Genomic DNA, 55,841 nt, shown 5'->3' with positions numbered 1-55,841 from the left:
GCTGGGCCTGGCGCTTCTCGTCAACGGCAGACGCCTGAAGGGCAAAGGTTTCTTCCGTACCGCGTACTACTTCCCGGCGGTGACGAGTTCGGTCGCGATCTCGGTCGTCTTCCTGTTCCTCTTCTCTTCCAGCGGTGTCGTCAACTCCCTGCTGGCGAAGATCGGAGTCGACGGTCCGGCCTGGTTCGCCGATCCGCGCGGCGTCATCCATCTCGCCCTCGGCGCCCTCGGTGTGAACAACGACGCGCCTCCGTCCGCACTCGCCGACACCACGGTCGGCGGGCTGTCCCTGTGGGACTGGATCTCCGGCCCCAGCGTGGCCATGTGCGCGGTCATCGCCCTGGTCGTGTGGACGACGGCCGGCACGTTCATGCTCATGTTCCTCGCCGCGCTGCAGGACATCCCCCTCGAGGTCGAGGAGGCCGCCGAGATCGACGGCACCGGGCGCTGGCAGCGGTTCCGCCACGTAACGCTGCCCATGCTCAGGCCGACCCTCTTCCTCGTCCTGACGCTCGGACTCATCGGCACCTGGCAGGTCTTCGACCAGATCTACGTCATGACCAAGGGCGGACCGGGAAAGACGACGCTGACGCCCGCGTTCCTGTCGTACCAGTCCTCGTTCATCAACAACGAGTGGGGACAGGGCAGCGCCATCGCCTTCATCCTCTTCGTGATCATCGTCGCGATGACGCTCCTGCAGCGCTTCGTCCTGCGCGACAAGGACGAGGCCCGCGCCAGAGCCGCCACCCGGCGCGCGGCGAAAGCGGCACGCTCCGGGTCCGGCCCGACCACGGGAGCGGCCTGATGACCCGTACCGCAGCAACCGCGCCCACCACCGCGGCCGCCCCGGCCGACGTCCCCCACAGAGGCACGCGATGAGCACACAGCACCAGCACGCCGACGGCGCGGGCCCGACCCGCCGCGCGGGCCCACCCGCACACACCCGACGCGGCAGCGCCCTCACCCGCGCGCTCGGCTACACCGCCCTCGTCGTCATCGCACTCCTCTACATCTACCCCTTCCTCATCCAGCTCGCGACGAGCTTCAAAACCGACGCGGACGCCACCAGCCATCCACTGTCACTGTGGCCGACCCACTTCACCACCGCGGCCTTCAGCCGGCTCGCCGAGGCCGACTATCCGCGCTGGTTCGCGAACTCCGTCGTCGTCGCCCTCTTCGTCACCACGGGCCGCGTGTTCTTCGACTCCCTCGCCGGATACGCACTGGCCCGGCTGCGCTTCCGCGGCCGCAGCGCACTGTTCGGAGCCGTCATCGCGGTCATGGCCGTGCCCGGGGTCGTTCTGCTCATCCCGAAGTTCCTCGTCCTCAACCAACTGGGGATGTACGACTCCTACTCGGGCATGATCGTCCCGCTGCTCGCCGACGCCGCGGGGGTGTTCATCATGAAGCAGTTCTTCGAGTCGATCCCCGTCAGCGTCGAGGAAGCCGCCCGTATCGACGGCGCGAGCACCTTCCGGATCTTCTGGTCCGTCGTACTGCCGATGGCCCGGCCGGCCCTCATCACCCTGACCATCCTGTCGTTCCAGGGATCGTGGAACGAACTGCCGCACTTCATCGTGTCCCGGCAGAGCCCGGAACTGAACACCCTGACCAGCGGAGTCGCCTCACTCGTCTCCGGCCAGCTCGGCGACGGCAACCAGTACCCGATCAAGCTCGCGGCAGCCCTGCTCATGACCATCCCCGTGGCCCTGGTCTTCTTCGCCTTCCAGCGGCACTTCGTCCGCGGCGGGACGGCGGGCGCGACCAAGGGATAGCCGGGCGGGAGACCCGAGGGCAGCGGGACCACCCCGCCCACGTTCGCCAGGGCCTGTCCGGTGTCCACTCCCCGCCGACCGGACGGGCCCTGGTCCACCTGCTGCCGGGCAATCTAGAGCAACGTCGGCGCGTGGAACTCCCCGAGGCCCGACACCCGGTCCCGGTCCAGCCAGTAGCGGCGCGGCTCCGCGAGCATGACGTCGACGCTGACGGTGATGATGCCGGGGATCTGCGCCAACTCGTCGTCGATGAAGCGGGCCAGCGCGGAGCGGTCGGTGACCAGACCGGTGGCGAGGACGGACATGTCGCTGGCCACGTGGGCGACGAGGCGGGTCTGGGGGAGCCGGTCGATGCGGCGCATGGCCTCGGGAGTCTCGCCGGGAGCGACGCGCAGACGGAGCATGAACGGGGTCTCGAAGCCGAGCCATTCCGACACGATCTCCAGGCGCGGCTTGACCCACTGCTCGTCCAGGACCCGGCGGACCACGCGATGCGCGGTGGAGGTGGCCAGCCCGGCCGCGCGGCCGATGCTCGCGGCGGAGGCCCGGCCGTCCCGCAGCAGCAGGGCCACCACGGTGCGTTCGGACTCGCTCAGGGGCTTCGCGGGGGGTGTCGCGCTCGCGGTGCCCTCCGGCTGCGCGCCGGTGAGCTTCAGCAGTTCGGCGCGTTCGGTCTCGGTCAGGAACTGCGGGTCCCAAGTGATGCCCCGGCGCAGGGTGCTGAGCGCCGGCAGGGCGTTGACGCGGCGGACCCCGGCCACGGAGAACATCCGGTCGATCGCCTCGCTGGTGGCCGCCTCGGAGGGGGCGTGCACGACGGCGTACAGCGGGTAGTCGCCGGAGATCTGTGCCAGGAGCTGGAGGTGGGGCAGGTCACGCAGCCGGTCGAGGACGGCGAGCGGAGTTTCGCCGGTGATGTCCAAGAACACGTGGATCGGCATCGTCGTGGAGTGCATGCCCCAGTCGGCCTGTCCGATGACGCGGACCATCCGGGCCTCGTGCAGACGGTCGTAGCGGCGCTTCAGGGTGCTGGCGTCGGCGGACAGGATCGCGCCGATGTCGTCCCAGGTGGCCCGGGGTGCCAGATGCAGCGCCCCGATCAGGCGCCGGTCGAGCTCGTCGAGCAGGGGGCGAGTCATAGCGCACAGGTTAGACCGCGGACGCTCGCCGGTTAATCCCACTGTTACACGCGTGCTCTAGAGAATCTCTCACGGTGCTGTCATGGTTTGCAGGAACATCCCTCAAGGGTGTTCCTGCGTGTCATCTCGAACCCCTCCCCGAACGCACGAAGAGGTACCCATGAGTGCCACCGCCACCGAGCCCCCTCCGACCGAGCCACCTTCGAGAGCCCTGCGCACCGCGTTCCGCGCCTTCGCCGCCATCGAGAAGGTCGGAAACAAGCTGCCCAACCCGTTCTGGCTCTTCTGGATCCTCGCGGGGGTCGTGATCGTCCTCAGCGCGATCCTGGCGGTGGCCGGGGTCAGCACCGTGCACCCCGGAACGCACGAGACCATCAAGGTGCAGAGCCTGCTCAGCAAGGCCGGCGTCACGACGATGGTCGAGGGGGCCGTCGAGAATTTCGCGACCTTCCCGCCGCTGGCCACGATCCTCATCGTGGGCTTCGGTATCGCGGTCGCCGAGGCGAGCGGCCTGTTCACGACCCTGCTGCGCCGCATGGTCGCCCGGGTGCCGGGCAGGTACCTCACCTTCGCGCTGTCGATGACGGCAATGGTCGCCCACGTCGCGGGCGACGCGGCGTACGTCACCCTCATACCGCTCGGGGCACTCGTCTTCCGCGCCGCAGGACGCAGCCCCGTCCTCGGCTGCATCGTCGCCTACGTCTCCATCTCCGCCGGCTACGACGCCTCCCCGTCCCTCACCACCACCGACGTCCTGCTGTCGTCGATCTCCACGGCTGCCGCGCACACCATCGACCCGCACTACACCGTCACTCCGGTCGCGAACTACTTCTTCGGCCTCGCCTCGTCCGTCCTCGTCGCCCTGGTCATCACGCTCGTCGTCGACAAGGTCATCTCCAAGCGCTCGGACCTGGCCCCCGACGAGCCGGTGAAGGCGCTGAGCGCCGAGGAGCTGAAGGCGGTCGAGGTCACCCCGGAGCAGCGCCGCGCCCTGCGGATGACCGGCCTGGCCGCCGTCGGCTTCATCGCGGTTCTGACCGTGGCCATGATCCCGGCGAACTCCCCCCTGCGCGGCGAGCACGGCTCCCTGGTCGAGTCCCCGGTGATCACGGGCATGTCGATCGTCCTGTTCCTGTTCTTCTCCCTGCTCGGCTGGGTCTACGGCCGCAGCGTCGGGACCTTCCGTACGGCAGCTGACATCGTCGACGCGCTGGTCGAGGGCACGCGCACCTATGCCCCGATCCTCGTCCTGTTCTTCGCGATCTCGCAGTTCCTCGCCTATTTCAAGTGGACGAACATCGGCAGCGTCATCGCCGTCGAGGGCGCGGAGACCCTGAAGGAGATGCACCTGGACGGCTGGACCGTGCTGGTCGGCATCGCCGTACTGATCACCTTCATGAATCTCGTGATCACCAGCGGCTCCGCCCTGTGGGCGCTGGCCGCCCCGGTGCTCATCCCCATGCTGATGCTCATCGGCATCGAGCCCCAGACCACCCAGGCCGTCTACCGCGTCGCCGACTCGGTCACCAACTGCGTGACCCCGATGAGCCCGTACTTCGCGATGGCGCTGGGCTTCATCCAGCAGCACAAGAAGTCCGCCGGCATCGGCACGCTGGCCTCCTTCACCATCCCGATCGCCGCCGTCGTCTGGGTCGTCTGGGTCGCGTTCTTCGTGGCCTGGTACCTCCTCGGCCTCCCCTTCGGCATCAGCTGACCCGGCCACCGACACGAGAGAGCCGACCATGACCGCATCGCCCGCACCCGCCGCCCTCACCGCCCGTGCCCAGGAGGTCGCGCCGGAGATCATCACCGACATCCTCACGCTCGTCCGTCAGGAGACCAGCAGCTACGACCTGGCCGCCCTCGCGGAGGGCCTGGATCTCCTCCGTGAGCTGGCCGTGCACCGGCTCGGCCAACCCGACCACGAACACCGGCACCCGGGCGGCGAGTGCGGGGACACCCTCACGCTGACCTACACCGGCACGGGCTCCGGCCACGTCATGCTGGTGGGGCACTACGACACCGTGTGGCCGACCGGCACGCTCGCCGACTGGGAGCAGCCGGAGCCGGACGGCGACGGGCGGGACAGGCTCAGCGCGCCCGGCATCTTCGACATGAAGACCGGTCTGGCACAGGGAATCTGGGCCCTGAAACTGGCCCGCGAGACCGGCACCGTCCTCCCCACCGTCACCTTCCTCTTCAACGGCGACGAGGAGATCGGTTCCCTGTCCTCGCGCCCGGTGATCGAGCAGGTCGCCCAGAAGGTCGACGTGACGCTGGTACTGGAGCCGACCGCGCACGGTGCCGTCAAGACGGGCCGCAAGGGCACCGGGATCTTCGAGGTCACGGCCACCGGCGTCGAGGCGCACGCCGGGCTCGCGCCCCAGGACGGGGCGAGCGCGATCACCGCGCTGTCCGAGTTCGTCGTCGCGGCTGCGGGCGTCGCCGCGCCCGACAAGGGCACCACGATCAACACAGGTCTCATCAAGGGCGGCACCGCCACCAACGTCGTCGCCGGGTGGGCCACCGCGAGCGTGGACATCCGGGTCAGCAGTCAGGCCGAGCAGGATCGCGTCGACGCCGAACTGGACGCCATCGACGTCAGCGACCCCCGCGTACGCATCAAGGTCGACCACGCCTGGAACCGGCCGCCGATGACCCTGAACGCCGCCTCCGCCCCGCTCCTCGACCTCGCCCGCGAGGTCGCCCGCGAACAGGGCCGTCAGGAGCTGCCCACCGCCTCCGTCGGCGGCGCCAGCGACGCCAACTTCGTCGCCGCCCTCGGCCTGCCGGTGCTGTGCGGCATGGGCGCGGTCGGCGACGGCGCCCACGCCCAGGGCGAGTTCATCCACCCCGACACCGTGCCCGCCCAGACCGCCCTGGTCGCGGGCCTGCTCATACGGCTGGCAAACCCTCTGCGCGGCTGAACACGGAAGCGGCGCACACCCGACGGCCTCGCCAGGGACATGAAAAAGGCGGGGCCCGAAAACCCCGCCCGCACACCATGAAACCCCAGCTCACGGCCACACAAGGCAGTACGGCTGATGCCCCGCCTCATGCAACCTGTGGCTGAAGTCCTGCCACTCGTGCAGCAGTTGGTACACGTTGAACGCGTCCCGCGGGCCGCCCCGGTCCGGGACCGTCGACCAGATGAACGCCGCCGCGCCGACCGCTTCCTCGCCTATGCCGCGCAGCGGGTCCACGACCGTCATGGGGAGCTTGACCACCGCGTAGTCGGGGTGCAGGACGACCAGTTCGAGCGGGGGGACCTTGTGGAGGGGGACGCCTTCGATGCCGGTGAGGACCATCGCTGCCATGGTCTCCGGCTTGATCTTGGTGAACATGCCGTTCATGCCGAGCTCGTCGCCGCCGAGTTCCTCGGGACGCATCGAGATCGGGACGCGGGCCGCGGTCGCGCCGTCGGGCGCGCCGAAGTACTTGTACGTCACCCCCACCCGACCACCATTCCTGCTTCCCGCCCTCAACGGATCGATCCGACGTTCGATACGTCGCTCGTCGCGTTCCGACTCATCCGGGGTGCCCGAGGCGCCCCGCCCCTGACGTGTCTCGGCCGCTTCCTCCGCCTCGCGTCGGTGCCTTCCCCGCCGGGCACGTCGAGGACCCAGGTCGTCGGTCCCCTCGCCCAGTCCGCCACCGCGATGCATATCTCCACCCGACTGCTTTTCTAGGACGCGCGACCCCCGCCGCGCAACCCGATCATCGTGTCAGTGACCTCCCCCACGGCCGCCCGCCGAAACGTGCGCTGAAACACCTGTCCGCAGGATCTTCGCAGCCCCTGAACAAACGGCTCCGTGCCATCGTCTCCGTGAGCTGTGTGTATCTGCATCCAGTTTCGCAGATCGCCGGGGACCGGGGGCTTTCGAGGCCTGGCCTACCCTGAGGTAGTCACCGGCAATGGTGTCCGAGAAAGTCCGAACACACCGGAGAAGGTCGGAGTAGTCGCAGGATATGAGTGAATTGCCCTATTCGTACGATGCGCCTGTCTCGCAGGCCCTGTTCGACCGCGCGTCCGTCGTCACGCCCGGCGGCGTGAACTCCCCGGTCCGCGCCTTCCGTGCCGTGGGCGGCACCCCCCGCTTCATGGTGTCCGGCACCGGCCCCTACCTGACCGACGCCGACGGGCGCGAGTACGTCGACCTCGTCTGCTCCTGGGGCCCCATGATCCTCGGACACTCCCACCCCGAGGTGATCGCCGCCGTCCAGGAGGCGGTGTCGAAAGGCACCTCCTTCGGCACCCCCGGTGAGGGTGAGGTCGCGCTCGCCGAGGAGATGGTCGCCCGCGTCGAACCGCTGGAGCAGGTGCGGCTCGTCTCCAGCGGGACCGAGGCCACCATGTCCGCCATCCGGCTCGCCCGCGGCTTCACCCGGCGCACCAAGGTCATCAAGTTCGCCGGGTGTTACCACGGTCACGTCGACTCGCTGCTGGCCGCGGCGGGCAGCGGTGTGGCCACCTTCGCGCTTCCCGACACCCCGGGCGTCACCGGTGCCCAGGCCGGCGACACGATCGTGCTGCCGTACAACGATCTCGAAGCCGTCCACGAGGCCTTCCACCGGCACCCCGGTGAGATCGCCTGTGTGATCACCGAGGCCTCGCCCGGCAACATGGGCGTTGTGCCGCCGCTGCCCGGCTTCAACCAGGGGCTGAAGGACGCCTGCACGCAGAACGGCGCCCTCTACATCTCCGACGAGGTCATGACCGGGTTCCGGACCAGCCGCAGTGGCTGGTACGGCATCGACGGCGTCCGGCCCGATCTCATGACCTTCGGGAAGGTCATGGGGGGCGGGTTCCCCGCCGCCGCCTTCGGGGGACGCGCGGACGTCATGGCCCACCTCGCCCCCGCCGGGCCCGTCTACCAGGCCGGCACCCTCTCCGGGAACCCCGTCGCCACCGCGGCCGGCCTCGCCCAGCTGCGGCTGCTCGACGACGCCGCCTACGTCAGGATCGACGCCGTCTCCGAGCAGATCCGGTCGCTGGTCTCCGAGGCGCTCGGCAAGGAAGGCGTCGCGCACACCGTGCAGAACGCCTCCAGCATGTTCTCGGTGTTCTTCACCGACCGGCCGGTGCGCAGCTACGAGGACGCCAAGGCGCAGGAGTCCTTCCGGTTCACCGCCTTCTTCCACTCCCTTCTGGAGAACGGCGTCTACCTGCCGCCGTCCTCCTTCGAGTCGTGGTTCGTGTCCACGGCCCATGACGAGCAGGCGGTTCAGCGGATCGCCGACGCCCTTCCGGCGGCGGCCCGAGCGGCGGCGGAGGCCACGGCAGCATGAGCACCTCGACCAACAGCGACATCACCGTCGTCCACCTCATGCGGCACGGTGAGGTCGCCAACCCCGACGGGGTCCTGTACGGCCGTCTCGGCGGGTACCACCTGTCCGAGCTCGGGCGGCAGATGGCCGACCGGGTCGCCGAGCACCTCGCCTCCCGGGATGTCACCCACGTCTGTGCCTCCCCGCTGGAGCGGGCGCAGGAGACCGCCACACCGATCGCCAAGGCGCACGGCCTCGACATCGCGACGGACGAGCGGCTCATCGAGGCCGAGAACGTCTTCCAGGGCAAGACCTTCGGCGTGGGCGACGGGGCGCTGAAGAACCCGGAGAACTGGAAGCACCTCGTCAACCCGTTCAAGCCGTCCTGGGGCGAGCCGTACGTCGACCAGGTCGTCCGGATGAAGGGCGCGCTGGATGCTGCGCGGGACCGGGCGCGGGGGCATGAAGCCGTGCTGGTCAGTCACCAGTTGCCGATCTGGATCGTGCGGTCGTACGTCGAGAAGCGGCGGCTGTGGCACGACCCGCGCAAGCGGCAGTGCACGCTGGCTTCTTTGACGTCCTTCACGTACCAGGGCGACAGGATCGTGTCCGTGGGCTACAGCGAGCCCGCGATCGATCTTGTGCCGGTTCATCTCCGGGCGGGTGCAAAGCCGGTGAAGGGCAAGAGCAAAGCCTTCGGGGCGTAGCCGGGTCGTGGGGAACTGGCGGTCCGTCGTGGCTGGTCGCGCAGTTCCCCGCGCCCCTTTGGGGCGCGCTTCTGTTACCGAATCCGGAAAAAGTGCCGGAACCTCCCCCTTCGTTGCCTCCTCTGACTGGGTGACCACCAGAGAACGTGACGAATCGGGGAAGCATGCACTCTCTCACCCGAAGGGGAGCAATAGGTATCGGAGCGGGCGCCGCAGCCGCCGTGGGGCTCTCGGGATGCGGAACACTCACCGGGTCGGACGGGGTGGCCCACACCTCGGCCTCCAAGCCCACGCACGCGCCGACGCCGACGGCCCGGCCCATCGGTGACGGCTCCACCTCCTTCACCGGCAAGCAGCCCCACCAGCCCGGCAAGCCGGTGCCGCTGGAGCCGGGTCAGACCCCGCCGCAGTTCGTGATCTTCTCCTGGGACGGCGCCGGCGAGGTCGGCAACGGCCTCTTCCCGCGCTTCCTCGATCTCGCCAAGAAGCACGACGCGCACATGACCTTCTTCCTCTCCGGGCTGTATCTGCTGCCCGAGTCGAAGAAGCGGCTCTACGACCCCCCGAACAACCCCCGTGGCGCCTCGGACATCGGCTACCTCACCGACGAGCACGTCAAGGCGACCCTGACCAACGTCCGCCGGGCCTGGCTCGAAGGGCACGAGATAGGCACCCACTTCAACGGCCACTTCTGCTCCGGCTACGGCACCGTGGGCAACTGGACGCCGGCGCAGTGGCGCTCGGAGATCGCGCAGGCGAAAGCATTCGTCAAGGAGTGGCGCACCAACACCGGCTGGACCGACCTGCCCGCGCTGCCCTTCGACTACGAGAAGGAACTCGTCGGCGGCCGCACCCCCTGTCTGCTCGGCCAGGACAACCTGCTGCCCACCGCACGCGAGCTCGGCTGGCGATACGACGCCTCCTCGCCCGGCGGCCGCCAGGTCTGGCCCGAGAAGAAGAACGGCATCTGGGACCTGCCCCTGCAGGCGATACCTTTCCCCGGCCGCAGCTTCGAGGTCCTGTCCATGGACTACAACATGCTCGCCAACCAGTCGATCAACTCGACCAACGCGCCCGCCTACAACTACCCGGCCTGGCGCGAGCAGTCCGCCGGCGCCTACATCTCCGGCTTCGAGCGGGCCTACGAGACCAACCGCGCCCCCTTCTTCGTCGGCAACCACTTCGAGCACTGGAACGGCGGCATCTACATGGACGCCGTCGAGCGGGCCCTCACCCACATCGCCCGGGAGAAGGAGAAGGGCGCGGACATCCGTCTGGTCTCCTTCCGGCAGTTCGTCGACTGGATGGACGTCCAGAAGCCGGAGGTCCTCGCCAAGCTCCGCACACTCGATGTCGGCCAGGAACCCGTGGGTGGCTGGAACGGGTTCCTCAAGGACACCTCCGCGACCTCGTCGAACGCCGCCTGAAATGCGGGTTTCCGCCCACAAGGGGGGTGGGCAAGATCCCCAGAACGGGCATGCGAAACTTTTCACATGAGTGCCGCCAGTCGTAGCCGCTCCCGAGTCCGTACCACCCTGCTCAGCGCGGGTGCCGCAGCCGCAGCGCTGACCCTGTCCGCCTGCAGTTCGGGCGGCACCTCGGGCGGAGGCGGCGACACCAACTTCATCATGGGCGCGGACGGCATCTCCACCGCCAAGCAAGGGGACCGCGGCACCGCCCCCGACCTGTCCGGCAAGACCGTCGACGGGGGACAGCTCGACGTCGCCGACTACAAGGGCAAGATCGTCGTCCTCAACATGTGGGGTTCCTGGTGCGCCCCCTGCCGGGCCGAGGCGCCCAACCTCGAGGCGGTCTCCAAGGAGCTCAAGGGCCAGGACGTGCAGTTCGTCGGGGTCAACACCCGCGACACCAGCGTCCAGAACGCCCGCGCCTTCGAGAAGGACATGGGCATCACCTTCCCCAGCCTGTACGACCCGACGGGCAAACTGATGCTCCGCTTCGCCAAGGGCACCCTCAACCCGCAGGCCGTGCCCTCCACGCTCGTCATCGACCGGGACGGGAAGATCGCCGCCCGCTCGCTGGCCGCGCTCAGCGAGAGCAAGCTGCGCAAGATGATCAACCCGGTCCTCGCGGAGAAGTGACGTGAGCGCAGTCGTCACGCTCGCCGCCGAAACGGGTTACAACGGCACCGTCCTGAACGGCGCGTTGCTCCTCGCCCTGCCCATCGCGGTCCTCGGCGGCCTGGTCTCCTTCTTCTCGCCCTGCGTCCTGCCGCTGGTCCCGGGCTATCTGTCGTACGTCACCGGCGTCACCGGCACCGATCTGGCCGAGGCGCGGCGCGGCCGGATGGTCGCGGGCGCCTCCCTGTTCGTGCTCGGCTTCACCGCGGTGTTCGTCTCCAGCGGGGCGCTCTTCGGCTACTTCGGCCAGACGCTCCAGGAGAACCAGAGCGTGCTGTCCAAGGTGCTGGGCGGGCTCATGATCCTCATGGGCGTCTTCTTCATGGGCCTGATGCCCTGGATGACCCAGCGGGAGTTCCGCTTCCACAACAAGCCCACCATGGGCCTGGTCGGGGCCCCGCTGCTCGGCGCGCTGTTCGGCATCGGCTGGACCCCCTGCATCGGCCCCACCCTCGCCTCGGTGATCGCCCTGTCCTCCCAGCAGGGCAGCGCGGGCCGCGGTGCCATACTGACCGTCGCCTACTGCCTCGGCCTCGGGTTGCCCTTCGTGCTCGCCGCGGTCGCCTTCCGCAAGGCGCTCGGCGCCTTCGGCTGGGTCAAGCGCCACTACGTCTGGGTCATGCGCATCGGCGGCATCATGATGATCGTGACCGGACTGCTGCTGCTGACCGGCGCGTGGGACCGCCTCGTGCAGGACGTCCAGTCCTGGTCCGCCGGCTTCACTGTGGGGATCTGATCCATGAGCAAGACCACACCCGCCACCCCTGCCGGCCCCGACGCTCCCGTCGGCGACCAGGACCTCGGCGCCGCGGGCTCCCAGCTGTCCACCGCGCCCGCGGAGAGTCTGAGCATGCCTGCCTTGGGGGTCGTCGGCTGGGCCCGCTGGTTCTGGCGCCAGCTGACCTCCATGCGGGTCGCGCTGCTGCTGCTCCTGCTGGTGGCGCTCGGTGCCATCCCCGGCTCGCTGATCCCGCAGAGCGGGACCGACGCCACGAAGGTCGCCGACTTCGTCAAGAACAACCCCACCCTCGGGGACGTCTACGACAAGCTCGGCCTCTTCCACGTCTACAGCTCGGTGTGGTTCTCCGCGATCTACATCCTGCTGTTCGTCTCCCTCATCGGCTGCATCGTGCCCCGCACCTGGCAGTTCGTCGGGCAGCTGCGCAGCCGTCCGCCGGGCGCCCCGAAGCGGCTGACCCGGCTGCCGGCCTACACCACCTGGCGCACCGCGGCCGAGCCCGAGCGGGTCCGCGAGGCAGCGCTCGTCCTGCTGAAGAAGAAGCGCTTCCGCGCCCACCTCACCGGTGACAACGTCGCCGGTGAGAAGGGCTATCTGCGCGAGATCGGCAACCTCGCCTTCCACATCGCGCTCATCGTGATGCTGACCGCGTTCGCCTGGGGCCAGCTCTTCAAGTCCGAGGGCAACAAACTGGTCGTCGAGGGCGACGGCTTCTCCAACACCCTCACCCAGTACGACGACTTCAAGTCCGGGAACCTCTTCGACACCGGCGATCTGGTGCCGCTCAGCTTCACCCTGAACAAGTTCACCGGCACCTACGAGACCTCCGGCCCCAACAAGGGCACCCCGCGCCTCTACCAGGCCGCCATCACCTACAGCGAGGGCGCCTACGGCAAGGACCACAAGACCCTCGTCAAGGTCAACGAGCCGCTGGAGATCGGCGACGCGAAGGTCTACCTCACCGCCCACGGCTACGCGCCCCTCATCACCGTGCGGGACGGCAAGGGCAACGTCGTCTTCCACGACGCGGTCGCGATGCTGCCGCTCGACTCCAACGTCACCTCCACCGGCGTGGTCAAGGTCCTCGACGGCTACAAGAACCCCAAGGGCGTCAGCGAGCAGCTGGGCATCTCGGCCTTCTTCCTGCCCACCTACACCACGGGCAGCGAGACGGCCTCCACCTTCCCCGCGCTGAACAACCCGGTGCTCAACCTCACGCCGTACCACGGTGACCTCGGTGTCGACTCGGGCATCCCGCAGAGCGTGTACCAGCTCGACAAGTCGCATGTGAAGGGGTTCAAGGACTCCAAGGGCGCGCAGCTCAGGGAGAACCTGAAGCCCGGCCAGACCTTGCAGCTCCCGGGCGGGGCCGGTTCGGTCACCTACGAGGGCACCAAGCAGTGGGCGAACTTCCAGGTCGTCCAGCAGCCCGCCAGCGGCTGGGCCCTCGCCGGCGCCCTCACCGCGATCTTCGGCCTCGCCGCGTCCCTGTTCATCCAGCGCCGCCGGGTGTGGGTACGGGCGGTGCGCGGCGCCGACGGGGTGACGGTCGTGGAGATGGCCGGCCTGGGCCGCAGCGAGTCGGCGAAGGTGCCGGAGGAGCTGGGCGAACTGGCGGGGGTTCTCTACGACCAGGCGCCCGGGGCACCCGACCCCGACGCAGCCCCCGACACCCAGCACTCCGCCAAGTCCGCGGTCGCCGACCCCGCCCCGGAGCCGAGCACCGAGCCAACCACCCCCGACCCTCAAGTCGTACCTGCCGAAAGGCCTGAGAAATGACTCTCGCCGCCGCAACCGAGTTGGCCACCGCCACCAACGAGCACCTCGCCAACATCAGCAACACGCTGATCTACTCGTCGATGGCCGTCTACACGCTGGCCTTCTTCGCCTACATCGCCGAATGGCTCCTCGGCAGTCGCAGCAAGGTCGGCCGGACCGCCGCCGCGCTCACCGCCGACGCGAAGGCCAAGGCCAAGGCGCCGGCCGTCACCGTGAACAAGGGCGGCAGCACCGCCGTACTGGAGCGGCCGCAGGTCGTGGTGCGGTCCGCGGCCGGATCGCGGGACGTGCCCGACGGGCCCGGTGCGCACGGCGGGGACGAGCAGGGCGACCTCTACGGGCGTATCGCCATCTCCCTCACGGTGCTCGCCTTTCTCGTCGAGCTCGCCGGGGTCGTCGCCCGCGCGGCCTCGGTGGAGCGGGCGCCCTGGGGCAACATGTACGAGTTCAACATCACCTTCTCCACGGTGGCCGTCGCCGTGTACCTGGGGTTGCTGGCCCTGAAGAAGAACGTGCGCTGGCTCGGGCTGTTCCTGGTCACCACGGTCCTCCTCGATCTCGGCCTGGCCGTCACTGTCTTGTACACCGCCAGCGACCAGTTGGTTCCCGCCCTCCACTCGTACTGGCTGTACATCCACGTCTCCACCGCGATCTTCTGCGGTGCGGTCTTCTACGTCGGCGCGGTCGCCACGATCCTGTACCTCTTCAAGGACAGCTACGAGAACAAGATCGCGTCCGGCGGCACCCCCGGCAGGTTCGCGAACTCCGTCCTCGACCGGCTGCCCGCCTCCGCGAGCCTCGACAAGTTCGCCTACCGCGTCAACGCGGCCGTCTTCCCGCTGTGGACGTTCACGATCATCGCGGGCGCCATCTGGGCGGGCGACGCGTGGGGCCGCTACTGGGGCTGGGACCCCAAGGAGACCTGGTCGTTCATCACCTGGGTCGCCTACGCCTGCTACCTGCACGCCCGCGCCACCGCCGGCTGGAAGGGCCGCAAGGCCGCCTACCTGGCGATGCTCGCCTTCGGCTGCTGGCTGTTCAACTATTACGGCGTCAACATCTTCGTCACCGGCAAGCACTCCTACGCCGGCGTCTGAACCCACGTGCGGCCAAGGCCGGTTCCCCGTGACCCAGGTCATGGGGAACCGGCCTTCGCCGTGCGGACGACCGGGCTCCGCGCCACCCTGGAGTCATGAGCGGTTCCGTCGAGCAGGGCAGCAGCCGGACCCACGGCAGCACCCGCATCCTGCACTTCCTGGTGCGGCTGCCGGTTCCCATGGAGACGGTCTGGCCGGCCGTGGCCACCGTGGAGGGGCTGGGGGCCTGGTGGGCCGGGGTGGAGGTGCTCGAACCCCGGCTCGGCGGCGCGGTCGAGCTGCCAGGCCTGGGGGAGGGGCAGGTCACCGCGTGGGACGTGGACCGGGTCGCCGAGTACACCCTGGAGCGGGGCGACCGGGTCCGGTTCCATCTGGAGCGGGACGGGGAGGCCGGGGCCGTACTGCGCTTCACGCATGAGTACGAGGGGGAGGGTGAGACCGAGCCCGGGTGGCGGGCTCGGTTCGAACGGCTGCTGGAAACCCTGGACGCCTAGAAGTGTCCGGTCGGCACGGGACAGGTCGGTAGTCCGCGCCGTCTGGACATTCGGCGGTGGATTTTGACACGGTGGGGTGCGCCGGCCCGTAATCGAACACGTGGTCGATGACGCCTTTCGGGAGGCCGTCGTGTCCCTTTCCTTCTATGCCGCCCAGAGCACGTTCTCCGACCCGGGCGATCTCGCTCACCTCTACGGCGACTTACCGCGTGACGTCGGCCAACTGGCCCGTGTCGTACGGGATGTGATGATCCATCGCGTCGAGGGCGAGCTCTTCGGGCACACCCATCCGGCCGACCGCCTGCACAACGACGCGGAGTCCCGCTACATCGACGACGTCCTGCGGATCATCGTCGACCGGAACGACGCCCCGCTGACCGTGCGCCGCGAGCCCGGCGACCGGTTCGTCGGGACCTGCCGCGACTTCACGCTGCTGCACGTGTCCTTGCTGCGCCATGTCGGCATCCCGGCCCGGCTGCGGTCCGGGTTCGCCGACTACTTCTTTCCGACCCGCTTCCACGGTGACCACGTGGTCACCGAGTACTGGGACGAGAAGCGGGGCTGGCTGCTCGCGGACGCGCAGCTGGCCGACCCCGAGATCACCGCCAACTGGCCCGTGGACTTCGACCCGATGAATGTCCCCCGGTCACGTTTTCTCGTCGCCGGGGAGGCCTGGCGGGCGATCCGGGAGGACGGGGCGGACGACACGGAGTTCGGGCTGCACCGGCCGACCGAGGGGCCCTTCTTCGGTGAGCGGTTCGTGACCGGGAACATCCGGCTCGACCTCGCCGCGCTGAACAAGGTGGAGACGCTGTTGTGGGACGTCTGGGGTGAGGACGAGGGGGAGCCGGGGACGCCATTGCCGGAGGCGTCGCGGGAGTTCTACGACCGGGTGGCACCCGTGGTGAGCGGGGACGTGTCGTTCGAGGCCGCGCGGAAGCTGTTCGCCGAGGACGACGTGTTGCGGACGCCCCGGACGGTGACCTGCTACGCGCCGTTCAACGGGACCAGCCTGGTCACCTTGCGCTAAGCGGTTCGTTTGAAGTGCGGCGCCGTCGTGGCTGGTCGCGCCCCTGAAGGGCGCTCCACCAGCCGGTGTGCGCATGTTGCCGTCAGCAACTCGCCCAGCAGTTCCGAGTCGTTGATGTCCAGTCCCAGCAACGTCTCTATGCGTTCCAGGCGTTGGTACAGGGACTGGCGGCCTATGTGGAGAAGGGCCGCTGTGCGGGTCGGTGAGCAACCGTTTCGCAGGTGGGTTTCCAGGGTGCGGACCAGGTCGCTCGAGTGGGATGCCTCCCAGGTCAGTAGTGGGCCCAGGGTGTGGTGGACCAGGGCCGAGAGGCGCTCTCGGTTGGCGTCCAGGCCGCCCCTGGTCAGCTCGCGTTCCAGGGCCAGCGCCCTCGACGAGGTCACCAGAGGGCCGTCCGGTACACCCGGCTCCGCGGCCGGGACTGTCAGCGCCAACTCCAATGTCGTACGGGCCGCCCGCAGCGTGTCGCTCCAGCGCAGCCAGCCGCTGCCCTCGGCGACAGCGTGACCTACGGCCACGGTGAGGCCAGGGGCGGACATCGTGCGGAAGGCCTCCTGGACCGCCTTCACCGGGTCACCGGGGCGCGCCCCCGGCAGGGACAGCAGCGCCAGCACGTCCCCCGGGAACGCGGCCCGCAGCACGCCCGCACCGCCGAGCAGCCGTACCGCGCGGTCGACCGTCCCGACCTCACGTGTGCCGTGCAGGGACACGCCGACCAGGCGGGCACCGGGCCCGGGATGGAAGCCCGCGAGCGCCGCCCGCGCCTCCACCTCCGGCTGGTTCAGCGCCGCCCGGTCGGCCAGGTCGGCGAGCAGGGCCGCCGTATGGTCGTCGCCCCATGGCCGTACGACCGCACGGCCCGACAGCCCACGGGCCACGATCGCCCGGTTGGCGGCCTCCGTGATCCGGACGAAGGGCACGACCCGGTGCATCGCCAGCAGCGGCAGCTCACGGCGGCGGGCCTCGTCGATCACCTCGGCGGGCATCGCCGGCAGGGACCGCCCGACCTCCACGGCCAGCCCGGCGACGCCCCGGGAGGCCAGCTCGCGGACGTAGCGACGGCGGACCTCGTCGTCGGCGTCCATCAGCCCGAAACCGTTGGTGAGCAGCAGCTCGCCGCCGTCCAGGAAGTTCGCGCCCTCGTAGACCTCGCTGGAATGCACCCAGCGCACCGGGCGGTCCAGAGCGGTGTGTCCGGCCAGGAGCTCGGGCTCGGCGGCGCGCACGGGATCGAGGGCGAGGATCTCGCGAAGAGTGAGTGCGGGCATGCGCGCCTCCCGACAGTTCGTCCGGCTGTGGGCTGCCGGGAGAGTACTTTCCGCACGTTGCCCTCGTGTTTCGGCCACAGGAGAGTGGGAGACATGGATCAGGCACAGGCTCACACGTGGCTCGCCACCGCCGTCGAGGAGGCCCGCGCCGGGCTCGCCGAGGGCGGCATCCCCATCGGGGCCGCGCTCTACGGTGCCGACGGCACCCTCCTCGGGCGCGGCCACAACCGGCGCGTCCAGGACGACGACCCCTCCATGCACGCGGAGACGGCCGCTTTCCGGGCGGCGGGACGGCAGCGGTCGTATCGCGGTACGACGATGGTGACCACCCTTTCGCCCTGCTGGTACTGCTCCGGTCTGGTCCGGCAGTTCGGGATCGGGCGGGTCGTCGTCGGGGAGGCCGCCACCTTCCACGGCGGGCACGACTGGCTGGCCGAGCACGGTGTGGAGATCGTGCTCGTCGACGATCCCGAGTGCGTCCGGCTGATGCGCGACTTCATCGAGAAGAACCCGGCACTGTGGAACGAGGACATCGGTGAGTGACACCCCCCAGCCCCGCATCCCGACCATCGACCTGCGGCCCTGGCTCTCCGCGGACCCCGACGCCCGCGCCGCCATCGCCCGCACCCTGGACGAGGCCCTCCAGACCGCCGGGTTCTTCCTGGTCACCGGACACGGCGTCGACCCGGCCCTGCGCTCCCGCATCCGGGAGGCCTCGCGGACCTTCTTCCGGATGCCCGTCGACGTCAAGCAGCCGTACACCGCGAAGGTCGGCGGCCGTGGCTGGCTCGGGCCCGGCGCCGAGGCCAACGGCTACTCCGAGGGTACGGAGACCCCGCCGGACCTGAAGGAGTCGCTGACCTTCGCCACCCACGAGCCCTTCGAGGACCCGGTCGTCAACGCGGAGTGGTACGCGCCGAACGTCTGGCCCGCCGAAGTGCCCGAGCTCCAGACGCTGTGCGAGGAGTACCTGGAGCGGATGGGCGAGCTGGAGAAGCGCCTCCTGTCGCTCCTCGGCGAGGCCCTCGGGCTCGAACCCGACTTCTTCTCCCGGCACATGGACCATCCGACGTACGGCTTCAACATCAACTGGTACCCGGGCACGGAGGTGATCGGGGAGCCGCAGCCGGGCCAGTTCCGCATCGGCCCGCACACCGACTTCGGCACGGTGACGATCCTCGACCGGCAGGCCGGCAAGGGCGGGCTCCAGGTGTTCACGGACGAGGGCGGCTGGGAGGACGCGCCCTTCGACCCGGACGCCTTCACCATCAACATCGGTGACCTGATGGCCCGTTGGACAGGGGACCGGTGGCGGTCCGGACGGCACCGGGTGCTGCCGCCCCCGGCCGACGCGCCCGCCGAGGAGCTGATGTCCCTCGTCTACTTCGGTGAGTGCACCCCGGGCACGACCGTCGAGTCCGTACCGGCACCGATCGGGCGGGTGGCGCACGAACCCGTCGACTCCCACGTGTACTTGAGGGCGAAGCTGGACTCGATCACGGTCGACTGAAGCGATACCAGGGTCACCCGTAGGGCCCTCCGGCCACGGGGGATACAGTGCGACGGCCGTTTTCCGGGGCGGCCGTCGCAGCTGGGGGAGACATGAGGAAGCGCACCGCCGTACAGGGACTGCTGGTCACGGCGACCGCCCTCGTCGCCGCGGCCGCCGGAGTCGGCGGCACCCTGCTCTACCAGCGGATCACCGCCCCGGACACCTCGGCCGTCGACGCGCAGGCCGCCGCGCTCGCCCAGGACCTGCGCCAGGACCTGACCGCCGGCTTCTACTCGGCGGGCGGCGGCACCTACGGCGGGCAGTTCACCGAGGGCACGATCGTCGCGCAGGTCGAGGAACACGGCGGCGCGCTGCTGAGCATCGACGCGGACGGTGCCCTCGGCCACACCGCCGAGGTGATGCTGGGCTTGGTGCCGCCCACCGGGACGACCGTCTCCGCGCACGCCTACCCCGTCCGCTGCTACCGCTTCACCTTCGCCCGCGGCGCCTTCAGCGTGAAGCACACCGACATGACCTGCCCGAACGCCCAGGCCGACGGCCGACCCGGCAGCCTCGCCGCACAGATGGGCGGACTGCTCGCCCGGCAGCCCGCCACCGCGAGCGCCTACCGCAAGATGTCGGCCGCCGGCTACGACCACACCGCCGACGGCGCCACACGGTTCCTGACCGACAAGCGCCTGGTCTCCGCCAAGGACACGGTGACCGGCCTCTCCGGCAGGGAGGCCGGCACCGGCGTCTACGCCGTGGCCCTGCGCGTCAACGGCGTCTGCCACTACCTGCGCATGGACTCCGGGTCCGCCGCCGCCGGGCTGATCCCCCTGTGGGCCGCCCCGGCCGACGAGCAGAAGGCCTGCGAGCCAGGAAAAGCGGCGACGGCGTCGGCCCTGTACGGAACCGATCCTGCAAAGGAAGGCTGAGCCAGCCCCATCCAGAGGACACCCCTAGCCGACCAGTCCCCTCCGCTGCTCGCTGAGGCTCTCCACCGCGCCCCCCTTGAAGTTCTCCCGAGCCACGGCAATCGCATCGTCCAGCACCTGAAGCGCCTCATCGACACGCCCCCGCTCCGCCAGCAGATCGGCCAGCTCGGCAGGCGCGTCCGCATACGCCCGCAGCACGTCGATCGCGTCCTCCTGACGCCCCTGCACATCCAGCAGGTGGGCCACCTTCTGTCCGGCGAGCCGCAGGGTGTCCTCCGGTTCCCCCGGTGGCACCGCCCGCACCGCGCCCACGGCCAGCAAGGCCACCGCCTCGTCGGCCCGGCCGTCCGCCACGAGCAGGTCGATCAGCAGCCGGAAGACGTGCGCCTCGCCGGCATCGACGCGGGCGCGGACCACGGCGACGGCCTCGTCCACGTGGCCGAGGCGCTCCAGTGTGAGCGCGAGTTGGCGCGCATGCCGTGAGATGTCCCGCTCGGCCAGCCGACGCAGCTCGTCGAGCATGTCGTGTTCGGCGAAGATCTGCGCCACCATCTGATCGGCCGGAGCGGCCCGGTCCTCGAGGGCCATGGCGTGCACCTCCTCGATCCGCCCCTGCGCGAGGAGCAGATGGGCGCGCAGGGCCCACTCCCGCCACGTGTCGCCCGGGGCGGCCAGCACCGTGACGGCCCGGCCGAGGAGGTCCCGGGACCGCAGCAGTTCGACCAACTCGTCGCGTATGTCCGGGTCCTGCGCGTACAGCCCGATCTTCAGGAGGGCGGCCGTGATCCAGACGTCCTCCTGCCCGGCGAGGGCCCCGGCCAGTACGGCGTCCAGGCGCGGGAGTCCGAGGCCCGCGTCCGCCAACTCCCGCAGCTCGTCCAGCAGTCCGTGTTCCGCGCAGTACCGGGCCAGGTACAGCCGGGCGTACGGCTCGTGGCGGACCTCGGCCCGCAGCACGTCCAACCGGCCCTCGTCCAGCAGCCTTTGGGGGTACAACCCCGGGGGCTGTCTGTCGAGAACGGACACCAGCGGCAGCCGCCACCGGCGTTCCAGTAGTACTGCCCCTGTGTTCCGTACGTCCTCATCCATGACGTGAGTCTCCCCGGTCCGAGGGGTGGTCAGTCGGCGTCAGGAACCACTCGAACAACGGCTGCGGGACGGAACCGCCCCCGCAGCGCCGCGTACAGCAGCGCGCTCACCGCGAAGCCGACCACGGGGGTGATGTCCCCGAAGGACGGCCAGTGCTCCGGCACGTAGCCGACGTAGTCCTCCTGGTTGGAGAAGAGCGGCACGGAGACCGCCACCCCGATCAACAGGGCTGCAAGGCCCGGCCAGTTGGTGAAGGAGCGGTCGGTCAGACGGGCCGCCGACTGCTCCTGGGGCACCCGCGCCCGCAGCCACCGCTCCACCAGGACCACGCCCAGCCACGGCGCCACCCAGTACGCGATCACCAGCAGGAACGCCTCGTACGCCGCCCCCGCGTCCGAGAGCGAGGCCCACGCCGCCGCCGTACCGGCCACCCCGGACACCACGACCAGCACGCTCCGGCTCAGCCAGGCGGGGAGGTTCAGGCCGAAGGAGGCGATCGAGATCGCGCCGGAGTACACGTTGAGGGCGTTCGCCGAGACCGCGCCCAGGATGATCGCGAGCAGCACCAGGTCGCCGAGCCAGCCCGGGAGATGGCCGGTGAAGGCCGCCGTCGGGGTCGCGTCCTTGGGGGCCACGATGGTCGCCGAGGCCGCGCCGATCACCGCGACCACGGTGACCGACAGGAAGAGGCCGAGCGCGGGGTACAGGACCGTCCTGGCCTTGTTCGCCGTACGGGGGAGATAGCGCGAGTAGTCCGAGGCGTACGGGTTCCAGCCCGCCGCGTAGCCCCAGGCCGCGCTGAACGCGAGCAGGAAGCCGCCGATTCCGCCGCCCGTGCCGCCCCCGCCGAGGTGCGCGTCCTTGAAGGTCCACACCCCGGCCAGCAGGAAGATCACCGTCAGGGCGGGGAAGGCGTACTTCTCGAAGACGTGGACGAAGTTGTGGCCGATGAAACCGATCAGGATCTCGGCGGCCACCACGAGGAGGAGGGACGGCAGCGGCCGTAGCCCGGTCAGGGTGTTGAGCGCGAAGGCCGCGCTCACGCTGTTCACCGCGAACCAGCCGACGCCCGCCACCAGGCCGTTGGCCGCGGCGGGCAGGATGTTGCCGCGGTGGCCGAAGGACAGGCGGCCGATCACCATCTGCGGCACCCCGAACCGCGGCCCGTCCAGGGACAGCACGCCCTGGGTGAGCGCGCCGAGCGCGGTGCCGAGCACGATGGCGGCCGTGGCCTGCCAGAAGCTCAGACCGAAGAAGAGGACCGCGATCACACCGATGAAGACGGTCGCGAACTCGATGTTCGGAGAGGCCCAGGTCCACAGCAGTTGCAGCGGACCGCCGTGGCGTTCGGACTCGGGGATGGGTTCCGAGCCCGCCGACTCGACGGCGATGACCTTGTCACCATAGGCGGGAGCGAGGGTGCCGGCGGAGTCGGCGGGAGCTGTCGTCATGCGAGGTAAGTGTCCGGTTCGCGTCCACTCCCGCCCAGGGGCGCAATGTCCGCTTCGGGGGGCTCGGCGGCGTACAGCTTGTCAGTCGGCCCTGGGGTCCTCGCCGGACTCGCGGCGCTTCAGCTCCTCCTCGCGGCGGCGCAGGTCGGCCTCCCAGTCCTTCAGCAGGGCCTCGTCCTTCTTGTTGTCCGCCTTCAGGGAGTTCAGGAACTCCGGGTTGTCGTCGGGAGCGACGTACTGCGTGCGGTGGTTGCGGTGCCACTCCGAGGGCGTACGGCCGTTCGCCGGCGGGGTGCGCAGCTTGCCGGCCGCGAGCCACGCGACGGGGCCGACGATCCAGAACAGCAGGATGATGAAGACCCAGGCGATCTTGGGGAGGTGCTTGGCCTCGTCCTCGGGGGTGTTGAGGCAGTCGATGAACGCGTAGATCGTCAGCGCCAGCGGGATCAGGTACATCAGCAGCCGGAACATGTGCTTTTGGCCCCCAGGGAACGTTGTGTGGAGCCTGTGACAGGCCCCTGACGGGGTCAGGGTAGCGGCTCGGGGATACTGGACCCCATGGCTTACGACGATCTTCGCTCCCTGCTCAGGGCACTGGAACGCGAGGGAGACCTCAAGCGGATCAAGGCCGAGGTCGACCCGTATCTCGAGGTCGGGGAGATCGTCGACCGGGTGCAGAAGGCGGGCGGTCCCGCGCTGCTCTTCGAGAACGTCCGCGGGTCCGCGATGCCGCTCGCCATGAACGTCTTCGGGACCGACCGACGGCTCCTGAAGGCCCTCGGCCTGAAGTCGTACGGCGACATCTCCGAGAAGATCGGCGGACTGCTGCGGCCCGAACTGCCGCACGGCTTCGTGGGCGTGCGGGAGGCCTTCGGGAAGCTCGGCGCGATGACGCACGTCCCGCCGAAGAAGGTGAAGTCCGGGGACGCCCCGGTCCAGGAGGTCGTCCTCACCGGGGACGACGTCGATCTCGACCAGCTCCCCGCCCTCTTCACCTGGCCGCAGGACGGGGGTTCCTTCTTCAACCTGGGCCTGACCCACACCAAGGACCCGGAGTCCGGGATCCGCAACCTCGGTCTGTACCGCCTGCAGCGCCACGACAAGCGCACGATCGGCATGCACTGGCAGATCCACAAGGACAGCCGCAACCACTACCAGGTCGCGGCCCGGCGGGGCGAACGCCTCCCGGTGGCCATCGCCTTCGGCTGCCCGCCCGCGGTCACCTACGCCTCCACGGCCCCCCTCCCCGGCGACATCGACGAGTACCTCTTCGCCGGGTTCATCGCCGGCAAGCGGATTGAGATGGTGGACTGCAAGACGGTCCCGCTCCAGGTCCCGGCGCAGGCCGAGGTGGTCATCGAGGGATGGCTGGAGCCGGGCGAGATGCTGCCGGAGGGACCCTTCGGCGACCACACCGGGTTCTACACCCCGCAGGAGCCGTTCCCCGCGCTGAAGATCGACTGCGTGACGATGCGGAAGCGGCCGCTGCTCCAGTCGATCGTCGTAGGCCGCCCCCCGACGGAGGACGGACCGCTGGGCCGTGCGACGGAGCGCTTCTTCCTTCCGTTGCTGAAGATCATCGTGCCGGACATCGTGGACTACCACCTGCCCGAGGCGGGCGGCTTCCACAACTGCGCGATCGTCTCGATCGACAAGAAGTACCCGAAGCACGCGCAGAAGGTGATGCACGCAGTCTGGGGGGCACACATGATGTCCCTGACCAAGCTGATCGTGGTCGTCGACGCCGACTGCGACGTGCACGATCTGCACGAGGTCGCCTGGCGGGCGCTGGGCAACACGGACTACGCCCGTGACCTCTCGGTCGTCGAAGGACCCGTCGATCATCTCGACCATGCCTCCTACCAGCAGTTCTGGGGCGGCAAGGCGGGCATCGACGCGACGAAGAAGTGGCCCGAGGAGGGCTACACGCGCGACGGCGGCTGGCCCGACATGGTGCTGTCCGACCCGGAGACGGCGGCGAAGGTCGACCGCCGGTGGAAGGAGTACGGCCTGTGAGCAGCGCCTCTGCGGCACTCCCGCAACCGGGACGCACGAAAGCCTTCCTGCGGCTGGTGATGATCGAGCACTCGGTCTTCGCGCTGCCGTTCGCGTACATCGCCGCGCTCACCGCGATGTTCGAGTGGGACCGGAACATCCACTGGGGGCGGCTGCTCCTGGTGACGATCTGCATGGTCGGCCTGCGGACCTTCGCTATGGCGGTCAACCGGATCATCGACCGGGAGATCGACGCGCGGAACCCCCGGACGGCACAGCGCGAGCTGGTCACCGGTGCGATGTCGGTGAAGCACGCCTGGACCGGGGCGCTGGTCGCGGTCGTGGTCTTCCTCGGCTCGGCGGCGCTGCTCAACCCGCTGTGCCTGGCGCTGGCCCCCGTCGCCGTCATCCCGATGGTGGTCTACCCCTACGGCAAGCGGTTCACGAACTTCCCGCAGGCCATCCTGGGTCTCGCCCAGGCGATGGGACCGGTGGGCGGCTGGCTCGCGATCACGGGGTCCTGGTCCTGGGACGCGGTTGTCCTGGGGCTCGCCGTGGGTATCTGGATCGGCGGGTTCGACCTGATCTACGCCTGCCAGGACGTGGAGACGGACCGCGAGATCGGCGTCATGTCGGTGCCGGCGCGCTTCGGTATCCCGGCGGCGATCTGGGGTGCCCGGGTCTGTCACTTCCTGACGATGTCCCTCCTCATCTGGTACGCCGTCGCCACGGAGGCGGGTGGGTTCTTCTGGGTGGGGCTGATGATCGTCGCGGGTGCGTTCGTGTACGAGCACTCGATCGTGCGGCCGCATGATCTGTCCCGCCTGAACCGGGCGTTCTTCAGCGTCAACGGCTTCATCGGGATTGCCCTGTTCGTGTGTGCGTTGCTGGATCTGCTGGTGCGGGGACTGACGGTCTGAGGCGGCCCCGCGCCGCTAGGCGGGTTCAGGCGTCCGCCGCTTGAACACGAACGCCGTCGCCACTCCCGCCACCAGTCCCAGCAGGTGCCCCTGCCAGCTGACCCCCGACTGCGTGGGCGCCAGGCCCACCAGGATCGACGTGCCCCACACCGCACCGACCAGCAGACCCACCAGCACCCCCAGCGGGCGCCGCTCCACGAAGCCGGTGACCAGCAGGTAGCCGAACAGGCCGAAGATCAGGCCCGAGGCGCCCGCCGTGTTGGTGTGGGCCGGGGCTATGAGCCAGACGCCCAGGCCGTCGGCCACGATGATCAGGGCGCAGACGGCGGCGAACCGGCGCAGGCCGCCGAGGGCCGCGAGGAAGCCCATGACCAGCAGCGGGACGGTGTTCGCGGCCACGTGGGCGAAGCCGAAGTGGATGAAGGCGGCCGGGACGACGTCGACCAGCTCGGACGGGGTGCGTGGTGTGATGCCGAGGCCGTCGAGCGCGTGGCCGCTCGCCACGTCCACGACTTCCAGCAGCCACAGCAGCGCGACCCAGCCCACCATCACCTTGGCCGCGGCCTTGGCACGGTCACCGCGCGACCACTCGAGTTCCCTGCCCGTCATGGCACCACCCCCACCACTCACTCGTCCCCGTCCAAGGAACGACCGGACCCCTTGGCCGGTTCCCACCCTGCGACGCCGGATAGGCTCGGGGGTGTGAACCCAGTCAAGCCAGGAGAGACGCGGCGTACGCCTTGGATCGTAGGGGTGTCCGGCGCCTCCGGCACCCCGTATGCCGCGTCCGTGCTGCGCGCGCTCCTCGCCGCCGGTGAGAGCGTCGACCTGGTGGTCTCCCGTGCCTCGCGGCTCACCCTCCTCGACGAGACGGGGATCTCCTTCCGAGACGCGCGCTGGCGCGAGGACCTGCGGGAATGGCTGGACCGGGGGGCCGACGGCAAGCCCGGCACCTTCGAGGCGGACATCACCGACGTGCGGTACTGGAACGCCGGGGACCTGGCCGCGGGGCCGTCCTCGGGGTCGTATCCGAGCAAGGGGATGCTGATCGTCCCCGCCTCCACCGCCTGCGTCGCCGGAGTCGCCCTCGGCCTCTCCAAGGACCTGCTGCAGCGGGCCGCGAGCGTCACCCTCAAGGAGCGCCGCAAGCTGGTCGTGGCCGTACGGGAAACCCCCTTGAACGGCCAGACCCTCCGGCACCTCGTCACGCTCGACGACGCGGGCGCGACCGTCGTCCCCGCCTCGCCGGCCTTCTACGCGGGAGCCACCCACATCCAGGACCTGGTGGACTTCGTCGCCGGGCGGGTGCTGGACGCTGCGGGGGTCGGGCACGACCTGTACCGCCGCTGGGAGGGCGAGCTGGGCGGCGGCTCGTCGGGTCAGTAAGGCACGTGGCAGTACCTCTCATCACTTCAGGCACTTTTCAGCGGAAGGCTTCGATCGCATGGACGCGGTGGACAGGCAGCTCATCCAGGCCCTGAGGGAGAACGGCCGGGCCTCCTACGCGGAGCTGGGACGCCTCGTCGGTCTGTCGGGACCCAGCGTCACCGACCGCATCAACCGGCTGGAGGCGGCCGGGGTCATCACCGGTTACCGCGCCACCGTCGACGCCGCCTCGCTCGGCCTCGGCGTCACCGCGCTGATCGGTATCTCGCTGGGGGACGCGGTCGACCACGAGGACGTGGCGCGCCGGCTGAGGGACCTCGGCGAGATCGAGGACTGCTGGTTCATCGCGGGCGACGACTCGTACATGCTGAAGGTCCGGGCGTCGGACGTCGACGGTCTGGAGAAGATCATCCGGCGGCTGTCCGGGACCAAGGGCGTCTCCAGGACCCGTACCACGATCGTGCTCTCCACGAAGTGGGAGAACCGGGTCGGAGAGCTGCCCGAAGAGGCGTAGACGTACGGTTGTCGGAGTCGTTCGGGGTCGTCGGAAGAGGTGTGGGCATGGATGTCGGGCTCAAGCGCGAGCTGGAGGAGAAGGTCGGGGCCGGTGAACGGCTGACCCGTGAGGACGGCATCGCACTGTACGAGTCGGACGACCTGGCCTGGCTCGGCGGCCTCGCGCACGAGGTGCGGACGCGGAAGAACGGCGACGTCGTCCACTTCAACGTCAACCGCCACCTCAACATGACCAACGTGTGCACGGCGTCCTGCGCCTACTGCTCCTTCCAGCGCAAGCCGGGCGAGAAGGACGCGTACACGATGCGCATCGAGGAGGCGGTGAAGCTCGCCAAGGCGATGGAGGGCGAGAACCTCACCGAGCTGCACATCGTCAACGGCCTGCACCCGAACCTGCCGTGGCGCTACTACCCGCGCTCGCTGCGGGAGTTGAAGGCCGCGCTCCCGGACGTGTCCCTGAAGGCGTTCACCGCGACGGAGATCCACCACTTCGAGACCATCTCGGGTCTGTCGGCGTCGGAGATCCTGGACGAGCTGATCGACGCGGGCCTGGAGTCCCTCACCGGCGGTGGCGCGGAGATCTTCGACTGGGAGGTCCGGCAGCACATCGTGGACCACAGGACCCACTGGGAGGACTGGTCCCGGATCCACCGCCTGGCGCACGAGAAGGGTCTCAAGACCCCGAGCACCATGCTGTACGGCCACATCGAGGAGCACAGGCACCGCGTCGACCACGTCCTGCGCCTGCGCGAGCTCCAGGACGAGACCGGCGGCTTCCAGGTCTTCATCCCGCTGCGTTACCAGCACGACTTCGTGGACGTGAAGGACGGCAAGGTCAGGAACCGCCTCCAGGCGCGCACGCGGATGGCGACGGGCGCCGAGGCCCTGAAGACCTTCGCGGTCTCACGGCTGCTGTTCGACAACGTCCCGCACGTCAAGGTCTTCTGGGTCATGCACGGCGTCCAGACCGCCCAGCTGGCCCTCCAGCACGGCGCGGACGACATGGACGGCTCGGTGGTCGAGTACAAGATCACCCACGACGCCGACAACTACGGCACCCCGAACAAACTGACCCGCGAGGACCTGCTGGACCTGATCCGCGACGCGGGCTTCCGCCCGGTGGAGCGGAACACGCGGTACGAGATCATCCGCGAGTACGACGGTCCGGACGCGGGACGCCGTGAGGAGCCGCAGCCGATGCGGCTCTGACCCCGAGGCCGGACGCGTAGGGGCGCGGGGAACTGCGCGACCAGCCCCACGGGCCCGCAGCCGCGCTTCCGGCACAAGTGGCCCCCTCCGGTCGCGCGGGCCCGCCTCCAGCGACGCCGCCACCTGGCGGACGGCAGTTGCACCCCCCCAGGGGCGCGGGGAACTGCGCGACCAGACCCGACCGGCCCGCAGCCGCGCTTCCGGCACAAGTCGTCCCCTTCGTTCGCGTTCCCCCACCCCGGGTACTCGCCCACCATGGTGAGCACCAAGTCACCCGAAGACGCCTACACCGCCGAACCCTTCGTTCCCGGTCGCGGCGGTCTGGCCGCTCTGCGCAAGGCCGCCGCCGACTGCCGTGGCTGTCCGCTTCACCGGGACGCCACCCAGACGGTGTTCGGCGAGGGCGCCGCACACGCGCGCGTGATGCTCGTCGGGGAGCAGCCCGGTGACCAGGAGGACCGGCAGGGGAAGCCCTTCGTCGGTCCCGCCGGCAAGCTGCTCGACCGTGCCCTCGCGGAGGCCGGTATCGAACCGGCCGACGCCTACGTCACCAACGCGGTGAAGCACTTCAAGTTCACGCAGGCCGAGCCCCGCAAGCGCCGTATCCACAAGGCGCCCAGCCTCCGGGAGATGACGGCCTGCGGCCCCTGGCTCGCCAAGGAGCTGGAGATCGTCGAACCGGAGCTGATCGTCGTCCTCGGTGCCACCGCGGGCAAGGCGCTGCTCGGCTCGTCGTTCCGGGTGACGCAGGTGCGCGGGACCGTGCTGGAGGAGGAGATCCACGGCAGGCGGGAGCGGCTCGTGCCGACCGTGCATCCGTCGGCCGTGCTGCGGGCCGAGGACAGGGAGGCCGCGTACCGGGGCCTGGTGGCGGACCTGGAGGTGGCGGCCCGCGCGCTGGGGTGACGCAGGTGACGCCGGAACCCACTTGAGGCGACAGATGCGTAATGGCTAGCCTCGCACCATGCCCCTTACCTTCACCCTCGACCCGGCCGTCACCCCCGCCCTTCGCGACGGGGTCCTCGACCTGTGGACGGACGTCTCCAACGCGGGCGGCGCCGTCGGTTTCGTGGCGCCGGTGGAGCGGGAGACGATCCGCCCCGAACTGGTGAAGCACTTCGTGGGGATGGCGGAGGGGCGGACGCGGCTGCTCGTCGGACACGACGAGGACGGACAGGTCGCCGCCACCGCCTTCTTCAGCTTCAACACGCACCGGCTCATGACCCACTGGGTGTGGCTGTACACGGTGATGGTCCACCCTCGCCATCAGGGCAGGGGCTACGGCCGCGACCTCCTCTCGGCGGCGGCCGACGGGGCCCGCACCTTCGAGGACATCGGGGCGATACGGCTCACCTGTCGCGGCGGCCTCGGTCTGGAGCGTTTCTACGGCTCCTGCGGCTACAAGGAGGTCGGCCGCATACCCGGCGCGATCCGCGTCGCGCCGGGTGACGACCGGGACGACGTGATCATGCTGCTGCCGCTCGCGTGACCCGCTTCGAAGATCGGGTGCCCGGCGTGCTTCACTGGACGGTGCCCCTTTGGGGTGTTCAGGCCGTTCGATACGGATACGGAAGAGTGGATTGACATGCTCCGCTACACGCTGATGCGCCTCGGGATCCTGGTGGGCTGCCTCGTGGTCGTCTGGGGCCTCGTCTACTCCGGCCTCGCCCCGCGCGGCCTCGGCGCTTCCAACGGCATGTGGATCGTCCTGCTCTCCCTGTTGCTCTCGGCTCCGATCAGCTTTGTCGTCCTGCGCAAGGAGCGTGACCGCGCCTCCATCAAGGTCGTGCAGCGGGTCGACCGGATGAAGGCCAACCTGGAGGCGAACCGCAGCCAGGAGGACGAGGCCGCCGACGAGGCGAGCCGTCCCCAGGGGCAGGCCCCGCAGACCTCCTGACGTCAACGCCCGCGCTGCCGTGACCGCGTGACCGTAGGCTTTGCGCATGGGTGTCGTGAAGAGCAAGCGGATGCCGCGTGCCGTGCGGGAACAGCAGATGCTGGACGCCGCTGTGGAGATCTTCGGGCAGCGTGGGTACATGGCCGCCTCGATGGACGAGATCGCCGAACTCGCCGGTGTGTCGAAGCCGTTGGTGTATCTGTACCTGAACTCCAAGGAAGACCTCTTCACCGCGTGCATCCGCCGGGAGGCGGCCGCGCTCACGGAGGCGGTGCGGACGGGGGTGCGGACGGAGCTGCCCGCCGACCGGCAGCTCTGGGACGGGCTGCTGGCGTTCTTCACCCACACCTCGCGGAACCCGCCCGCCTGGTCCGTGCTGCATCTCCAGGCCCGTATCCACGGTGAGGCGTTCGCCGCCGAGGTCGCCGCGATGCGCGAGGAGATCGTGGCGTTCGTGACCCAACTGATCGTGGTCGCGGCCCGCGAGGCGCACCGCGATCCCGACCTGCCCGAGCGTGAGGTCGCCGGCCTCGCCGAGGCGCTCGTCGGCGCCGCGGAGTCCCTCGCGGCCTGGGCCAACGCGACCGAGGGCGTGACCGCGAGGCAGTCGGCGGCCACCCTCATGAACTTCGCGTGGGCGGGCCTCGGAAACCTGATGGAGGGCCGGCCGTGGACCCTCCGGGACGTACCCACCGAGGGCACACCGATGCAGGTCGGCTGACGACGGCGTCCGAGGCGCGACGAGGCCCGCGCCCGCCTCAAGTCAGCGGATGGACGCCCCCGCTCACATGCACGCGCTCCCCGTCGCACAGTTCGAAGCGCTCGCCGTTCGCCGCGTACGTCACCGTGCCCGGCAGCAGTACCGGTGCCCTGAACTCCGCCCGGACCAGCACCGCTTGGGGCGTGCCGTGGGCGGCCAGGCAGCGGGCCGCCGTCCACATGCCGTGCGCGATCGCCCTCGGGAAGCCGAAGAGGCGTGCCGTCAGCGGATACAGGTGGATCGGGTTGCGGTCGCCGGACGCGGCGGCGTAACGCCGGCCGATGTCCCCGGCCAGCCGCCACTCGTCGACGCCGGGCAGCGGTTCATGCCGCTCGCGGTCCTGCTCCCGGTCGGTTCCCTTCGTGCGGTGCCGGGCCAGATACGTGCTCACCGACTCCCATACGACCTCCTCGCCCACCCGCAGCTCGGTGACCACCGCGGCCTCCGTACCGCGCCGGTGTGCCGCCAACCCGTCGACGTACACGGTGAGTTCGTACTCGCCCGTCGCCACCAGCCCCCGGTACCGCGTGATCTCGATCGACGTGTGCACCAGCCCGAGCAACGGCAGCGGGAAGTCCCGCCCGCTCATCAGGCTCATGGCCAGCGGAAAGCCCAGCACATGCGGATACGTCACCGGCAAAGCGTCCTCCCCGGTGGGGAACCCGCACACCCGCTCGTAGGCGGCGAGCCGCGCGAGGTCCACCCGCAGACCGGGCAGCACCAGCCGGGTGCGGGGGAAGTCCGCGGTCGCGGCGGGCCGCTTGAAGGGCGAGCGCAGGGCGCCCAAGGCGAGCAGGGGCGTGAGGGAGGGAGAGTGAGCGAGGACGGTCAGCGGTCCGCGGGGATCCGAGCCCTGGCCGTTCGACTCCTCGCCGCACGACCCCTCGGCCTGCCCGTCGTCCGAGTGCATCCCCACTACGCCCCCAGCAGACTCTGGCCGCACACCCGCACGACCTGCCCGTTCACCGCGCCGGACGCCGGGTGCGCCAGCCATGCCGTCGTCTCGGCCACGTCGGCCGGCAGGCCGCCCTGTCCGAGGGAGTTCATCCGCCGCCCCGCCTCCCGGATGAACAGCGGGATCGCCGCCGTCATCTTCGTCTCGATGAACCCGGGAGCGACCGCGTTCACCGTGACCCCGTGCTCGGCCCGCGCCCGGGGCGCCAGGGAGCGCACCAGCCCGACGACACCGGCCTTGCTCGCGCCGTAGTTGGTCTGCCCGGCGTTCCCCGCGAGCCCCGCGATGGACGCGGTGGCGACGATCCGTCCGCCCCGCCGCAGCGTGCCCGTCTCCAGCAGCGCGTCCGTCGTGCGCAGCACGCTCGCCAGGTTCACCTCGAGCACCGAACTCCAGCGCTCCGCGGGCATGTTGACCAGCCGCCGGTCCCGGGTGATTCCCGCGTTGTGGACCAGCACGTCCAGCCCCTCGGGCAGCGCCTGCGCGATCCGCGCACCCGCGTCCGCGGCCGTGATGTCCAGCGCGAGGGCACTGCCCCCGAGCCGCGCGGCAAGCTGCTCGGCATCCGCCTGCGCCCCCGGCACATCGAGTACGACCACTCGGGCCCCGTCCCTGGCCAGCGTCTCGGCGACCGCCGCACCGATGCCCCGCGCGCCGCCGGTCACCAGGGCCGTCCGCCCGGCGAGCGGGAGGGACCAGTCGACGTCGGCCTCCTGCGCCTCCCCGACCTCGATCACCTGACCGCTGACGTACGCCGACTTGGGGGAGAGCAGGAAGCGCAGCGTCGATTCCGCGGCCGCCGCGTCGGACAGCCGTACGAGATTGACCGTTCTGCCCCGCCCGATCTCCTTGCCCAGCGAGCGGGTGAATCCCTCCAACGCCTGCTGGGCGGCGGCCTGGTGATGGTCGACGGGATCGAGCGGCGCCCCCAGGACGACGACCCGTCCGCTCTCGGCGACCGACCGCACGACCGGGTGCAGTGCCGCGTGCACCTCCGCGAGCCCCTCGATGTCCCGCACCCCGGTGGCGTCGAGGAGCACCGCGGCGGGCGCGTCAGAAGACGCCACCAGCTCCAGCCCGGCCGGCTCGGTCAGCTCCGACTTGCCCGCCGTGAGACGCAGCACCCCACCCCGGAACCCCGGGAACTCCTCCGACCACCGCCGCAGCACCGTCGGCTGCGGAAGCCCCAGACGGCGGGTGAGGAACCGACCCGGCGCGGTGCCGGTGAAGCTCAGATAGCGGTCGGCCATGTCCATCTCCCGGGTCGGTCGCAGATTCCTTACTCTGGAGTAAGGTTACCGTAGGTAAGGCTATGTCCGAGGTGAGGAGCTGGTGGAAATGAGCCCCCTGAAGCCGCCGGTCGCCCGGCGTGTGGCGATCGTCGCCGGTGCCCGCGTCCCCTTCGCCCGCTCGGACGGCCCGTACGCCACCGCCTCGAACCAGGACATGCTCACCGCCGTCCTCGACGCCCTCGTCGAACGTCAGGGCCTCCAGGGCCCCGGCGCGGTCGGGGAGTTCGTCGCGGGTGCCGTCCTCAAGCACAGCCGCGACTTCAACCTCGCCCGGGAGACGGTCCTCGGCTCGAAACTGGACCCGCGCACCCCGGCGTACGACATCCAGCAGGCCTGTGGGACCGGTCTCCAGGCCGTCATCGCCGCCGCCAACAAGATCGCCCTGGGGCAGACGGAATCCGCGATCGCGGGCGGCGCGGACACCGCGAGCGACGCCCCCCTCGGCGTCAACGACGACCTGCGTCGCATCCTGCTGGAGGCCCGGCGCGCGAAGTCGGCCGGCGGTCGCCTGAAGGCGCTCGCGCGCATCCGTCCGACCCACCTCGTCCCCGACATCCCCCGCAACGCCGAACCGCGCACCGGCCTGTCCATGGGCGAGCACGCGGCCGTCACCGCCCGCGCGTGGGGCGTGACCCGGGAGGACCAGGACGAGCTGGCGGCGACGAGTCATCAGCGGCTGGCGGCGGCGTACGAACGTGGCTTCTTCGGGGAGTTGGTGGTCCCCTTCCGCGGACTGGCCCGCGACCAGAACCTCCGCCCCGACTCGTCGGTCGGCAAACTCGCCTCACTCAAACCGGTGTTCGGGCTCAAGGACCCCGAACCGACCATGACGGCCGGCAACTCGACCCCGCTGACGGACGGGGCGGCGGTCGTGCTGCTCGCGTCGGAGGAGTGGGCGAGGGCGCGCGGCCTGGAGGTGCTGGCCTACCTCACGGCGTACGAGACGGCGGCCGTGGACTTCGTGCAAGGGGATGTCGTACAGGGAGAGGACGGTCTGCTCATGGCCCCCGCGTACGCCGTCCCCCGCATGCTGGAGCGAGCCGGTCTCGGCATGGCGGACTTCGACCTGGTCGAGATCCACGAGGCCTTCGCCTCCCAGGTCCTGGCGACCCTCGCGGCCTGGGAGAAGCAGGGCCTGGCCCCGGTGGACCGGGCCCGCCTCAACGTCACCGGATCCTCCCTCGCCACCGGGCATCCCTTCGCCGCGACCGGTGCAAGGATCGTCGCCACGCTCGCGAAGCTGCTGGCCGAGCGGGACGGCCCGGGCCGCGGCCTGATCTCGGTGTGCGCGGCGGGAGGACAGGGGGTGACGGCGATTCTGGAGCGGCCGTAAGCGCCGATAGCTGACAAAGTCTCACTTTGCGGTCGAGGTTGCACAGTCCCGGCTCCGGACCATCAACGAACCCGCACAGACCCCCCACTTGGGCCACTTAGGATCACCGTCCTAACCCCAGGTAACCCTTCCAGGCGCACTCGCGGGTGAACGCCCCGGTACGTCCCCTGCGTACCTCATGCAGCGGAACGCTACCGAGCTGCACGTCCCAGGAGCTGACCATGTCCCTCTCGTACGTGTCCGGTCACGACTACGACGGCGCACCCGTGCTCGTGGAACCCGAGATCGTGCGGCTGGACGGTGAGGTCCGCGAGGTGTCGGTGCCGCCACTGGTCCCGCCGCTGACCCATGGCTCGCTCGCCGACCTGCCCTTCGACAACGCCGAGGCGGCGCCGGAGCAGCGGGTGATGAGCCGCCGCACGGAGGACGGCCGCTGGGTCGATCTGACGGCGGCGGAGTTCGCCGGGCAGGTGCTGGCCGTGGCGAAGGGCATGATCTCGGAGGGCCTGATGCCGGGCGACCGGGTCGCGATCATGGCGCGCACGACGTACGAGTGGACGCTCCTCGACTTCGCCGCCTGGGCCGCGGGCCTGGTGACGGTTCCCATCTACCCCACGTCCTCCGTCTTCCAGACCCGGTTCATCCTCCAGGACTCCGGCGCGGTCGCCCTGGTGACGGAGACGGCCGGCCAGGCCGCCGCCCTCGGTCCCGAGCTCAGCCGCCTTCCCGACCTGCGGCACATGTGGATCATGGAGAAGGGGCATGTGGAGCGTCTGGGAGAGCTCGGGCAGGCCGTCCCCGACCAGGAGATCGGTGTACGGCGCGGCATGCTGGGCCCTGGCACGGTCGCCACCGTCGTCTACACCTCCGGCACCACCGGCCGCCCCAAGGGCTGTGTGCTCAGCCACGGCAACTTCCTCGCCGAGGTCGACAACGCGATCGAGCTCCTCTACCCGGTCTTCAAGTCGAAGTCGGACGACACCGACCTGGCGACCCTCCTCTTCCTGCCCATCTCGCACGTCTTCGGCCGCATGGTGGCCATCGCCTGCGTCCGCGCCCGCGTCCGCCTCGGCCACGCGCCGAGTCTCCAGGCCGAGGACCTGCTGGCCGACCTGAGCAGCTTCAAGCCGACCTTCCTCCTCGTGATCCCCTACATGCTGGAGAAGGTCTTCAACAACGCCCGCGCCAAGGCGGAGAGCGGCGGCCGGGTGACGGTCTTCGACCGCGCGACCAACGTCGCCGTCCGCTACGGCGAAGCGATGGAGAGCCGCCACGCGGGCACCGGCTCCGGCCCGGGTGCGGGCCTCAGAGCCGCCCGCACCTTCTACGACCCGCTCGTCTACCGCCGTATCCGCAACGCCATGGGCGGCAGGATCCGGCACATCATCTCCGGCGGTTCCCCGCTCGGCCGCCGTCTCGCCGCGTTCTACGCGGGCGCGGGCATGGAGATCTACGAGGGCTACGGACTGACGGAGTCGACGGGGGCCGCGACCTGTACCCCTCCCCTGAAGCCCCGCCTGGGCACGGTCGGCTGGCCCATCCCGGGCACCCGGGTCCGCATCGCGGCCGACGGCGAGATCCTGCTGAACGGCGGTCAGGTGTTCCGGGGTTACTGGGACCCGTACGGCGACGGGGTGGCCCCCGCCTCGGCCGACGGCTGGTTCCCGACCGGCGACATCGGACAGCTGGACGACGAGGGCTATCTGACGATCACGGGCCGCAAGAAGGAGATCCTGATCACGGCCGGCGGCAAGAACGTCGCCCCGGCCCCGCTGGAGAACTGGCTCCGCTCGCACCCCCTGATCTCGCAGTGCATGGTCCTCGGTGACCGCCGCCCCTACATCTCGGCCCTCATCAGCCTGGACATGGACGGCGTCAACCACTGGCGCCAGATGAACGGCAAGCACCCTGTTCCCGCCGAACTCCTCATCGACGACGAGGAGTTGAGGGCGGTCCTGCAACGCGCGGTGGACGAGGCGAACAAGATGGTCTCCCGCCCCGAGTCCATCCGCCGCTTCACCGTCCTGCCGACCGACCTCACCGAGGCGGCGGGCCATCTGACCCCGTCGATGAAACTGCGCCGGGAGGCGGTCATGCGCGACTTCGCGGGGGCGATCGAGGGGCTCTACGAGCGCTGAGCCCGGGGTCGGTGGAGACCTCATGAAGACGTTTGCGGTCCGCTGCAAGTGTGACCTAGGTTTGGTGTACGAAACGGTTTCGGACCGATGTGGGGTCCGAGCAATCCGAGCCCCATGAGGGGAGCACCAACGTGGAAGCCATTCCGGCAGCCACCGCCCAGGTCGTGCCGTCCGGCCAGTCCCAGGCCCCGTCGAAACACCGATGGTGGGCGCTGGCCGTGATCGGCCTCGCCCAGCTCATGGTCGTGCTCGACGCCACGATCGTGAACATCGCGCTGCCGTCCGCGCAGCAGGACCTGGGCTTCGACAACAACGGCCGGCAGTGGATCGTCACCGCCTATTCCCTCGCCTTCGGAAGCCTGCTGCTGCTCGGCGGCCGCCTCGCCGACCTCTTCGGCCGCAAGACGACCTTCATCATCGGCATCGTCGGCTTCGCCGCCGCCTCCGCGGTCGGCGGCGCGGCGAACGGCTTCACCATGCTGGTCGTCGCACGCGCGGTGCAGGGCCTGTTCGGCGCCCTGCTCGCCCCGGCGGCCCTCTCCCTGCTGACGACGACGTTCACCGAACCCAAGGAACGCGCCAGGGCGTTCGGCATCTTCGGAGCCATCGCCGGTTCCGGCGCCGCCGTCGGCCTGGTCCTCGGCGGTCTGCTCACCGAGTACCTGGACTGGCGCTGGACGCTGTACGTCAACGACGTCATCGCGGTTCTCGCGCTTGTCGGCGCGGTCGTCTTCCTCGGCCGCTCCGTCCCGGCCGAACGGCCCCGGCTGGACATCCCCGGCGTGGTCCTGGTCTCCGGCGGCCTGTTCGGCGTCGTCTACGGCTTCGCCAACGCGGAGACGCACGACTGGGACAACTGGATGACCTGGGGCTTCCTCGCCGCGGGCGGTGTCCTGCTGGTGGCGTTCTTCCTCTGGCAGGCGCGGGCGAAGCACCCCGTGCTGCCGCTGCGGGTCCTCGCCGACCGCGACCGCGCCGCCGCCCTGTCGACCATCCTCATCTCGTCCGCCGGGATGTTCGGCGTCTTCCTCTTCCTCACCTACTACCTCCAGTCGACGCTGGGCTATTCACCGGTCAAGAACGGCGTGGCCTTCCTGCCGATGGTGGGCGCGCTGATGGTCATGGCGCAGCTGTCCACCAACTGGCTGGTCCCGAAGATCGGCCCCAAGATCGTCGTACCCGTCGGCATGCTGGTGGCCGCGGGCGGCATGGTCTGGCTGACCCGCCTCGGCCTCGACAGCAGCTACGCCTCCCACGTGCTGCCGCCGCTTCTGCTGCTCGGCGCGGGGCTCGGCATGTCGATGCCCGCGGCGATGAGCTACGCCACCCTCGGGGTGCAGGCGAACGACCAGGGCGTGGCCTCGGCGGCCCTCAACACCACCCAGCAGGTGGGCGGTTCGATCAGCACCGCGCTGCTGAACACCCTGGCCGCCACCGCCGCCACCCACTACGCCGAGGACCACCTGTCCGACCCGCTGGTCAAGGCGAACGCGGCGCTGCACAGCTACGAGGTCGCCTACTGGTGGTCGGCGGGCTTCTTCGCCGTCGGCGTGATCATCACGGCGCTGCTGTTCCGCGCGAAGAGGAGGCAGACCGCGCCCGCGGAGCAGGCCGAGACACCGGCACCCGCCCCCACGGTCACCGCTCCCGCCGTGGACACGGCGGCGCCCGTCATCCGCGGACAGGTGCGCAACGGCACGGGCGCCCCCGTACCCCGTACCGCCATCACCCTGCTCGACGGCTCCGGCCGCCAGCTGGCCCGCGCCACCTCCGGCGAGGACGGCACATACGCCCTGGCCACCGCCGAGCGCGGCAGCCTCGTCCTCATCGGCTCGGCGCCCGGCCACCAGCCCCACGTCGTCACCCTGAGCGTGAACGGCGCGCCCGTCTCCCACGACCTCGTGATCCTGCCCAGCCCCGGCGGCCTGGCCGGTACCGTGCGCGGCGGCGACGGCGAGCCCCTGTCCGGCGCGCTGGTCGTGGCCACCGACCAGCACGGTGACGTGACGGCCTCCAGCACCGCCGGGACGGACGGCGGTTACCGGCTCGGTGACCTGCTGCCCGGCGACTACACGCTGAGCGTCAGCGCACCCGGCCACCGCCCGGTGGCCGTGCCCGCCACCGTCTCCGCCGAGACCGCCCGCCTCGACATCGAGCTGACGGCCGCGGCGACCCTGCGGGGCACGGTCCACACCCCGGACGGACGCGCCCTGGACGACGCCCGGGTCACCCTGATCGACGCCGCCGGCAACGTCGTCGGGACCCGCACCACGAGCGTCGACGGCGGCTACGCCTTCACCGACCTCGCGAGCGAGCAGTACACGGTGATCGCGACCGGGTACCCGCCGGTGGCCACCCAGGTCACCGTGAACGGCAGCCAGGACGGGGTCGACCTCAGGCTGAGCCACAAGGAGGCGTAGGAGCGTAGGGAGGCGTAGGGACGTACGCGGCTGCCGGTTCTCCTCAGCAGCCGCGTACGTCCTTCGTCAGCACCCCCTGCTCCGTCGCGAGCGTGTGGTCGTAGCAGGTGCCGGGGGCGCGGAGCCGGTACCGCTCGCTCGTGGTGGCGACCGCGTGCCGGTCCTCGCGGGCCACGCCGAGGGAGAAGGTGGCGTCGCCCTGGTAGGTGTCGTCGATCCGGGTGGCGCCCGACCGGGCATGGTCACCCACGGACATGAGGACCCTCAGCCGGTTCGCGCTGTCGATGGTGGCGCGGCCGTCGAGGGTGTAGGTGCGGTCGGTGCGGGACAAGTGGCCGTTGGACGTGACGAGTTGGTGGTCGGTCCATGTGCCGGTCTGGTCGTCCGTGTTCTCGTCGGGCGTCCACTGGTGGTCGATCGCCGTGGTCAGGGTCCGCTCGACGGTCGTGGTGACCCGGCCGTGGGAGGTGTTCAGATACCCGCTGACCTTCAGATGGTCCTTGCCGGAGGTCACGAGGTGCCGCAGCGAGCCGTCGGTGAAGGTGTTGTCCACCGCTGGTGCGTCCTTCTTGTACGACGTCACAGCCCCCGTCACCACCGACTTGTGGGCGTCCTGCCACACCAGGACATTGGTCGGCGCGCTCCACCCGGTCTGCCCGGCCGGAACTCCGACCACCTTGACGTCCACGGTGTGCGCCTTGCCGTCGTTGAGCAGCCCCGCGAACGGGGTCAGGTCGAAGGTCAGCGGCCGTACGTCGAAGGCGGTCGGGGACGGAATCACCGACCACAGATAGGGGGACCAGCCGCCGGTCCACACGTTCGGATACGGCGACGCGATCCCGGCGACCTTCCCGTCCACGCTCACCTGAACCTCGCGGTACGGCCCGTCGTCCCCGCCCTGGCAGGAGTACGACGCCGAAGGCGTGGTCGCCGAGTACCAGAACTCCTCGCAGCCGCCGCCCGACCCGGTCGCGTACACCTCGGCGAGGACGCGCTCGGAGTTGCGGGGGACGGTGAGGGAGGCGCCGGTGGTGACGCTGTCCTGGTCGCTGAGCGGGATGACCTGGTCCGGGGCGGACGAGGCGTGACCGGGCCCGGGGGCGTAGAAGGTGAGCGTCACCTTGACGTCCAGCACGCCCGTATAGGTGTCGTTGACAACGTTGCCGATGAGCATGTCGACGGACTGCGCGCTGCTCAGCGTCTTCGCGTACTCGGTGACGTCCTTCTCGACGGACCAGTCGATCCCGTCCTGCGAGGGCTCCGGGGTGGACGTCCGGAACACCTGCACCCCACCGATGTCGAGGTATCCCAGCCGGTCGTACTGCCGCCCCTTCACGTTCCCGTCCATCCGCAGCACGACCTTCGACCACTGGCCGGGCCTGCCGCAGCCGGTCGGCGGCGTGTACGCCCCCATGTACGGCGTGAAGTCCTTGAACTGCGCCTCCGCGACCGTGACCGAACACGCCTTGGTATGCGGGGTACTGATCGGCGGGGCGGCGGTGACGGGGTCGTGGTAGTCGGTGCCGAACTCGACGGGGACCGTGGTGGCGGACGCCGTGCCCGCCGCGAGGGCCAGTGAGGCGAGCGCGGCGGCGAGGACGGTGGCGGCCCGGCGCAGGGGAGGGTGAGGTCTTCTCATGCGCCGCAGTGAACCCGCGTGCCCCTCCTGTGACCAGAGGGTTAGGAGAGGTCTTGACCAATTCCAGTCTGTTCGCTGACCTTCGCGACGAAGGGAGACCATGCCGTGGGGGAGAGGGTGAGGTGAGGGCTGGTGGGGTGCTTGGAGTCGCGGAGGTGGATGGTGTGGGGGGTGACGGCGACTTCGAGGCATTCGCCGCCCTCGCCACCGCTGTAGCTGGACTTGAACCAGTTGAGCTGCTCGACGGTCATAGCTCCTCCAGCTTCTGCTCGATCAACTTCCGGGACTCCGAGGGGGATAGCGCCATCGCTCGCATGATCCCATAGCGGTCGGCGATCTTCCTGACCTCTTCCGAGTCGGTGATCAATCGGGGGTACCCCTGTACCTCCGTGTACGCCACCTGCCCATGTCCCTTGGGTGTCAGCAGGTTGAACGCGCCGTCCATGTTGGGGTGTTCCTCCAGCCCGGACGGCATGACCTGAATCTCGATGTTCCGCATATCTCCGACGCGCAGCAGGTGTCGAAGCTGGTCCGGGTGTACACGTCTCCCGCCGATCGGCCGGTCCAGCACGATCTCTTCGAGGACGTAGCTCACCATCGGCGACGGCCAACGCTCGAAGACCTGTTGGCGGGAGAGCCGGTCCGCGACACGCTTCTCGATCGTCTCCTCGTCGAGCAGCGGGCGTCGTTTGGCGAACACTGCCCGCGCGTAGTCCTCGGTCTGCAACAGGCCCGGCACCCCATGGTTGGCGTAGAAGTGCAGCTCGACCGCCTCCGCCTCCAACCCCGCGTAACTCCGGTACCACTCCGGATGCCGCGTCCGAGTCTTCGCCATCGCCTCCTCGACCTCGGGGAGGACCTCCTTCAACAGGCCCCCGGCGTCCAGCAGTTCGTCCGCCTTGATCAGGACCTCCGGCCGAAGCGTCCGCACTCCCCTCTCCATGGAGGAGACCGCGTCCGGGCCGTATCCCACCAGCTCCCCGAACTCCTTCTGCGTCAGCCCCTTCCGCTCCCGCAAAAGCTTCACCATCTTGCCCAGCGCGACGAACAGCCCCGCCGTACCGTCCGCCTCCGCAGGCGTCTCCGGCCTCCGCTCACCCACGCGCCTCACCCCTCCCACGCGACAACCCGTACACCGAACCGACCGCATCCGTACAACTACTCAGCGTCGCCGAGTCGCACCTGGTCAGCGTAGAGAGAACCCAGCACGCTCAGTGACGTGAACGCCGAAATCTCCACCCCCACCGACGAACTGACCCAGCGTCTGAGCGCCACCCCGCGAGGCGCTCGTCTGGCCCGCAGACTCACCGGCGCCCAGCTCGCCGAATGGGGCCACCCCCACGACACAGAGGTGAACGACACCGCGCAGCACCTCGTCGCCGAGCTCGCCGCCAACGCGGTGACCCACGGCCGCGTACCCGGACGGGACTTCGAGCTGCGTCTCCTCCTGCTCCCGGAGAACACGCTCCGTATCGAGGTGAGCGATCCCCGAGGCGACCGCCGACTCCGGTACGTCAACGACGAGGGCGGCGAACACGGCCGGGGCCTGATCCTCGTGACCCTCCTCGCCGACACCTGGGGCGTCACGGGGCGGGACGTCGGCAAGACGGTGTGGGCCGAGATCGGAATCGGGTGATGATGTGGGGCGGGACAGGGGACGGAAAGGGTGTGCCGGCATGCCACAGGACGACGAGGTTTCCTCAGCGTGGGAGCGCATCGTCGGTTGGCTCCAAAGGCACGCTCCGGCCAGTGCGGAGGCGCTTCGTCCTGGGGCTTCGGATGAGGAGATCGCGCGCCTGAACGAGAGTCTGGGCTTTGAGATCCCGGACGTCCTCGAGGTCTGGCTCCGCATGAACAACGGCAGTACTGCGAAGGATTCCGAGAAGCCCATACCCGGCGGGGGGATCGCTCGCCTCCCGCACCGTGACTCGATCATCTTCCCGGACGGTATGAGGTTCCTCGGCTGCCAGGAGATGGCCCGTCAGCACACGGAGTACCTGCACATCGCCCGGGACATCGGGGACGGCGGCTACTGGAAAACGCCGTGGATCCCGATCATGGAGACGAGTGACGGGCCGTACGGGATCCTCCTGGACACGCGGAACCCTCCTGGCTCCTTCCCCCTCCTGAGCTTCAGCGAGGGCGACTACCCGAGCTCCTACCTGCCGTCTCTCGGTGCTTTTCTCCAGCCGTTGGCCGACCTGCTGGAGTCCGGAGGGGCGCCCTCCGTCACCGAGGGAAGGATCTGCTGGCGGGACTGACCGGCAGTTCGTTGCTGCATGTGTCCGACACGGTGTCCGCGAACGCCCGCGCCGACGGCGACAGCGCGTCCCAGCGGCGTACCGCCCAGCCGACCGAGAGGGGGCGCAGGGCGGGGACGGGAACCAGCCGTAGGTCACCCCGGCCCGGTACGTCCAGGCCCGGCAGGGACGGCACCACCGCCCGCCCCAGCCCCAGCTCGGCCAGCATCAGCGCCGTGTCCCAGTCCGCCACGCTCGTGTCGAAGGTGAACCGGACCCCCAACTCCGCGCAGGCCGCGTCCAGATGGGCGGCGGAGGTGGAGTTCGGGGGAAGCCGGATCAGGCGTAGGTCGGACAGGTCGGCCGCGTCGACGTGCGCGCGCCCCGCGAGCGGATCCTCGGCCCGTACCGCCAGCACCCACGGCAGTTCCATCACCGGCCGCTGCTCTATGCCCCGCACCGGCGCGCCCAGCGTGATCCACGCCAGGTCGAGACTGCTGTCGGCCAGCGCGTCGAAGCAGGCCCGGCTGGAGCTCTCGGTCCTGAACTCCAGGCTGACGTCCGGGTGTTGCTGCCTAAAGGCCACCACCGCGTCCGACATGAAGTGCCGTACGGTCGTCGCGCCGGTCGCCACCCGGACCGACCCGCTCTCACCCTCGACCAGCTCCCGCAGGCGACGCAGGGCGAGATCCAGCCCGGCGATCCCTTCCGCCGCGGCCGCCTCCAGCACCCGCCCCGCCTGCGTCGGTACGACCCCCCGAGGCTGCCGCTCCAGCAGACTGACCCCCGTCTCCCGCTCCAGCCGTTTCACATGCTGACTCACCGCGGACTGCGTGCAGTCCAGCTCACGGGCCACCGCACTGAGGCTTCCGGCGCGGCACACGGCCACGAAGACACGCAGGTCGTCGAGGGTCATGACCCCCAAGCTAGCACTTGGGTCCGACGACAAATACTTAGGATTGACTGGGGCAGGCCCCCGTACGACGATCTCTTCAGGGCCCCGGGCGGCAACCCGCTCCCAACCCGGGAGGAGCGGGTGCCGACCCAACCCACCCCTACCGCCGAGGAGTTCGGTGCCCGTGCAGGCGACCACCACAGACGAAGCCAGAGCCCTCTTACGGCGGCTCGGCGCCGACCGCACCCCCCACCCCGGCGGCACCCTCCTCGCCCACCTCGAACGCGTCCGCATCCAACTCGCCCTCTGGGACGCCCGCCCCGCTCTCCGACTCGCCGGCCTCTGCCACGCCTTCTACGGCACCGACGGCTTCCCCACCGCCCTGCTCCCGCTCGACCGGCGCACGGAACTCGCGTCCGTGATCGGCCCGGACGCCGAGGCGATCGTGCACTTCTACGCGAGCTGCGACCGCGAGGCGACATACCCCCGTCTCCTGGAGCCGCGATTCCGGGACCGGTTCACCGGGCGGACGTACGCCCCCGACCTCGTCCTGCGCAGGGACTTCGCCGAGCTCACCGCCGCCAACGAACTCGACCTCGCCCGCCGGGACCCGGCCTTCCGGGAGCGGTGGGGGCCCGAACTCCTCGCTCTGCTCACCCGGTTCCGGCCCCTCCTCAGCCAACTCGCCTGGCGGGACACCCTCACCGTCCTGCACACCCCTTGACTTCTCAAGACCCCCGCGCGACGTTCCGGACCCTTCGTCCATACCAACCGCAGGGGGGACCCGACCATGAGTGTGACCCGAAGACACCTGCTGGCCGCCGGTGCCGGGGCGGCCGTCGCCGCCGGGGTGCAACAGGGCGCGAGCGCCGCCGACCTGCCGACGATCGGGACGTACGACGTCGTCGTCATCGGCTCCGGCGCCGCCGGCATGACCGCCGCGCTCGCCGCCGCCAAGCAGGGCCTCAGCACGGTGGTTCTGGAGAAGGCGGCCACCTTCGGCGGATCCGCCGCCCGTTCGGGGGCCGGGATCTGGATCCCCAACAACCCCGTCATCCTGGCCGCCGGCGTCCCGGACACCCCGGCCAAGGCGGCCGCCTATCTCGCCGCCGTGGTCGGCCCGGACGTTCCCCTCAGCCGCCAACGGGCCTTCCTCGCGCACGGACCCGCCATGCTCTCCTTCGTCATGGCCAACAGCCCGCTCCGCTTCCGCTGGATGGAGGGGTACAGCGACTACTACCCCGAGCTCCCGGGCGGTCTGCCGGGCGGCCGTTCCATCGAGCCCGACCAGCTCGACGGCAAACTCCTCGGCGCCGAACTCGCCCGCCTGAACCCGCCGTACCTCGAAGTCCCCGCCGGACTGGTCGTGTTCAGCGCCGACTACAAGTGGCTCGCCCTGTCCGCCGTCAGCGTCAAGGGCGCCGCCGTCGCCGCCGAGTGCCTGGCGCGCGGCACGAAGGCGGCCCTGCTCGGCCAGACGCCGCTCACCATGGGACAGTCGCTGGCGGCCGGGCTGCGGAAGGGACTCCAGGACGCCGGAGTCGCCGTCCGGCTCAACACCCCCCTCACCGAGCTCTACGTCGACAAGGGCGCCGTCGCCGGAGCGGTGACCCCTGCTGGGCTCTACCGCGCCCGCCGGGGCGTGATCGTCGGCTCCGGCGGCTTCGAGCACAACGCGGCGATGCGGGCGCAGTATCAGCGCCGGCCCATCGGCACGGAGTGGACGGTCGGTGCGAAGGAGAACACCGGGGACGGCATCCGGGCGGGACAGCGACTCGGCGCCGACGTGGCGTTGATGGACGACGCCTGGTGGGGGCCGGCCATCCCGCTCCCCGGCGACCCGTACTTCTGTCTCGCCGAACGCACCCTTCCCGGCGGGCTCATCGTGAACGCGGCCGGTCGGCGGTTCGTCAACGAGGCCGCCCCCTACAGCGACGTCGTCCACACCATGTACGACCGGAACCCGACCGACCCCGACATCCCGTCCTGGCTGATCGTCGACCAGAACTACCGCAACCGGTACCTCTTCAAGGACATCGCGCCGACCTTCGTCCTCCCCGACGACTGGTACGGCTCCGGCGCCGCCCACAAGGCCTGGACGGTCGACGCCCTGGCCGCCTCCATCGGCGTCCCCGCCGCGGCCCTCCGCGCCACCGTCGACCGCTTCAACTCCCTTGCCCTGAAGGGCGACGACCCGGACTTCGGGCGCGGCGACAGCGCCTACGACCACTACTACACGGACCCGTCGGTCCTCCCGAACTCCTGCCTGGCGCCGCTCTGGCTGCCCCCGTACTACGCCTTCCGGCTCGTCCCGGGAGACCTGGGGACCAAGGGCGGCCTGGTGACCGACGCCCGCGCGCGCGTCCTGCGGCCCGACGGCTCCGTCGTCCCCGGCCTGTACGCCGCCGGGAACGCCAGCGCGGCCGTCATGGGCCACAGTTACGCGGGCGCGGGCTCGACGATCGGTCCCGCGATGACCTTCGGGTACATCGCGGCCCGGGATCTGGCGGGGGTGCTCCAGGGCCCCCTTTCTTGAAACCTTGAAGATCCCTTGACGCGAAGTATCTGGCGGAGTTCACCAGTTGGGGCGAAAGATCATCGGCGACGGCTGTCTCAGCCGTCCCGCACCCCCCACCAGCGGAGAACTCCATGAACAACAACAGAAGAAGAATGGCGCTCGCGGGCACGGTCCTGCTGAGCGCCTTCTCTCTTGGCGCCACCCCCGTACAGGCGGCGGGCGACAGCGCGAGCGGCTCCCCGCAGCGCGTCATCGTCGTCATGCGAGACCAGCTCACCGACCTCCCGATGCGCACGCAGGCCGTGAAGCGCGGTCAGGCCGCGGCCGACGACCAGGCGCCCGTCGTGGCGCAGTTGAAGAAGAGCGGGGCCACCCGCGTGCACGGGATGAGCCTGATCAACGCCGTCTCCGCCACGCTGGATCCGGCCGCGATGGCGCGGATACGCGACGACCGGCGGGTGGCCGCGGTCGTGCCGGATCTTCCGATACGACGGCCCGGCGCGGACTCCGCCACCACGGCCTCCGCGGTCACCGCCACGGGCGGGACCGCACCCGGCACCACCTGCCCCAAGGACCCGGCCAAGCCCCTCCTCGAACCCGAGGCGCTCCAGCTGACGCACACCGACGCGGCGCAGCGCACCGCCACCGGCAAGGGGGTCAAGGTCGCCTTCTTCGCCGAGGGCATGGACGCCGCCAACCCCGAGTTCGTCCGCCCCGACGGCAGCCGTGTGGTCACCGACTCCGAGGACTTCAGCGGGGACGGCGTGAACGCCGACACCAGCGGCGGCGAGGCCTTCGGTGACGCCAGTGCCATCGCGGCACAGGGCAGCCGTACCTACGACATGTCCGCCCAACTGCCGTACGCCAAGCTGCCGAAGGGCTGCACCTTCCGCGTGCGCGGCTTCGCGCCCGGCGCGCAGCTGATGGACCTGAAGGTGTTCGGCGCGCAGGCCTTCACCTCCGGGTTCGTGCGGGCCATCCAGTACGCGGTGGAGCACCACGCGGACGTCCTCAGCCAGTCCTTCGGGTCCAACGTCTACCCCGACGCGGCCACCGACCCCGTCCGGCTGGCCGACGACGCCGCTGTTGCCGCCGGGGTGACGGTGGTCGCCTCCAGCGGCGACTCCGGCACGTCCGGCACGGTGGGCTCACCCGCGAGCGACCCGAACGTGATCGGGGTCGGCGCCACCACGTCGTTCCGGCTGGCGGCGCAGGGCTACGGCTACCGCAAGTGGACCAGCGACAACATCACCGGGCTGTCCTCCGGCGGTACGACCCAGGACAACAAGCTGGTCGATCTGGTGGCGCCGGGCATGGTCGGCATGGCCGCCTGCACCGTCGACCCGCGCTGGAGCGACTGCGCCCTGCCCACCCAGGTGTTCGGCGGGACCAGCCAGGCGGCCCCCTTCGCGGCCGGAGCGGCGGCCGACGTCATCCAGGCGTACAAGGACGCACACGGCGGGGTGCGGCCGTCGCCGGACCTGGTCAAGCGAATCCTGACCGGCACGGCGACCGACCTGCACGTCCCCGCCGACGAGCAGGGCGCGGGACTGCTGGACACCGGCGCGGCCGTCCAGGCGGCCAGGGCCCTGAACACCATCGACCGACACGCCGACCAACTGGTCCCGTCCATCGGCCAGTTGAGCGTCGTCGGTCGGCCGGGCGGTGAGCGGCACACCTCCGTCACCCTCACCAACACAGCCGGTCGGCCGCAGCGGGTCACGATGACCTCCCGCACGGTCGGCGACCGGACCTTCCGCACCCAGCACAAGGTCACCGTCGGCTCCCCGCTCGCCGGGAACGACCAGGAGGGCAAGCTCGCCGCCCGGCCGTTCACCGTCAAGGTGCCCAAGGGAACCCCGCTCCTGGACGCCGAGATGGTGTGGCCCGGCACCGCGGACTCCGGCAAGCTCGCGCTGATCCTGGTCGATCCGGCCGGACGGCTGACGCAGGTCAGCTACGACTACGACGGCTACGGACTGAACAGCAACTACCAGCACGTCGACGTCCACGACCCGCGCCCCGGCACCTGGACCGTCAAGCTGGTGTGGAACAACGGCCGCATGCACCTTCAGGACAAGCCCCTGAAGCCCGGCACCTACCGCGGCCCGGTCACCGTCCGGATCACCGGCCACCGCTACACCTCGGCCGGCGTCCCCGAGCAGACCCGGACCGTCCCGGCGGGCGGCATCGCGCGGTTCCCGGTGCGGATCCCGTTGCCGAGCACGGCCGGTGACGCACCCTTCTCCCTGCAGTTCGCCTCGGACACGGGGACCCGTGTCTCCCTCCCGGTGGCCCGCCGGACGCTGATCCCCATCGACCCGGCCCGCGGACACAGCACCTCCTTCGCCGCCATCATCACCGGCGGCGTCGGCCGGGACGTCGGCCAGACGAACGGCTACTACCTGGACGTGCCGCCCGGCAGGCGTGACCTGACCATCGACCTCACGGCCGAGGACCCCGCCACCACCCTGGTGTACTACCTGGTCAGCCCCGACGGCCAGATCCTCGCCCGGGACACCGACCGGACCGCGGACGAGAACAGCGTCCCGACGAAGTACTCGAGCCTGACCGCCCACCGCCCGGCAGCGGGACGGTGGACGCTGATCGTCGGACTGCCCGACGCCATCAGCGGCAAGGCCTTCAGCCAGAAGGTCACCGGGAAGGTCCGCCTCGACTCCATGACGGCGACAGCGCCCGGCCTGCCGGACAGCCCGTCCCGCGTCCTCAAGCGCGGCAGCACGCTCACCGTCCCCGTCCGGGTGCCCAACTCCGGCCCGGCGGAGCGGCATTACTACCTCGACCCGAGGCTCGACACCACGGGCGAGATCGCCCTCGTCGAGAACGGCAGCGACAAGTCGGGGACGGCGAAGATCAACGAGGGGGGCCTGGGCTGGTTCGTGCCCTCGCACACCACCAAGCTGGTCGCAACGGCCACCGCCGACCGGCCGGTCGACCTGAACATGTACCCCTGGACCGCTTCTCCGATGGTGTTCGGGGAGGCCGGCACCGGTGACACGACGGTCGCCACCGCCCTCGCCGGCCAGCTGGCCTCCGGGCTGTGGAGCACCGAGGTGACCGATCCGGGCCCCTTCGGGGACAAGCCCGCCGGCAAGGGCACCGCGAAGGTCACGCTCACCGCCACGACCCAGTCGTTCGACCCCGCGGCCAAGGCCTCCACCGGTGAGTTCTGGGACCTCGACGCCGACTGGAACCCGGTCGCCGCCGCCGCGGGCAGGACGGCGACGATGAAGCTCACCCTGACCCCGACCGCACCTGTCGGCACGGTCGTCCACGGAACGGTCTACGTCGACGCCGACTCGGCCTTCGGGGGCGTCATGGGGTCCGAGCTGATCGGGATCCCGTACTCCTACACCGTGGGCTGAGCGTCAGGGGCGGCGGGCGATCAGGAAGGCCTGCTGCGACACCTCCTCGGGGCCGGGTTCGCGCACTGTCCGTGAGACGAGCGCGAACCCGGCCGCCCGGAGCAACCCGATGATCTGCTCCGGCTGCCGCCTTCGGAAGGTCAGCGCGACGGGGCGCCCCCAGGGTCGGTCGTGATGCCGGTCCTCGTCGCCGGCCTGGAAGGCGATGAGGAGGTGCCCGCCCGGTGCCAGCACGCGGTGGAACTCGGCGAACAGACGGGGGAGTTCGCCCACCGGGGTGTGGATGGACGAGTACCAGGACACGGCACCGGCGAGCGCCCCGTCCGGAAGATCCAGTTCCAGCATCGAGCCCCGCTGGAACCGCAGCCCCGGGTTCTCCCGGCGGGCGATGGCCAGCATCGACTCGGACAGGTCGAGCCCGAAGACGGACAGCCCGAGGGAGGCCAGGTATCCCGTGACCCGCCCGGGCCCGCAGCCCAGGTCGGCGACCCGTCCGCCGGCCCCCACCAACTCGGCGAACCCGTCCATCAGGACCCGGTCCAGTGGACTGACGGTGAGAACGTCCCGGAACTGCTCGGCGTAGTCCTCGGCGACGGTGTCGTAGAAGGTGCGGGTGGCGGTCACGAAGTCGGTGTCGGTCATGGCCGGGGACCCTAGCGGCCCCCACTGACACTCAGGCGACTCCAACCGCCCGCAGTACGGCAGTTGCCGCCGCCGCCCCCAGCACCACCACCACGAACGGCGCCCTCCGCCACGCCAGCACGGCCCCCACCAGGACCCCGGCCGGCCGCGCCCACCCCGCGAAACCGCCGCCCTCCGTCAGCGCCCCCGTAGCCAGCAGCGCCACCAGCAGTACGACGGCACCCGCGCCCAGCAACTCCTGGACCCGCTCCGGCAGTTCCACCCGCCCGTGCAGCACCGGCCCGACCAGCCGGAAGGCGTACGTCCCCACCGCCAGCGCCAGAATCATCGCGACCGTCGCACTCACGCCGGCCTCCTGCAGCCGTGGAGGACCAGGCCCGCCAGCGCCACCAGCACCGGCACCCCCGCCGGGACCGCCGGCGTCACCGCCAGGGCCAGCCCGGCGCCGAGCAGCGCGGACCGTCGTATCGCCGAAGACCCGCGCAGGGCCGGCAGCACCAGGGCGACGAGGACGGCGGGGAAGGCCGCGTCCAGGCCGTAGGTGCCGGTGTCGCCCAGGGCGTCCCCGGCGAGGGCCCCGGCCAGGACGCCGGTGTTCCACACGGCGAACAGGCCGAGCCCGGAGACCCAGAAGGCCGCCCGGCGCCGCGCCGGATCCTGCTGGGCGAGGGCGAAGGCCACCGTCTCGTCGGTGACCAGGTGCGCGCCGAGGAGGCGGGCGACCCGCCCCGGGCCGAGGATGTCCGCGACCGCCAGACTGAAGGCGGCCGTACGGGTGTTGAGCAACAGGCCGGTGACCGCCGCGGCGACCGGACCGCCCCCGGCCAGCAGCACCCCGACCGCGCTGAACTGGGCGGAGCCCGCGTACACCACCAGGGACATCACCACCGGCACCCACACCGGCAGGCCGCCGGTGACGGCGATCGCGCCGAAGGACACGCCCACGACTCCGCTCGCGAGCCAGACGAGCGCACTGTCACGGACCAAGGCTGTTCGCTCTGCCGTACGCATGTTCACTACACTGGACGGTAGCCGCCATGTTCGTCAAGGCGAACGATCGTACCGATGGAGCGAACGTCATGTCCGACAGCCTCCCGCCCCGGCTCCCCCTGGACTGGATCGCCGCCTCCTTGCGCCGCGAACGCACCCGCGCCGGGATTTCCCTCTCCGAGCTGGCCAAGCGAGCCGGAATCGCGAAGTCCACGCTGTCCCAGCTGGAGGCGGCGAGCGGAAATCCGAGCGTGGAGACGCTGTGGGCGCTGGGGGTGGCGCTCGGGGTGCCGTTCAGTGCTCTGGTGGAGCCGCCGGCGCCGTCCGTGCAGGTGATCAGGGCGGGACAGGGGCCGACCGTGGCCTCGGAAAAGGCCGAGTTCGCGGCCACCCTGCTCTCCGCGAGCCCGCCCGGAGCGCGACGGGACATCTACCACCTGCGGGCCGAACCAGGCACCGTACGGGAATCGGAGCCGCACATTCCGGGCTCGGTCGAGCATCTGATCGTGGGCACGGGGCGGGTGAAGGCCGGACCGGTGGGGGAGGAGGTCGAATTGGAGCCCGGCGACTACATGACGTATCGGGGAGATGTGGCCCATTCGTACGAGGCGCTCACCCCCGGCACGACATTCGTGCTGGTCATGCAGCACATGTAAAAGCAAAGGCAGGAGCCCCGCTACCGTGCGGCGCGGGGCTCCTTGGGTACTGCTTTCAGGTCCGGATCAGAGGCTGGATCGCCTATGAGTCGGGATCAGACGGGGGTGACGTTCTCCGCCTGCGGGCCCTTCGGGCCCTGGGTCACGTCGAAGGAGACCTGCTGGTTCTCCTCCAGCGAACGGAAGCCGCTCGCGTTGATCGCGGAGTAGTGGACGAAGACGTCGGGGCCGCCGCCCTCCTGGGCGATGAAGCCAAAGCCCTTTTCGGCGTTGAACCACTTCACGGTTCCGGTAGCCATAAGCCCTCCTTGGGCCCAAAAGGGTTGCCCTGCTCCAGAACCTGCAAGTGTGAAAACAGTGCCGCACAACTGCATATGTCTGAAAACGACTAGAGCCTGCGGTTACATGCTCCGCAGGCTCTGTACTGCAAGGGAAACCAAACTGCAACTTGCGGCGAGCCTAGCATGCAGGCAGCCGAAAGCAATAGAGGCCAAGATCACGTCACCCGGACGTTTGAATCATCGTGCGGGGGTTGACTGTGGGGCCGAAGTCCGAAGCGTACCCCAAGGGGTCTACTGTCGCGATGTGGACAATTCTCGCACCCGGCCGCGCGTCGGCCACATCCAGTTCCTGAACTGCCTGCCCCTGTACTGGGGGCTCGCGAGGACGGGCACGCTCCTCGACTTCGAGCTCACGAAGGACACCCCGGAGAAGCTCAGCGAGAAGCTGGTGCAGGGAGACCTCGACATCGGGCCCATCACCCTCGTCGAGTTCCTCAAGAACGCGGACGACCTGGTCGCCTTCCCCGACATCGCCGTCGGCTGCGACGGCCCGGTCATGTCCTGCGTCATCGTCTCGCAGGTCCCGCTGGACGAGTTGGACGGCGCCAGGGTGGCCCTCGGGTCGACCTCGCGTACCTCCGTACGCCTCGCCCAGCTCCTCCTCGCCGAGCGCTACGGCGTCCGGCCCGACTACTACACCTGCCCGCCCGACCTCAGCCTCATGATGCAGGAGGCGGAGGCGGCCGTACTCATCGGAGACGCCGCCCTGCGGGCGAACCTCCTCGACGGCCCGCGCTTCGGCCTCGAGGTGCACGACCTCGGCTCGCTCTGGAAGGAGTGGACGGGGCTGCCGTTCGTCTTCGCGGTGTGGGCGGCCCGCCGGGACTATCTCGAACGCGAGCCGGTCATCACCCGCAAGGTCCACGAGGCCTTCCTCGCCTCCCGGAACCTCTCCCTGGAGGAGGTCGGCAAGGTCGCGGAGCAGGCGGCCCGCTGGGAGGCCTTCGACGAGAAGGTCCTGGAGAAGTACTTCACGACGCTGGACTTCCGGTTCGGAGCCCCGCAGTTGGCGGCGGTCACGGAGTTCGCGCGGAGGGTGGGGCCGACGACGGGTTTCCCCGGGGACGTGAAGGTGGAACTGCTTCAGCCCTAATCTGCATCTGCACCTTATGGGGGAGGCCGGTATGCAGCCGCTGGGAGTCGACGAGCCCACCGCCGTGGGGCCCTACCGGCTGCTCGGCCGACTGGGCTCCGGCGGCATGGGCCGGGTCTATCTCGGCCGCAGCGCCGGGGGCCGCACGGTCGCCGTCAAGATCGTGCACCCGCACTTCGCGCTCGACGAGGAGTTCCGCGCCCGCTTCCGCCGCGAGGTCGACGCGGCGCGGAGAGTGGGCGGGGCCTGGACCGCGCCGGTCCTCGACGCGGATCCGGAGGCGGCGGTGCCGTGGGTCGCCACGGGGTACGCGGCGGGCCCTTCCCTGGCCTCGGCGGTCACGGACGGGGGTCCGCTGCCCGAGCATTCCGTACGAGTCCTGGGGGCGGGCCTTGCCGAGGCGCTCGCGGCCGTGCACGGACTGGGGCTCGTCCACCGGGACGTGAAGCCCTCCAACGTCCTGCTCACCGTCGACGGCCCCCTCCTCATCGACTTCGGCATCGCACGCGCCACCGACGGCACCGCGTCCCTGACCTCCACCGGCGTCTCCATCGGCTCGCCGGGCTACATGTCCCCCGAACAGATCCTGAGCAAGGGCGTCTCGGGGGCGGCGGACGTCTTCTCCCTGGGCGCGGTGCTGGCGTACGCGGCCACGGGGGTACCGCCCTTCCCGGGGGACTCCTCGGCCTCGCTCCTCTACAAGGTGGTCCACGAGGAGCCCGAACTCGGATCACTGACCGGCGAGTTGCGGGACATCGTGGGGGCCTGCCTGTCCAAGTCGGCGCAGGACCGGCCGACTCCGGAGGAACTGGCCCGACGGCTCGCGCCTGAGGGGGCGGCACGGCTGGTGACGGCGGGGTGGCTGCCGGGGGCGCTGGTCGAGCAGGTGGGGCGTAGTGCCGTACAGCTGTTGAACCTTGAGGCGACGGGGGAGCGGACGGGGGAGCAGGCGTCCGGGCCGGTGGGGTTCAGTAGTCCTTCGGTGGGTGGGGGCGCGGCGGGGACGGTGGGGGCGTTCGGGCCGCCGCCGGTGATGCCGGCGGTCTCCGCGGGGGCGCCTCCGGCTGCCGCGGCCGGGCCCCCGGCGTTCCCGGTCACGCCGGCGGCTCCCACGGGCGGGCCCTTTGTGCCCGAGCCCCGGGACGCGGTGCCGCACGAGACAGTGGTGCCCTCCGACAAGCGCCCCGGTCCCGGTCGGCTCTCCGTCTCCGTCGCCGCCACCGCCACGCCCGGAGAGGGCGGCCGCGGGCGCCGGATGAGTTGCACCGTGGCGCTCGCGGTCGCAGGGGCGCTGGCCGCGGTGACCGTGGGGTCGGTGTTCGTGTTCGACCTGCTGCCGGGGCAGGGCCAGGACGACTCGGCGAGCACCAGACCCGGCAACGACGCCTACTCCTCGGCCCCGACGTCCGTACCGTCGGCCTCCGCGCCGTCCGCATCCTCCGTTCCGTCCGCGTCCTCCTCGTCGTCCAGCGCGGCGCCGAGCGGGCCTTCCGAGATCCCTGCCCGCTATCTCGGCACCTGGGAGGGGCAGGGCAGCGGTCTCGGAGGGAGTCTGCCGATGGGGACCTTCCGGATCACCGTCAAGAAGGTGAGCGTCGGCGAGGAGTTGGGCCGGCTGCGGCAGACCGACGCGATCGGGGCCGAGTGCACCGATGTCCTCACGCTGAAGCAGGTCACCGAGACGGAGCTCGTCACCACGGCCGTCGGCGCGAAGGACAACCACGCCGGCTGCAACCCCACCGCCCACACCGTCCGCCTCACCGCGGTGGGCGACGACCTGAAGTACACGTCGGAGAGCGAGGCCGAGGGATACCCCGAGGCGCGGATGTCGAAGGTCGAGCGGTGACGGAACTGCTCGTCGCCGTCGCCGCACTGTGGGGAGCGGCGGCAGGTTCGCTGCTGCCACGCGCGGCCTACCGCTACTCCGTCCCGCCCGGGGAACCGTGGCGGGAGACCTGCCCCGCCGGACACCCGCTGGGCGGCCGGCTCGGGCGGGCGGGGTGCGGGACATGCGGCACACAGCAGTCGTACGGTCCCGGCACCCCCGTCCTCTCCACCGTCACCGCCCTCCTCTGCGCCGCCCTCGCCGCCGCCACCGGCACCCACCCGGAGATCGCCGTCTGGCTGCTGCTCGCCCCCGTGGGCGTCCTGCTCGCCGTCATCGACCTGCGCGTACGACGACTGCCCGACCCGCTCACCCTCCCCCTCGCGGC

54 protein-coding genes (2 of these 54 only partly in view) are annotated in these 55,841 nt (G+C 70.3%); 37 read left to right on the top strand and 17 right to left on the bottom strand.

From position 1 onward, the window contains the following. A protein-coding gene (locus RNB18_RS36655; RefSeq protein ID WP_311718398.1) for a carbohydrate ABC transporter permease crosses the window boundary here: on the top strand, positions 1–805 show its 3' portion. Its footprint begins 416 nt before the window's first position; 805 of the gene's 1,221 nt are visible here — the last part of the coding sequence; the start codon falls outside the window, past its left edge; its stop codon occupies positions 803–805. Between the two features lie 70 nt (positions 806–875). Next, on the top strand, positions 876–1,775 hold the full coding sequence (locus tag RNB18_RS36650) for a carbohydrate ABC transporter permease (RefSeq protein ID WP_311718397.1): 900 nt from the start codon (positions 876–878) through the stop codon (positions 1,773–1,775). Between the two features lie 113 nt (positions 1,776–1,888). On the opposite strand, the gene RNB18_RS36645 is transcribed toward RNB18_RS36650, so the two are convergent. Beyond that, positions 1,889–2,914, bottom strand: a complete 1,026-nt coding sequence (locus RNB18_RS36645) for an Lrp/AsnC family transcriptional regulator (RefSeq protein WP_311718396.1) — start codon at positions 2,912–2,914, stop codon at positions 1,889–1,891. 160 nt (positions 2,915–3,074) lie between these two features. Here RNB18_RS36645 and RNB18_RS36640 point away from each other — a divergent pair, with 160 nt between their 5' ends. Next, a complete protein-coding gene (locus tag RNB18_RS36640) occupies positions 3,075–4,628 on the top strand; it encodes an AbgT family transporter (protein ID WP_311718395.1) in 1,554 nt (517 codons plus the stop codon). A gap of 28 nt (positions 4,629–4,656) precedes the next feature. Continuing rightward, on the top strand, positions 4,657–5,841 hold the full coding sequence (locus RNB18_RS36635; RefSeq protein ID WP_311718394.1) for a M20 family metallopeptidase: 1,185 nt from the start codon (positions 4,657–4,659) through the stop codon (positions 5,839–5,841). Positions 5,842–5,931: 90 nt separating this feature from the next. Here the strand turns inward: RNB18_RS36635 and RNB18_RS36630 are convergent, their stop codons facing one another. Beyond that, positions 5,932–6,579: a hypothetical protein gene (locus tag RNB18_RS36630; protein ID WP_174269201.1), complete on the bottom strand. Its 648-nt coding sequence runs from the start codon at positions 6,577–6,579 to the stop codon at positions 5,932–5,934. Between the two features lie 304 nt (positions 6,580–6,883). Between RNB18_RS36630 and hemL the strand changes: the two genes are divergently transcribed. The 9 genes from hemL to RNB18_RS36585 all read left to right on the top strand — a co-directional run bounded on the left by hemL (position 6,884) and on the right by RNB18_RS36585 (position 16,169). Further along, entirely contained in the window at positions 6,884–8,203 is a 1,320-nt protein-coding gene (hemL, locus tag RNB18_RS36625; protein ID WP_311718391.1) for a glutamate-1-semialdehyde 2,1-aminomutase, read from the top strand. Then, positions 8,200–8,889 carry a histidine phosphatase family protein gene (locus tag RNB18_RS36620; RefSeq protein WP_266515276.1) on the top strand — a complete coding sequence of 230 codons (690 nt, stop codon included), beginning with the start codon at positions 8,200–8,202 and terminating at the stop codon, positions 8,887–8,889. The genes hemL and RNB18_RS36620 overlap by 4 nt, the downstream gene beginning before the upstream one ends. A 164-nt stretch (positions 8,890–9,053) precedes the next feature. Next, the gene (locus RNB18_RS36615) at positions 9,054–10,316 is read left to right on the top strand and encodes a polysaccharide deacetylase family protein (RefSeq protein ID WP_311718389.1); all 1,263 of its coding nucleotides are present in this window, start codon (positions 9,054–9,056) and stop codon (positions 10,314–10,316) included. Positions 10,317–10,382: 66 nt separating this feature from the next. After that, positions 10,383–10,991: a TlpA family protein disulfide reductase gene (locus RNB18_RS36610; RefSeq protein ID WP_311718388.1), complete on the top strand. Its 609-nt coding sequence runs from the start codon at positions 10,383–10,385 to the stop codon at positions 10,989–10,991. A 1-nt stretch (position 10,992) separates the two neighbouring features. Continuing rightward, complete coding sequence (locus RNB18_RS36605; protein WP_311718387.1) at positions 10,993–11,766, top strand: cytochrome c biogenesis CcdA family protein; 774 nt, start codon at positions 10,993–10,995, stop codon at positions 11,764–11,766. Positions 11,767–11,769: 3 nt separating this feature from the next. Then, positions 11,770–13,548, top strand: a complete 1,779-nt coding sequence (gene resB / locus RNB18_RS36600) for a cytochrome c biogenesis protein ResB (RefSeq protein WP_311718386.1) — start codon at positions 11,770–11,772, stop codon at positions 13,546–13,548. Next, positions 13,545–14,645: a c-type cytochrome biogenesis protein CcsB gene (gene ccsB, locus RNB18_RS36595; protein WP_062042013.1), complete on the top strand. Its 1,101-nt coding sequence runs from the start codon at positions 13,545–13,547 to the stop codon at positions 14,643–14,645. Before resB ends, ccsB begins: the two co-directional genes overlap by 4 nt. A 95-nt stretch (positions 14,646–14,740) precedes the next feature. Further along, entirely contained in the window at positions 14,741–15,139 is a 399-nt protein-coding gene (locus RNB18_RS36590) for an SRPBCC family protein (protein WP_311718384.1), read from the top strand. A gap of 130 nt (positions 15,140–15,269) precedes the next feature. Continuing rightward, positions 15,270–16,169 carry a transglutaminase-like domain-containing protein gene (locus RNB18_RS36585; RefSeq protein ID WP_311718383.1) on the top strand — a complete coding sequence of 300 codons (900 nt, stop codon included), beginning with the start codon at positions 15,270–15,272 and terminating at the stop codon, positions 16,167–16,169. Here RNB18_RS36585 and RNB18_RS36580 read toward each other — a convergent pair. After that, complete coding sequence (locus RNB18_RS36580) at positions 16,166–17,437, bottom strand: PucR family transcriptional regulator (protein WP_311718382.1); 1,272 nt, start codon at positions 17,435–17,437, stop codon at positions 16,166–16,168. The genes RNB18_RS36585 and RNB18_RS36580 overlap by 4 nt on opposite strands. A 93-nt stretch (positions 17,438–17,530) precedes the next feature. Here RNB18_RS36580 and RNB18_RS36575 point away from each other — a divergent pair, with 93 nt between their 5' ends. The 3 genes from RNB18_RS36575 (at position 17,531) to RNB18_RS36565 (ending at position 19,867) form a co-directional block, all read left to right on the top strand. After that, positions 17,531–17,980, top strand: coding sequence for a nucleoside deaminase (locus RNB18_RS36575; RefSeq protein WP_266515249.1), 450 nt, complete (start codon positions 17,531–17,533; stop codon positions 17,978–17,980). Next, entirely contained in the window at positions 17,973–18,947 is a 975-nt protein-coding gene (locus RNB18_RS36570) for an isopenicillin N synthase family dioxygenase (protein WP_311718381.1), read from the top strand. Before RNB18_RS36575 ends, RNB18_RS36570 begins: the two co-directional genes overlap by 8 nt. Before the next feature lie 92 nt (positions 18,948–19,039). Next, entirely contained in the window at positions 19,040–19,867 is an 828-nt protein-coding gene (locus RNB18_RS36565) for a hypothetical protein (protein ID WP_311718380.1), read from the top strand. A gap of 24 nt (positions 19,868–19,891) precedes the next feature. On the opposite strand, the gene RNB18_RS36560 is transcribed toward RNB18_RS36565, so the two are convergent. The 3 genes from RNB18_RS36560 to RNB18_RS36550 form a co-directional block, all read right to left on the bottom strand. Then, positions 19,892–20,956, bottom strand: a complete 1,065-nt coding sequence (locus tag RNB18_RS36560; protein ID WP_311718379.1) for a tetratricopeptide repeat protein — start codon at positions 20,954–20,956, stop codon at positions 19,892–19,894. 29 nt (positions 20,957–20,985) lie between these two features. Beyond that, positions 20,986–22,407, bottom strand: coding sequence for a purine-cytosine permease family protein (locus tag RNB18_RS36555; protein ID WP_311718377.1), 1,422 nt, complete (start codon positions 22,405–22,407; stop codon positions 20,986–20,988). 81 nt (positions 22,408–22,488) lie between these two features. Further along, positions 22,489–22,878: a PLD nuclease N-terminal domain-containing protein gene (locus RNB18_RS36550; protein ID WP_311718376.1), complete on the bottom strand. Its 390-nt coding sequence runs from the start codon at positions 22,876–22,878 to the stop codon at positions 22,489–22,491. 87 nt (positions 22,879–22,965) lie between these two features. Here RNB18_RS36550 and RNB18_RS36545 point away from each other — a divergent pair, with 87 nt between their 5' ends. Together RNB18_RS36545 and mqnP are read left to right on the top strand one after the other, a co-directional pair. Beyond that, complete coding sequence (locus RNB18_RS36545; protein ID WP_266560996.1) at positions 22,966–24,423, top strand: menaquinone biosynthesis decarboxylase; 1,458 nt, start codon at positions 22,966–22,968, stop codon at positions 24,421–24,423. Further along, positions 24,420–25,322 carry a menaquinone biosynthesis prenyltransferase MqnP gene (gene mqnP / locus RNB18_RS36540; protein ID WP_306977811.1) on the top strand — a complete coding sequence of 301 codons (903 nt, stop codon included), beginning with the start codon at positions 24,420–24,422 and terminating at the stop codon, positions 25,320–25,322. Before RNB18_RS36545 ends, mqnP begins: the two co-directional genes overlap by 4 nt. Positions 25,323–25,337: 15 nt before the next feature. Here mqnP and RNB18_RS36535 read toward each other — a convergent pair whose 3' ends face one another. After that, positions 25,338–25,931, bottom strand: a complete 594-nt coding sequence (locus tag RNB18_RS36535; protein ID WP_311718375.1) for a rhomboid family intramembrane serine protease — start codon at positions 25,929–25,931, stop codon at positions 25,338–25,340. A gap of 93 nt (positions 25,932–26,024) precedes the next feature. Between RNB18_RS36535 and RNB18_RS36530 the strand changes: the two genes are divergently transcribed. The 7 genes from RNB18_RS36530 (at position 26,025) to RNB18_RS36500 (ending at position 31,051) form a co-directional block, all read left to right on the top strand. Then, the gene (locus RNB18_RS36530; RefSeq protein WP_311718374.1) at positions 26,025–26,708 is read left to right on the top strand and encodes a UbiX family flavin prenyltransferase; all 684 of its coding nucleotides are present in this window, start codon (positions 26,025–26,027) and stop codon (positions 26,706–26,708) included. Between the two features lie 58 nt (positions 26,709–26,766). After that, positions 26,767–27,222, top strand: coding sequence for an Lrp/AsnC family transcriptional regulator (locus tag RNB18_RS36525; RefSeq protein WP_057608043.1), 456 nt, complete (start codon positions 26,767–26,769; stop codon positions 27,220–27,222). 47 nt (positions 27,223–27,269) lie between these two features. Further along, entirely contained in the window at positions 27,270–28,433 is a 1,164-nt protein-coding gene (gene mqnE / locus RNB18_RS36520) for an aminofutalosine synthase MqnE (protein ID WP_057608042.1), read from the top strand. Positions 28,434–28,688: 255 nt separating this feature from the next. Beyond that, positions 28,689–29,339 carry a UdgX family uracil-DNA binding protein gene (locus tag RNB18_RS36515; RefSeq protein ID WP_311718373.1) on the top strand — a complete coding sequence of 217 codons (651 nt, stop codon included), beginning with the start codon at positions 28,689–28,691 and terminating at the stop codon, positions 29,337–29,339. A gap of 58 nt (positions 29,340–29,397) precedes the next feature. Continuing rightward, complete coding sequence (locus RNB18_RS36510; protein WP_311718372.1) at positions 29,398–29,922, top strand: GNAT family N-acetyltransferase; 525 nt, start codon at positions 29,398–29,400, stop codon at positions 29,920–29,922. Between the two features lie 96 nt (positions 29,923–30,018). Next, positions 30,019–30,330, top strand: coding sequence for a DUF4229 domain-containing protein (locus RNB18_RS36505; protein WP_266387528.1), 312 nt, complete (start codon positions 30,019–30,021; stop codon positions 30,328–30,330). A gap of 46 nt (positions 30,331–30,376) precedes the next feature. After that, a complete protein-coding gene (locus RNB18_RS36500; protein ID WP_311718371.1) occupies positions 30,377–31,051 on the top strand; it encodes a TetR/AcrR family transcriptional regulator in 675 nt (224 codons plus the stop codon). Positions 31,052–31,088: 37 nt separating this feature from the next. Here RNB18_RS36500 and RNB18_RS36495 read toward each other — a convergent pair whose 3' ends face one another. Continuing rightward, complete coding sequence (locus RNB18_RS36495; RefSeq protein WP_311718370.1) at positions 31,089–32,000, bottom strand: MaoC family dehydratase; 912 nt, start codon at positions 31,998–32,000, stop codon at positions 31,089–31,091. 5 nt (positions 32,001–32,005) lie between these two features. Then, positions 32,006–33,295 carry a 3-oxoacyl-ACP reductase gene (locus tag RNB18_RS36490; RefSeq protein WP_311718369.1) on the bottom strand — a complete coding sequence of 430 codons (1,290 nt, stop codon included), beginning with the start codon at positions 33,293–33,295 and terminating at the stop codon, positions 32,006–32,008. Between the two features lie 88 nt (positions 33,296–33,383). Here RNB18_RS36490 and RNB18_RS36485 point away from each other — a divergent pair, with 88 nt between their 5' ends. The 3 genes from RNB18_RS36485 (at position 33,384) to RNB18_RS36475 (ending at position 39,228) form a co-directional block, all read left to right on the top strand. Beyond that, on the top strand, positions 33,384–34,670 hold the full coding sequence (locus RNB18_RS36485) for an acetyl-CoA C-acetyltransferase (protein WP_311718367.1): 1,287 nt from the start codon (positions 33,384–33,386) through the stop codon (positions 34,668–34,670). A gap of 221 nt (positions 34,671–34,891) precedes the next feature. After that, entirely contained in the window at positions 34,892–36,808 is a 1,917-nt protein-coding gene (locus tag RNB18_RS36480) for an AMP-dependent synthetase/ligase (RefSeq protein ID WP_311718365.1), read from the top strand. A 131-nt stretch (positions 36,809–36,939) separates the two neighbouring features. After that, positions 36,940–39,228, top strand: coding sequence for an MFS transporter (locus RNB18_RS36475; protein ID WP_311718364.1), 2,289 nt, complete (start codon positions 36,940–36,942; stop codon positions 39,226–39,228). Positions 39,229–39,271: 43 nt separating this feature from the next. On the opposite strand, the gene RNB18_RS36470 is transcribed toward RNB18_RS36475, so the two are convergent. The 3 genes from RNB18_RS36470 to RNB18_RS36460 are packed head-to-tail and all read right to left on the bottom strand — an operon-like array spanning position 39,272 to position 42,017. Then, entirely contained in the window at positions 39,272–40,867 is a 1,596-nt protein-coding gene (locus RNB18_RS36470) for a peptide-N4-asparagine amidase (protein ID WP_311718363.1), read from the bottom strand. 41 nt (positions 40,868–40,908) lie between these two features. After that, positions 40,909–41,118, bottom strand: coding sequence for a DUF397 domain-containing protein (locus tag RNB18_RS36465; RefSeq protein WP_311718361.1), 210 nt, complete (start codon positions 41,116–41,118; stop codon positions 40,909–40,911). After that, positions 41,115–42,017: a helix-turn-helix domain-containing protein gene (locus tag RNB18_RS36460; RefSeq protein ID WP_311718360.1), complete on the bottom strand. Its 903-nt coding sequence runs from the start codon at positions 42,015–42,017 to the stop codon at positions 41,115–41,117. Before RNB18_RS36460 ends, RNB18_RS36465 begins: the two co-directional genes overlap by 4 nt. A 69-nt stretch (positions 42,018–42,086) precedes the next feature. Here RNB18_RS36460 and RNB18_RS36455 point away from each other — a divergent pair, with 69 nt between their 5' ends. Beyond that, positions 42,087–42,503: an ATP-binding protein gene (locus RNB18_RS36455; protein ID WP_311718359.1), complete on the top strand. Its 417-nt coding sequence runs from the start codon at positions 42,087–42,089 to the stop codon at positions 42,501–42,503. Positions 42,504–42,543: 40 nt separating this feature from the next. Beyond that, on the top strand, positions 42,544–43,128 hold the full coding sequence (locus RNB18_RS36450; RefSeq protein WP_311718358.1) for an SMI1/KNR4 family protein: 585 nt from the start codon (positions 42,544–42,546) through the stop codon (positions 43,126–43,128). Here the strand turns inward: RNB18_RS36450 and RNB18_RS36445 are convergent. Further along, a complete protein-coding gene (locus RNB18_RS36445; protein WP_311718357.1) occupies positions 43,097–44,023 on the bottom strand; it encodes a LysR family transcriptional regulator in 927 nt (308 codons plus the stop codon). The genes RNB18_RS36450 and RNB18_RS36445 overlap by 32 nt on opposite strands. Before the next feature lie 157 nt (positions 44,024–44,180). Between RNB18_RS36445 and RNB18_RS36440 the strand changes: the two genes are divergently transcribed. The 3 genes from RNB18_RS36440 to RNB18_RS36430 all read left to right on the top strand — a co-directional run bounded on the left by RNB18_RS36440 (position 44,181) and on the right by RNB18_RS36430 (position 49,906). Then, entirely contained in the window at positions 44,181–44,726 is a 546-nt protein-coding gene (locus RNB18_RS36440) for a DUF6817 domain-containing protein (protein ID WP_394817730.1), read from the top strand. A 66-nt stretch (positions 44,727–44,792) separates the two neighbouring features. Continuing rightward, on the top strand, positions 44,793–46,538 hold the full coding sequence (gene kstD, locus RNB18_RS36435; protein ID WP_311718355.1) for a 3-oxosteroid 1-dehydrogenase: 1,746 nt from the start codon (positions 44,793–44,795) through the stop codon (positions 46,536–46,538). A gap of 113 nt (positions 46,539–46,651) precedes the next feature. After that, positions 46,652–49,906 (top strand): S8 family peptidase, encoded by a 3,255-nt coding sequence (locus RNB18_RS36430; RefSeq protein WP_311718354.1) that lies wholly within the window; start codon positions 46,652–46,654, stop codon positions 49,904–49,906. Between the two features lie 3 nt (positions 49,907–49,909). Here the strand turns inward: RNB18_RS36430 and RNB18_RS36425 are convergent, their stop codons facing one another. Genes RNB18_RS36425 through RNB18_RS36415 form a run of 3 tightly spaced genes read right to left on the bottom strand, consistent with a single transcriptional unit; the run spans position 49,910 to position 51,559 of the window. After that, entirely contained in the window at positions 49,910–50,548 is a 639-nt protein-coding gene (locus RNB18_RS36425) for a class I SAM-dependent DNA methyltransferase (protein ID WP_311718353.1), read from the bottom strand. Positions 50,549–50,579: 31 nt separating this feature from the next. Continuing rightward, a complete protein-coding gene (locus tag RNB18_RS36420; protein WP_311718352.1) occupies positions 50,580–50,894 on the bottom strand; it encodes an AzlD domain-containing protein in 315 nt (104 codons plus the stop codon). Further along, on the bottom strand, positions 50,891–51,559 hold the full coding sequence (locus RNB18_RS36415) for an AzlC family ABC transporter permease (protein ID WP_311718351.1): 669 nt from the start codon (positions 51,557–51,559) through the stop codon (positions 50,891–50,893). Before RNB18_RS36415 ends, RNB18_RS36420 begins: the two co-directional genes overlap by 4 nt. 68 nt (positions 51,560–51,627) lie before the next feature. Here RNB18_RS36415 and RNB18_RS36410 point away from each other — a divergent pair, with 68 nt between their 5' ends. Then, entirely contained in the window at positions 51,628–52,194 is a 567-nt protein-coding gene (locus RNB18_RS36410) for a helix-turn-helix domain-containing protein (protein WP_311718350.1), read from the top strand. A 95-nt stretch (positions 52,195–52,289) separates the two neighbouring features. Here RNB18_RS36410 and RNB18_RS36405 read toward each other — a convergent pair whose 3' ends face one another. Next, the gene (locus RNB18_RS36405; RefSeq protein WP_003992177.1) at positions 52,290–52,493 is read right to left on the bottom strand and encodes a cold-shock protein; all 204 of its coding nucleotides are present in this window, start codon (positions 52,491–52,493) and stop codon (positions 52,290–52,292) included. 286 nt (positions 52,494–52,779) lie between these two features. Between RNB18_RS36405 and RNB18_RS36400 the strand changes: the two genes are divergently transcribed. The 3 genes in view from RNB18_RS36400 to RNB18_RS36390 are tightly spaced (at most 31 nt apart) and all read left to right on the top strand, a layout consistent with a single transcriptional unit that may run on beyond the window. Next, positions 52,780–53,628 carry a menaquinone biosynthetic enzyme MqnA/MqnD family protein gene (locus RNB18_RS36400; RefSeq protein WP_059205003.1) on the top strand — a complete coding sequence of 283 codons (849 nt, stop codon included), beginning with the start codon at positions 52,780–52,782 and terminating at the stop codon, positions 53,626–53,628. Positions 53,629–53,659: 31 nt separating this feature from the next. Continuing rightward, complete coding sequence (locus RNB18_RS36395; RefSeq protein ID WP_311718349.1) at positions 53,660–55,474, top strand: serine/threonine-protein kinase; 1,815 nt, start codon at positions 53,660–53,662, stop codon at positions 55,472–55,474. Beyond that, positions 55,471–55,841, top strand: the 5' portion of a protein-coding gene (locus RNB18_RS36390; protein ID WP_311718348.1) for a prepilin peptidase. It continues 358 nt past the right edge of the window; 371 of the gene's 729 nt are visible here — the first part of the coding sequence; its start codon is at positions 55,471–55,473; its stop codon lies off the right edge, out of view. Before RNB18_RS36395 ends, RNB18_RS36390 begins: the two co-directional genes overlap by 4 nt.

The organism is Streptomyces doebereineriae (assembly GCF_031845645.1).
Classification (GTDB): Bacteria; Actinomycetota; Actinomycetes; order Streptomycetales; family Streptomycetaceae; genus Streptomyces; species Streptomyces canus.
This window is presented reverse-complemented; position numbering and strand designations above follow the sequence as displayed.

Excerpts from the sequence above, each read along its gene's own strand:
- RNB18_RS36645 (WP_311718396.1), bottom strand. The coding sequence starts at position 2,914 with ATGACTCGCCCCCTGCTCGACGAGCTCGACCGGCGCCTGATCGGGGCG.
- RNB18_RS36560 (WP_311718379.1), bottom strand. The coding sequence starts at position 20,956 with ATGGATGAGGACGTACGGAACACAGGGGCAGTACTACTGGAACGCCGG.
- RNB18_RS36410 (WP_311718350.1), top strand. The coding sequence starts at position 51,628 with ATGTCCGACAGCCTCCCGCCCCGGCTCCCCCTGGACTGGATCGCCGCC.
- RNB18_RS36395 (WP_311718349.1), top strand. The coding sequence starts at position 53,660 with ATGCAGCCGCTGGGAGTCGACGAGCCCACCGCCGTGGGGCCCTACCGG.
- RNB18_RS36450 (WP_311718358.1), top strand. The coding sequence starts at position 42,544 with ATGCCACAGGACGACGAGGTTTCCTCAGCGTGGGAGCGCATCGTCGGT.
- RNB18_RS36465 (WP_311718361.1), bottom strand. The coding sequence starts at position 41,118 with ATGACCGTCGAGCAGCTCAACTGGTTCAAGTCCAGCTACAGCGGTGGC.
- RNB18_RS36550 (WP_311718376.1), bottom strand. The coding sequence starts at position 22,878 with ATGTTCCGGCTGCTGATGTACCTGATCCCGCTGGCGCTGACGATCTAC.
- ccsB (WP_062042013.1), top strand. The coding sequence starts at position 13,545 with ATGACTCTCGCCGCCGCAACCGAGTTGGCCACCGCCACCAACGAGCAC.
- RNB18_RS36405 (WP_003992177.1), bottom strand. The coding sequence starts at position 52,493 with ATGGCTACCGGAACCGTGAAGTGGTTCAACGCCGAAAAGGGCTTTGGC.
- RNB18_RS36490 (WP_311718369.1), bottom strand. The coding sequence starts at position 33,295 with ATGGCCGACCGCTATCTGAGCTTCACCGGCACCGCGCCGGGTCGGTTC.
- RNB18_RS36500 (WP_311718371.1), top strand. The coding sequence starts at position 30,377 with ATGGGTGTCGTGAAGAGCAAGCGGATGCCGCGTGCCGTGCGGGAACAG.
- RNB18_RS36615 (WP_311718389.1), top strand. The coding sequence starts at position 9,054 with ATGCACTCTCTCACCCGAAGGGGAGCAATAGGTATCGGAGCGGGCGCC.
- RNB18_RS36525 (WP_057608043.1), top strand. The coding sequence starts at position 26,767 with ATGGACGCGGTGGACAGGCAGCTCATCCAGGCCCTGAGGGAGAACGGC.
- RNB18_RS36515 (WP_311718373.1), top strand. The coding sequence starts at position 28,689 with ATGGTGAGCACCAAGTCACCCGAAGACGCCTACACCGCCGAACCCTTC.
- RNB18_RS36415 (WP_311718351.1), bottom strand. The coding sequence starts at position 51,559 with ATGCGTACGGCAGAGCGAACAGCCTTGGTCCGTGACAGTGCGCTCGTC.
- RNB18_RS36630 (WP_174269201.1), bottom strand. The coding sequence starts at position 6,579 with ATGCATCGCGGTGGCGGACTGGGCGAGGGGACCGACGACCTGGGTCCT.
- RNB18_RS36480 (WP_311718365.1), top strand. The coding sequence starts at position 34,892 with ATGTCCCTCTCGTACGTGTCCGGTCACGACTACGACGGCGCACCCGTG.
- RNB18_RS36545 (WP_266560996.1), top strand. The coding sequence starts at position 22,966 with ATGGCTTACGACGATCTTCGCTCCCTGCTCAGGGCACTGGAACGCGAG.
- kstD (WP_311718355.1), top strand. The coding sequence starts at position 44,793 with ATGAGTGTGACCCGAAGACACCTGCTGGCCGCCGGTGCCGGGGCGGCC.
- RNB18_RS36495 (WP_311718370.1), bottom strand. The coding sequence starts at position 32,000 with ATGCACTCGGACGACGGGCAGGCCGAGGGGTCGTGCGGCGAGGAGTCG.
- RNB18_RS36590 (WP_311718384.1), top strand. The coding sequence starts at position 14,741 with ATGAGCGGTTCCGTCGAGCAGGGCAGCAGCCGGACCCACGGCAGCACC.
- RNB18_RS36640 (WP_311718395.1), top strand. The coding sequence starts at position 3,075 with ATGAGTGCCACCGCCACCGAGCCCCCTCCGACCGAGCCACCTTCGAGA.
- mqnE (WP_057608042.1), top strand. The coding sequence starts at position 27,270 with ATGGATGTCGGGCTCAAGCGCGAGCTGGAGGAGAAGGTCGGGGCCGGT.
- RNB18_RS36610 (WP_311718388.1), top strand. The coding sequence starts at position 10,383 with ATGAGTGCCGCCAGTCGTAGCCGCTCCCGAGTCCGTACCACCCTGCTC.
- RNB18_RS36575 (WP_266515249.1), top strand. The coding sequence starts at position 17,531 with ATGGATCAGGCACAGGCTCACACGTGGCTCGCCACCGCCGTCGAGGAG.
- RNB18_RS36580 (WP_311718382.1), bottom strand. The coding sequence starts at position 17,437 with ATGCCCGCACTCACTCTTCGCGAGATCCTCGCCCTCGATCCCGTGCGC.
- RNB18_RS36430 (WP_311718354.1), top strand. The coding sequence starts at position 46,652 with ATGAACAACAACAGAAGAAGAATGGCGCTCGCGGGCACGGTCCTGCTG.
- hemL (WP_311718391.1), top strand. The coding sequence starts at position 6,884 with ATGAGTGAATTGCCCTATTCGTACGATGCGCCTGTCTCGCAGGCCCTG.
- RNB18_RS36555 (WP_311718377.1), bottom strand. The coding sequence starts at position 22,407 with ATGACGACAGCTCCCGCCGACTCCGCCGGCACCCTCGCTCCCGCCTAT.
- RNB18_RS36620 (WP_266515276.1), top strand. The coding sequence starts at position 8,200 with ATGAGCACCTCGACCAACAGCGACATCACCGTCGTCCACCTCATGCGG.
- RNB18_RS36445 (WP_311718357.1), bottom strand. The coding sequence starts at position 44,023 with ATGACCCTCGACGACCTGCGTGTCTTCGTGGCCGTGTGCCGCGCCGGA.
- RNB18_RS36460 (WP_311718360.1), bottom strand. The coding sequence starts at position 42,017 with ATGCGGTCGGTTCGGTGTACGGGTTGTCGCGTGGGAGGGGTGAGGCGC.
- RNB18_RS36425 (WP_311718353.1), bottom strand. The coding sequence starts at position 50,548 with ATGACCGACACCGACTTCGTGACCGCCACCCGCACCTTCTACGACACC.
- RNB18_RS36535 (WP_311718375.1), bottom strand. The coding sequence starts at position 25,931 with ATGACGGGCAGGGAACTCGAGTGGTCGCGCGGTGACCGTGCCAAGGCC.
- RNB18_RS36635 (WP_311718394.1), top strand. The coding sequence starts at position 4,657 with ATGACCGCATCGCCCGCACCCGCCGCCCTCACCGCCCGTGCCCAGGAG.
- RNB18_RS36565 (WP_311718380.1), top strand. The coding sequence starts at position 19,040 with ATGAGGAAGCGCACCGCCGTACAGGGACTGCTGGTCACGGCGACCGCC.
- resB (WP_311718386.1), top strand. The coding sequence starts at position 11,770 with ATGAGCAAGACCACACCCGCCACCCCTGCCGGCCCCGACGCTCCCGTC.
- RNB18_RS36505 (WP_266387528.1), top strand. The coding sequence starts at position 30,019 with ATGCTCCGCTACACGCTGATGCGCCTCGGGATCCTGGTGGGCTGCCTC.
- RNB18_RS36650 (WP_311718397.1), top strand. The coding sequence starts at position 876 with ATGAGCACACAGCACCAGCACGCCGACGGCGCGGGCCCGACCCGCCGC.
- RNB18_RS36510 (WP_311718372.1), top strand. The coding sequence starts at position 29,398 with ATGCCCCTTACCTTCACCCTCGACCCGGCCGTCACCCCCGCCCTTCGC.
- RNB18_RS36470 (WP_311718363.1), bottom strand. The coding sequence starts at position 40,867 with ATGAGAAGACCTCACCCTCCCCTGCGCCGGGCCGCCACCGTCCTCGCC.
- RNB18_RS36485 (WP_311718367.1), top strand. The coding sequence starts at position 33,384 with ATGAGCCCCCTGAAGCCGCCGGTCGCCCGGCGTGTGGCGATCGTCGCC.